General features: G+C 57.6%; 59 protein-coding genes and 4 pseudogenes. 40 read left to right on the forward strand and 23 right to left on the reverse strand.

What is annotated here, in order from left to right; genetic code table 11:
• Positions 1-984: 984 nt before the first annotated feature.
• The 3 genes from ABD982_RS11315 to ABD982_RS08790 all read right to left on the reverse strand — a co-directional run bounded on the left by ABD982_RS11315 (position 985) and on the right by ABD982_RS08790 (position 2,510).
• Positions 985-1,347 (reverse strand): IS3 family transposase, encoded by a 363-nt coding sequence (locus ABD982_RS11315; protein WP_425570037.1) that lies wholly within the window; start codon positions 1,345-1,347, stop codon positions 985-987.
• Between the two features lie 119 nt (positions 1,348-1,466).
• Positions 1,467-1,661, reverse strand: coding sequence for a hypothetical protein (locus ABD982_RS11320; RefSeq protein WP_425570038.1), 195 nt, complete (start codon positions 1,659-1,661; stop codon positions 1,467-1,469).
• A gap of 306 nt (positions 1,662-1,967) precedes the next feature.
• Positions 1,968-2,510, reverse strand: a complete 543-nt coding sequence (locus ABD982_RS08790; RefSeq protein ID WP_345446530.1) for a nucleotidyl transferase family protein — start codon at positions 2,508-2,510, stop codon at positions 1,968-1,970.
• A 142-nt stretch (positions 2,511-2,652) separates the two neighbouring features.
• Between ABD982_RS08790 and ABD982_RS08795 the strand changes: the two genes are divergently transcribed.
• Complete coding sequence (locus ABD982_RS08795; RefSeq protein ID WP_345446532.1) at positions 2,653-2,979, forward strand: type II toxin-antitoxin system VapB family antitoxin; 327 nt, start codon at positions 2,653-2,655, stop codon at positions 2,977-2,979.
• A gap of 4 nt (positions 2,980-2,983) precedes the next feature.
• Here ABD982_RS08795 and ABD982_RS08800 read toward each other — a convergent pair whose 3' ends face one another.
• Entirely contained in the window at positions 2,984-3,652 is a 669-nt protein-coding gene (locus ABD982_RS08800; protein WP_345446534.1) for a TetR/AcrR family transcriptional regulator, read from the reverse strand.
• Positions 3,653-3,897: 245 nt separating this feature from the next.
• On the opposite strand from ABD982_RS08800, the gene ABD982_RS08805 reads away from it, so the two are divergent.
• Entirely contained in the window at positions 3,898-4,581 is a 684-nt protein-coding gene (locus ABD982_RS08805; protein WP_345446537.1) for a queuosine precursor transporter, read from the forward strand.
• A 7-nt stretch (positions 4,582-4,588) separates the two neighbouring features.
• Here ABD982_RS08805 and ABD982_RS08810 read toward each other — a convergent pair whose 3' ends face one another.
• Positions 4,589-4,969, reverse strand: coding sequence for a hypothetical protein (locus tag ABD982_RS08810; protein ID WP_345446539.1), 381 nt, complete (start codon positions 4,967-4,969; stop codon positions 4,589-4,591).
• 1,139 nt (positions 4,970-6,108) lie between these two features.
• Between ABD982_RS08810 and ABD982_RS08815 the strand changes: the two genes are divergently transcribed.
• The 3 genes from ABD982_RS08815 (at position 6,109) to ABD982_RS08825 (ending at position 9,682) form a co-directional block, all read left to right on the forward strand.
• Positions 6,109-7,560 carry an amino acid permease gene (locus ABD982_RS08815; RefSeq protein WP_345446541.1) on the forward strand — a complete coding sequence of 484 codons (1,452 nt, stop codon included), beginning with the start codon at positions 6,109-6,111 and terminating at the stop codon, positions 7,558-7,560.
• A gap of 109 nt (positions 7,561-7,669) precedes the next feature.
• Positions 7,670-9,103: an amino acid permease gene (locus tag ABD982_RS08820; RefSeq protein WP_345446544.1), complete on the forward strand. Its 1,434-nt coding sequence runs from the start codon at positions 7,670-7,672 to the stop codon at positions 9,101-9,103.
• Between the two features lie 117 nt (positions 9,104-9,220).
• Complete coding sequence (locus ABD982_RS08825) at positions 9,221-9,682, forward strand: acyl-CoA thioesterase (RefSeq protein WP_345446547.1); 462 nt, start codon at positions 9,221-9,223, stop codon at positions 9,680-9,682.
• A 91-nt stretch (positions 9,683-9,773) separates the two neighbouring features.
• Here the strand turns inward: ABD982_RS08825 and ABD982_RS08830 are convergent, their stop codons facing one another.
• The 3 genes and pseudogenes from ABD982_RS08830 to ABD982_RS08840 all read right to left on the reverse strand — a co-directional run bounded on the left by ABD982_RS08830 (position 9,774) and on the right by ABD982_RS08840 (position 12,423).
• Positions 9,774-10,274: an SRPBCC family protein gene (locus ABD982_RS08830; protein ID WP_345446550.1), complete on the reverse strand. Its 501-nt coding sequence runs from the start codon at positions 10,272-10,274 to the stop codon at positions 9,774-9,776.
• A gap of 212 nt (positions 10,275-10,486) precedes the next feature.
• Positions 10,487-11,794 (reverse strand): annotated as a pseudogene (gene tgt, locus ABD982_RS08835) (tRNA guanosine(34) transglycosylase Tgt); the annotation flags it as partial.
• 188 nt (positions 11,795-11,982) lie between these two features.
• Positions 11,983-12,423 (reverse strand): MarR family winged helix-turn-helix transcriptional regulator, encoded by a 441-nt coding sequence (locus ABD982_RS08840; RefSeq protein WP_345446553.1) that lies wholly within the window; start codon positions 12,421-12,423, stop codon positions 11,983-11,985.
• Between the two features lie 103 nt (positions 12,424-12,526).
• On the opposite strand from ABD982_RS08840, the gene ABD982_RS08845 reads away from it, so the two are divergent.
• Entirely contained in the window at positions 12,527-12,955 is a 429-nt protein-coding gene (locus ABD982_RS08845; protein WP_251380256.1) for an organic hydroperoxide resistance protein, read from the forward strand.
• A gap of 127 nt (positions 12,956-13,082) precedes the next feature.
• Here the strand turns inward: ABD982_RS08845 and ABD982_RS08850 are convergent, their stop codons facing one another.
• Positions 13,083-14,606, reverse strand: a complete 1,524-nt coding sequence (locus tag ABD982_RS08850) for a SulP family inorganic anion transporter (protein WP_345446557.1) — start codon at positions 14,604-14,606, stop codon at positions 13,083-13,085.
• 137 nt (positions 14,607-14,743) lie between these two features.
• Here ABD982_RS08850 and ABD982_RS08855 point away from each other — a divergent pair, with 137 nt between their 5' ends.
• Positions 14,744-16,555 (forward strand): ATP-binding protein, encoded by a 1,812-nt coding sequence (locus tag ABD982_RS08855; RefSeq protein ID WP_345446560.1) that lies wholly within the window; start codon positions 14,744-14,746, stop codon positions 16,553-16,555.
• A gap of 13 nt (positions 16,556-16,568) precedes the next feature.
• On the opposite strand, the gene ABD982_RS08860 is transcribed toward ABD982_RS08855, so the two are convergent.
• Entirely contained in the window at positions 16,569-17,822 is a 1,254-nt protein-coding gene (locus ABD982_RS08860) for a glycoside hydrolase family 76 protein (protein ID WP_345446563.1), read from the reverse strand.
• A 44-nt stretch (positions 17,823-17,866) separates the two neighbouring features.
• Here ABD982_RS08860 and ABD982_RS08865 point away from each other — a divergent pair, with 44 nt between their 5' ends.
• Complete coding sequence (locus ABD982_RS08865) at positions 17,867-18,019, forward strand: hypothetical protein (protein WP_345446566.1); 153 nt, start codon at positions 17,867-17,869, stop codon at positions 18,017-18,019.
• Between the two features lie 51 nt (positions 18,020-18,070).
• On the opposite strand, the gene ABD982_RS08870 is transcribed toward ABD982_RS08865, so the two are convergent.
• The 4 genes from ABD982_RS08870 to ABD982_RS08885 all read right to left on the reverse strand — a co-directional run bounded on the left by ABD982_RS08870 (position 18,071) and on the right by ABD982_RS08885 (position 20,810).
• Positions 18,071-19,222 (reverse strand): pseudouridine synthase, encoded by a 1,152-nt coding sequence (locus tag ABD982_RS08870; RefSeq protein ID WP_345446569.1) that lies wholly within the window; start codon positions 19,220-19,222, stop codon positions 18,071-18,073.
• A 23-nt stretch (positions 19,223-19,245) separates the two neighbouring features.
• Complete coding sequence (locus ABD982_RS08875) at positions 19,246-19,446, reverse strand: hypothetical protein (RefSeq protein ID WP_345446572.1); 201 nt, start codon at positions 19,444-19,446, stop codon at positions 19,246-19,248.
• 113 nt (positions 19,447-19,559) lie between these two features.
• Positions 19,560-19,874 carry a hypothetical protein gene (locus ABD982_RS08880; RefSeq protein ID WP_345446575.1) on the reverse strand — a complete coding sequence of 105 codons (315 nt, stop codon included), beginning with the start codon at positions 19,872-19,874 and terminating at the stop codon, positions 19,560-19,562.
• A gap of 546 nt (positions 19,875-20,420) precedes the next feature.
• Complete coding sequence (locus ABD982_RS08885) at positions 20,421-20,810, reverse strand: heavy metal-responsive transcriptional regulator (RefSeq protein ID WP_251380247.1); 390 nt, start codon at positions 20,808-20,810, stop codon at positions 20,421-20,423.
• Between the two features lie 94 nt (positions 20,811-20,904).
• Between ABD982_RS08885 and merA the strand changes: the two genes are divergently transcribed.
• Positions 20,905-22,299 carry a mercury(II) reductase gene (merA, locus tag ABD982_RS08890; RefSeq protein ID WP_345446578.1) on the forward strand — a complete coding sequence of 465 codons (1,395 nt, stop codon included), beginning with the start codon at positions 20,905-20,907 and terminating at the stop codon, positions 22,297-22,299.
• 601 nt (positions 22,300-22,900) lie between these two features.
• Here the strand turns inward: merA and ABD982_RS08895 are convergent.
• From ABD982_RS08895 to ABD982_RS08910, 4 genes are all read right to left on the reverse strand, one after another.
• Entirely contained in the window at positions 22,901-23,380 is a 480-nt protein-coding gene (locus tag ABD982_RS08895) for a cupin domain-containing protein (RefSeq protein WP_345446581.1), read from the reverse strand.
• Positions 23,381-23,422: 42 nt separating this feature from the next.
• The gene (locus ABD982_RS08900) at positions 23,423-23,845 is read right to left on the reverse strand and encodes a hypothetical protein (protein ID WP_345446584.1); all 423 of its coding nucleotides are present in this window, start codon (positions 23,843-23,845) and stop codon (positions 23,423-23,425) included.
• Between the two features lie 200 nt (positions 23,846-24,045).
• On the reverse strand, positions 24,046-24,489 hold the full coding sequence (locus ABD982_RS08905; protein ID WP_345446587.1) for a universal stress protein: 444 nt from the start codon (positions 24,487-24,489) through the stop codon (positions 24,046-24,048).
• An 81-nt stretch (positions 24,490-24,570) separates the two neighbouring features.
• Positions 24,571-25,527: a YeiH family protein gene (locus ABD982_RS08910; protein WP_345446828.1), complete on the reverse strand. Its 957-nt coding sequence runs from the start codon at positions 25,525-25,527 to the stop codon at positions 24,571-24,573.
• A gap of 148 nt (positions 25,528-25,675) precedes the next feature.
• On the opposite strand from ABD982_RS08910, the gene ABD982_RS08915 reads away from it, so the two are divergent.
• The 4 genes from ABD982_RS08915 (at position 25,676) to ABD982_RS08925 (ending at position 28,596) form a co-directional block, all read left to right on the forward strand.
• Positions 25,676-26,572: a LysR family transcriptional regulator gene (locus ABD982_RS08915; RefSeq protein ID WP_345446590.1), complete on the forward strand. Its 897-nt coding sequence runs from the start codon at positions 25,676-25,678 to the stop codon at positions 26,570-26,572.
• A gap of 296 nt (positions 26,573-26,868) precedes the next feature.
• Positions 26,869-27,144 carry a sigma factor-like helix-turn-helix DNA-binding protein gene (locus ABD982_RS11325; protein ID WP_425570039.1) on the forward strand — a complete coding sequence of 92 codons (276 nt, stop codon included), beginning with the start codon at positions 26,869-26,871 and terminating at the stop codon, positions 27,142-27,144.
• Between the two features lie 222 nt (positions 27,145-27,366).
• Positions 27,367-27,945, forward strand: coding sequence for a recombinase family protein (locus ABD982_RS08920; RefSeq protein ID WP_345446593.1), 579 nt, complete (start codon positions 27,367-27,369; stop codon positions 27,943-27,945).
• A 132-nt stretch (positions 27,946-28,077) separates the two neighbouring features.
• Positions 28,078-28,596 carry an 8-oxoguanine DNA glycosylase OGG fold protein gene (locus ABD982_RS08925; RefSeq protein ID WP_345446596.1) on the forward strand — a complete coding sequence of 173 codons (519 nt, stop codon included), beginning with the start codon at positions 28,078-28,080 and terminating at the stop codon, positions 28,594-28,596.
• Positions 28,597-28,600: 4 nt separating this feature from the next.
• Here ABD982_RS08925 and ABD982_RS08930 read toward each other — a convergent pair whose 3' ends face one another.
• Positions 28,601-29,083 (reverse strand): GNAT family N-acetyltransferase, encoded by a 483-nt coding sequence (locus ABD982_RS08930; protein ID WP_345446599.1) that lies wholly within the window; start codon positions 29,081-29,083, stop codon positions 28,601-28,603.
• Between the two features lie 239 nt (positions 29,084-29,322).
• A pseudogene (locus tag ABD982_RS08935) lies at positions 29,323-31,469 on the reverse strand (Tn3 family transposase).
• 320 nt (positions 31,470-31,789) lie between these two features.
• Here ABD982_RS08935 and ABD982_RS08940 point away from each other — a divergent pair.
• From ABD982_RS08940 to ABD982_RS08975, 8 genes are all read left to right on the forward strand, one after another.
• Entirely contained in the window at positions 31,790-31,996 is a 207-nt protein-coding gene (locus ABD982_RS08940; RefSeq protein ID WP_047117896.1) for a heavy-metal-associated domain-containing protein, read from the forward strand.
• A complete protein-coding gene (locus ABD982_RS08945; RefSeq protein ID WP_345446606.1) occupies positions 31,993-32,928 on the forward strand; it encodes a heavy-metal-associated domain-containing protein in 936 nt (311 codons plus the stop codon). The genes ABD982_RS08940 and ABD982_RS08945 overlap by 4 nt, the downstream gene beginning before the upstream one ends.
• Before the next feature lie 48 nt (positions 32,929-32,976).
• Complete coding sequence (locus tag ABD982_RS08950; protein ID WP_345446609.1) at positions 32,977-35,244, forward strand: heavy metal translocating P-type ATPase; 2,268 nt, start codon at positions 32,977-32,979, stop codon at positions 35,242-35,244.
• Positions 35,245-35,295: 51 nt separating this feature from the next.
• Complete coding sequence (locus ABD982_RS08955) at positions 35,296-35,559, forward strand: YHS domain-containing protein (RefSeq protein WP_345446612.1); 264 nt, start codon at positions 35,296-35,298, stop codon at positions 35,557-35,559.
• A gap of 285 nt (positions 35,560-35,844) precedes the next feature.
• Positions 35,845-36,174: a metal-sensitive transcriptional regulator gene (locus ABD982_RS08960; RefSeq protein ID WP_047117892.1), complete on the forward strand. Its 330-nt coding sequence runs from the start codon at positions 35,845-35,847 to the stop codon at positions 36,172-36,174.
• A 306-nt stretch (positions 36,175-36,480) separates the two neighbouring features.
• Positions 36,481-37,329, forward strand: a complete 849-nt coding sequence (locus ABD982_RS08965) for a hypothetical protein (RefSeq protein WP_345446616.1) — start codon at positions 36,481-36,483, stop codon at positions 37,327-37,329.
• Positions 37,330-37,539: 210 nt separating this feature from the next.
• Complete coding sequence (locus tag ABD982_RS08970) at positions 37,540-37,944, forward strand: carboxymuconolactone decarboxylase family protein (protein WP_345446619.1); 405 nt, start codon at positions 37,540-37,542, stop codon at positions 37,942-37,944.
• Positions 37,945-38,041: 97 nt separating this feature from the next.
• The gene (locus ABD982_RS08975) at positions 38,042-39,475 is read left to right on the forward strand and encodes an MFS transporter (protein WP_345446622.1); all 1,434 of its coding nucleotides are present in this window, start codon (positions 38,042-38,044) and stop codon (positions 39,473-39,475) included.
• Between the two features lie 206 nt (positions 39,476-39,681).
• On the opposite strand, the gene ABD982_RS08980 is transcribed toward ABD982_RS08975, so the two are convergent.
• The gene (locus ABD982_RS08980) at positions 39,682-39,948 is read right to left on the reverse strand and encodes a hypothetical protein (RefSeq protein ID WP_345446625.1); all 267 of its coding nucleotides are present in this window, start codon (positions 39,946-39,948) and stop codon (positions 39,682-39,684) included.
• 68 nt (positions 39,949-40,016) lie between these two features.
• Between ABD982_RS08980 and ABD982_RS08985 the strand changes: the two are divergent.
• From ABD982_RS08985 to ABD982_RS09005, 4 genes and pseudogenes are all read left to right on the forward strand, one after another.
• A pseudogene (locus ABD982_RS08985) lies at positions 40,017-40,283 on the forward strand (IS5/IS1182 family transposase); the annotation flags it as partial.
• Positions 40,284-40,629: 346 nt separating this feature from the next.
• Positions 40,630-40,938 carry an ArsR/SmtB family transcription factor gene (locus ABD982_RS08995; RefSeq protein ID WP_345446628.1) on the forward strand — a complete coding sequence of 103 codons (309 nt, stop codon included), beginning with the start codon at positions 40,630-40,632 and terminating at the stop codon, positions 40,936-40,938.
• Positions 40,935-41,156, forward strand: coding sequence for a hypothetical protein (locus ABD982_RS09000; RefSeq protein WP_345446631.1), 222 nt, complete (start codon positions 40,935-40,937; stop codon positions 41,154-41,156). Before ABD982_RS08995 ends, ABD982_RS09000 begins: the two co-directional genes overlap by 4 nt.
• Before the next feature lie 125 nt (positions 41,157-41,281).
• The gene (locus ABD982_RS09005; RefSeq protein WP_409349939.1) at positions 41,282-41,434 is read left to right on the forward strand and encodes a helix-turn-helix domain-containing protein; all 153 of its coding nucleotides are present in this window, start codon (positions 41,282-41,284) and stop codon (positions 41,432-41,434) included.
• A gap of 460 nt (positions 41,435-41,894) precedes the next feature.
• Here ABD982_RS09005 and ABD982_RS09010 read toward each other — a convergent pair whose 3' ends face one another.
• Positions 41,895-42,644, reverse strand: a complete 750-nt coding sequence (locus ABD982_RS09010) for a formylglycine-generating enzyme family protein (RefSeq protein ID WP_345446831.1) — start codon at positions 42,642-42,644, stop codon at positions 41,895-41,897.
• Positions 42,645-42,899: 255 nt separating this feature from the next.
• Between ABD982_RS09010 and ABD982_RS09015 the strand changes: the two genes are divergently transcribed.
• From ABD982_RS09015 to ABD982_RS09070, 12 genes and pseudogenes are all read left to right on the forward strand, one after another.
• The gene (locus tag ABD982_RS09015; RefSeq protein ID WP_345446634.1) at positions 42,900-43,067 is read left to right on the forward strand and encodes a S24/S26 family peptidase; all 168 of its coding nucleotides are present in this window, start codon (positions 42,900-42,902) and stop codon (positions 43,065-43,067) included.
• A gap of 24 nt (positions 43,068-43,091) precedes the next feature.
• A complete protein-coding gene (locus ABD982_RS09020) occupies positions 43,092-43,334 on the forward strand; it encodes a LexA family protein (RefSeq protein ID WP_425570040.1) in 243 nt (80 codons plus the stop codon).
• Positions 43,327-43,593: pseudogene (locus ABD982_RS09025) on the forward strand (Y-family DNA polymerase); the annotation flags it as partial. The gene ABD982_RS09020 and the pseudogene ABD982_RS09025, both read left to right, overlap by 8 nt.
• Before the next feature lie 117 nt (positions 43,594-43,710).
• On the forward strand, positions 43,711-44,856 hold the full coding sequence (locus ABD982_RS09030) for a tyrosine-type recombinase/integrase (RefSeq protein WP_239464103.1): 1,146 nt from the start codon (positions 43,711-43,713) through the stop codon (positions 44,854-44,856).
• Positions 44,857-44,858: 2 nt separating this feature from the next.
• Positions 44,859-45,188, forward strand: a complete 330-nt coding sequence (locus ABD982_RS09035) for a helix-turn-helix domain-containing protein (RefSeq protein ID WP_047118356.1) — start codon at positions 44,859-44,861, stop codon at positions 45,186-45,188.
• Positions 45,189-46,061: 873 nt separating this feature from the next.
• The gene (locus ABD982_RS09040) at positions 46,062-47,183 is read left to right on the forward strand and encodes a hypothetical protein (RefSeq protein ID WP_345446645.1); all 1,122 of its coding nucleotides are present in this window, start codon (positions 46,062-46,064) and stop codon (positions 47,181-47,183) included.
• A gap of 245 nt (positions 47,184-47,428) precedes the next feature.
• The gene (locus tag ABD982_RS09045; protein ID WP_345446837.1) at positions 47,429-48,763 is read left to right on the forward strand and encodes an MFS transporter; all 1,335 of its coding nucleotides are present in this window, start codon (positions 47,429-47,431) and stop codon (positions 48,761-48,763) included.
• A gap of 143 nt (positions 48,764-48,906) precedes the next feature.
• Positions 48,907-49,947, forward strand: a complete 1,041-nt coding sequence (locus tag ABD982_RS09050) for a DinB/UmuC family translesion DNA polymerase (RefSeq protein ID WP_345446648.1) — start codon at positions 48,907-48,909, stop codon at positions 49,945-49,947.
• A gap of 199 nt (positions 49,948-50,146) precedes the next feature.
• A complete protein-coding gene (locus ABD982_RS09055) occupies positions 50,147-50,605 on the forward strand; it encodes a hypothetical protein (protein ID WP_345446651.1) in 459 nt (152 codons plus the stop codon).
• Positions 50,606-50,746: 141 nt separating this feature from the next.
• Positions 50,747-51,355: a nucleotide-binding protein gene (locus ABD982_RS09060; RefSeq protein WP_345446654.1), complete on the forward strand. Its 609-nt coding sequence runs from the start codon at positions 50,747-50,749 to the stop codon at positions 51,353-51,355.
• A 97-nt stretch (positions 51,356-51,452) separates the two neighbouring features.
• Entirely contained in the window at positions 51,453-51,677 is a 225-nt protein-coding gene (locus ABD982_RS09065) for a hypothetical protein (protein ID WP_345446656.1), read from the forward strand.
• An 883-nt stretch (positions 51,678-52,560) separates the two neighbouring features.
• On the forward strand, positions 52,561-53,463 hold the full coding sequence (locus ABD982_RS09070) for a replication protein RepA (protein ID WP_345446658.1): 903 nt from the start codon (positions 52,561-52,563) through the stop codon (positions 53,461-53,463).
• Here the strand turns inward: ABD982_RS09070 and ABD982_RS09075 are convergent.
• Positions 53,411-53,785: an ArsR/SmtB family transcription factor gene (locus ABD982_RS09075; RefSeq protein ID WP_345446661.1), complete on the reverse strand. Its 375-nt coding sequence runs from the start codon at positions 53,783-53,785 to the stop codon at positions 53,411-53,413. The two genes, ABD982_RS09070 and ABD982_RS09075, sit on opposite strands and share 53 nt — an antisense overlap.
• A 156-nt stretch (positions 53,786-53,941) precedes the next feature.
• Here ABD982_RS09075 and ABD982_RS09080 point away from each other — a divergent pair, with 156 nt between their 5' ends.
• Genes ABD982_RS09080 through ABD982_RS09090 form a run of 3 tightly spaced genes read left to right on the forward strand, consistent with a single transcriptional unit; the run spans position 53,942 to position 55,619 of the window.
• Positions 53,942-54,328: a single-stranded DNA-binding protein gene (locus tag ABD982_RS09080; protein ID WP_345446664.1), complete on the forward strand. Its 387-nt coding sequence runs from the start codon at positions 53,942-53,944 to the stop codon at positions 54,326-54,328.
• Positions 54,325-55,401, forward strand: coding sequence for a conjugal transfer protein (locus ABD982_RS09085; RefSeq protein WP_345446667.1), 1,077 nt, complete (start codon positions 54,325-54,327; stop codon positions 55,399-55,401). Before ABD982_RS09080 ends, ABD982_RS09085 begins: the two co-directional genes overlap by 4 nt.
• Entirely contained in the window at positions 55,398-55,619 is a 222-nt protein-coding gene (locus ABD982_RS09090) for a hypothetical protein (RefSeq protein WP_345446670.1), read from the forward strand. The genes ABD982_RS09085 and ABD982_RS09090 overlap by 4 nt, the downstream gene beginning before the upstream one ends.
• Positions 55,620-55,630: the final 11 nt, after the last annotated feature.

Consider the following 55,630-nt stretch of genomic DNA (forward strand, 5'->3'; position numbering starts at 1 on the left):
GCAGGTCAAGACGTGGCGGGTTTTGCATACAGGTTTCCGGCGGCCGCTGAGCGTGTATGGGCGGGTGTTTGCGGTGGTTCGGGGGTTGGTGTTTTATGCGGCTGGGAGGACTTTTGAATAAGCCTCATTGATTCTGGACACTTATAAAATACCACGTCAGAGTGTGTTTAGGAAGGGGTTCGCTTGCATTTACCTTTGAATCTGATGGTTCACACTTCTTTGGGTGAAACCAACTCCTCAACAACACCGAGGCTTATTCATAAGGGGGGGCAACCACACCCCATCCCACCAAGAAACAACAGCCCCACCAGCGGCAAAAATAAGAGGATTAAATCGCCAGAATTAACCTCAAGCCATACCGGAGAGACCGTTGCCCAACCAGCGTACAACCGGGCTCACCTGAAGTGCCCCGGGTTTTATTCCTAGACATTCGCCATGAATTTCTACTCTCTCGTGATCTTGGACTGCCAGTCCAAAACCCTGCTTCCACCTCTGTCGGCCTACGGTAACCAAGACTTTGGTCAAGCCCTGATTCCTTCCACCACAAAACCCACTCAAACGCCGCGACCTCAACATCAACCACCTCAGCCCACGACCACCTATAAATTAGCTCATTCTTATAAGAACCGTTGACCTTCTCGCCCAAAGCATTACCGTAGGAGTCACCGACTGCCCCAATAGAGGCAGTGATTCCATGCTCAGCACGGCGCTCATTCTAGACAATGCTCACATACTGCAAGCCGTGGTCTGAATGGTGAATCAGTCCCGTTGTTTCCTTTGCGCATACAATCGCCTGGTTGAGTGCTTGCAGTGGCAAGGCTTCCGCGCGCATCGTATCGGATAATGCCCATCCGACAATTTTTACGGGAATACACATCGGTGACAAAAGCGGTGTAGACGAACCCGTTACTGGTACGGAGGCAGGTAATGTCAGCTACCCAAAGCCGATTCGGCCCAGGGGCACGAAAGTCACGGCCCACCACGTCAGGGCGATGATCCGAGCCCCTTGGACCTGCCAGTTGTCACAGGCAACCGGCCTTTACCTTTTCCACTGACTCCAGCAAGGCGCATCAGGCGAGCGGTTTGCTCACGGCCGATGTCGATTCCTTCACGGCCTAGAGCATGCCAGATCTTGCGGATACCATAGACTGCGTAGTTTTCTTCATGGACCTGGGCAATATGCCTTGTCAATGCGACCTCGCCAAGGCTGCGGGCACTTAATCCTCGGGCTTTTGACTGACGGTATCCGCGTGAGGAAATAAAGCCACCTTGCCGATTGCTCTTCAACGTCTGACAGATGAACTCGACTGTGAAACGATTCCGGTGTTCATCGATGAACTGGATCATTTCCGATGTTTGGGGTCGAGTTTTGAGGCGAAAAAGCTGAGGCGGCCTTCAACGACTCGTTCGTGTCGCGAAGCTCCTGATTCTCACGAGGCAGCTTGGCTACCTCTGCAAGGAGATCTTCAGGTCAAGGGATCAGCAGCCCGGCCTTCGCGGCGGGCCGCCTGCGCCCATTGGCGGGCAGTGTGCCACGAGACAACCAGTTTGGGGGCCACGATCTTGCAGGCTTCCTGTATGGAGATACCCTCGGCCAGGATGTGGTCCTGAACAAGGCGGGCCGCCCGATCCTTTGTATCCTGGTCAAATTTCTTGGGCATGTTCCTGATTTTCCTATCTACTCAAACGGAAGAAAACCTGGGGCAGTTCAGTCAGGGCTGTTAGTAGCATGGCGAATTGCGTGGCGGTGAGGCCAGTTGTACGCTGGTGTGGCAGCGGTCTTTCCCGGTGTGGTTTGAGAATATTTGTGATGATTTATCCTCAAGGTTGCCCGCTAGGTGGGGCCGTTGTCTAATTGGTGGGGGTGTTGACCCCCCTATGAATAAGTCTCTCAAAGGAATAGGGGGCGTTATAGAGCTTGCCCAGGTCTTCAACCAGTGTGGTTTTTCCGCCGGACGCTACGCCCATCACCAACGCATTCTTGGTAAAAAACGGCGGAAGGGAGGGGCAAGAAGATCCCAGTGAGCTAGAGGGTTATCACGAACAATAGCGGTGCAAAGATGCACGGCGCTTTTACTGTCGGTTACTAGACGCTCACCTGGGCTGAGGGGCAAAGAACCGGCATGATTGCTGGCTCCTGCGTACCAGACACGCTCTGCGCCGGCGGCAACATGGGTATTCCATAGTTCCTTTACCTGGGTCAGACGGTCCTGCACCGATAGCCCCGTCTCATCGAGGGAAGCCACAATAACCAGCGGGTCATTTTTGAAGTGTTCCGAGATGTAGCGGTAGCGCTTGGTGTGCTTCATGCCCGCTAGCTCACCGGCGTCCTGAGAACTGCCGGTAACGATTACTAATGCGCCACCTAGATTTTGTTTTTTGGCACGCAAAATGCGATCGATGTGTACGCGGTGCATGGGCGCAAATGAACCCATCACCACTCCCACTGAAGCCCCGCTGAGCTGTTTCTTATAGAGCATGGCGGCCTTGTAAGGTGGCGCTGAGCGCACTAGAGTTTCTTGACCTGATTAAACACTTGAGGCACCACAAAATCAACGAATACTTCAAGACTTTAAAGCGCGCCCTTGCCACCGGATCGAGCCAGGGGGTTCGAAGTTACTAGAGGTCAGTGCTGAGCCCTAGAATAGAGCCATGATTTTCAAAGGCGTGGGCGATCACCGCCCCTACCCCGACCACGGGCTTACCCAGCGCAGCTGGGGCTCCATAGCTCCCTCACAGGTGCGCCTAGACCGTCTGGTGACCACTCAGAAGCACCTCAACCTTGAGACTCTGCTAGCTGAAGATTCCACCTTTTACGGTGACCTCTTCCCGCACGTCGTGCAGTATCGCGGTGAACTTTACCTCGAGGACGGGGTGCACCGGGCGCTACGTACCGCTCTGCAGCGCCGGGCTGTCATGTATGCCCGTGTGCTCAACCTCGATGCGCTAGCCCCCGGCCTCCTCGGGGCAGAGCAGTAGAACTCTAGGACGCTTCTGCCAGATAAAGGTGAGGAGTCTCAGATAGCGGAACTGGGCGTCCTTCTGCATCAAACCGGGCCCCTAGACCCATCTGGATAAAGCGGATGGTGCTCTCAATGTGGCGCTCACGAGCCTCGTGATTTTCGGCGTCGTCGGTGCGGTCGGCGCTCGATGATAGTGAACCGTGAACCAACTGCGCTAGCTCTCGAATATCGTTCTTGGGCAGGTAACCTTGCTCGATTGCTGCCGAAAGAATGTCGGCCAGGACCATCTGCAGCTCGCGCACGTGGTCACCCAGTTTGGCGAAAGCTTCAGGGGAGAGAACCGAACGCATGGCGGGACCGGGGGGCATGTGCCGGCGAGAAAGGTCTTCAATCTGAAGGCGCACATAGATTGCCAGGCGGTCAATGGGGTTCTCTACGCCCTCTAAGGCTGAGCGTAAGTCGGTGAGGAAGCGGCCCGTTTCATCGAGGGCGTAGGCAATCAGCAGCTCGCCCATATCAGCGAAGTAGTTGTAAACCGCGGTGCGGCCAATGCCGGCGGTCTTGGCAACGTGGGTCATGGTAAGACCCGGCAGCCCGCGTTCATAGAGTAAGCGACCGAAGGAGTCGAGGATGGCGCGCTTGGTGTTCTCGCGCTGGGCGGCATTAGAGGCTGCTGAGATTCTAGGCATAATGACACTCTACTAAGGTTTGTCAGCAAAACCTATTCTTAGGTGACAAAGCTGGCTGGTGTGTCAGTAAATATGTTTTTAGGATGCGTTCTGCTAGGCTTATTTCGCCCAGGTGGCAGATGGGCACGCAAGAATAAGCGCAGTAGTTTCCCCCTACAAAGGGTGGCTTCTGCCTTCTTTGGCGTGCTTGCTCCAGTGTTCCGGTGCGCCCTTGCGTTAACGCGTCCCCGAACTCTTTGAAAACTATGACATCTTCACCCTCACCCTCTGGCGTCCAGTTTGCCCGCCCAGCCCGCACCTACTTTGATCTGCTGCTAGCAGCCTCTTGTGTGTTGCTCATCCTGTCTAACATCGGGGCAACCAAGGCCGTGGCGTTTGGGCCTATTCTCACCGATGGCGGCTTCTTCCTCTTCCCCCTGGCCTACGTGCTGGGCGATATCATCAGTGAGGTCTACGGCTTCCGTCTTGCGCGCCGGGCGATTATCACCAGCTTTATCTCGGCAGCAGTGGCAGCTCTGAGCTTCTGGGTGCTCATCAGCCTGCCCGGCGCTGACTTCTACGAAAACCAGGACGCCCTGGCTACTGTGCTAGGCCCCGTGCCTCTCATTGTGGGCGGCTCCCTGCTGGGCTACCTAACCGGTCAGCTGCTGAACTCCTGGGTGATGGTAAAACTCAAAGAAAAAACCGGCGGCAAGCATCTCTGGGGCCGTCTCATGGGTTCAACCCTGGTGGGCGAGCTGGCAGATACCATCATTTTCTGCTCCATTGCCGCCCCTATTCTCGGAATTACAACTTTCTCCCAATTCCTCAACTATGTGCTGGTGGGCTACGTCTATAAGTGCGCCGTTGAGTTTATCCTGCTACCCATCACTTACCCGGTCATTGCCTGGTTCAAGCGCCGCGAACCCAGCTACGGGGTACAGGTTTAGGGGCATTTTAAGCCTCGGCATAAGACCAGTCTGGTGCTGTGAAATCAATGGTGCCCAAGGGGACGCGCCAGAGCAGAAGTTCTTCCCCGTATAACTGTTTTCTGCGGGCTATCTCTTCAAGGGCTCTGCCCTTGTCTGCATAGGCGGCGACCGGTGAAGGGTTGGAGTATGCTGTGGGGCTCAACGGGCCACCTTGGATGAGAACCCAGAGAAGTGAGCCTGGGGCAGGTGTCTCGGTGGCATCCGAAACAGCAATTTGTTCCCAGGAAATCTTATGTTCTGTGTGGCGATGAAATAGCTTTAGGGCAGTGGCTTCATCGGCAACAACTCCCACTATCGGATTGTAGTTAGAAGTGAACTCCCCAATAAAGACCAGTTGGACGCTCACGTCTGCCCCTTGAAAAGGGCGCCTGCGGAAAAGGGGCAGAACCGGTGGTGGTTTTCCATCCTCATAGGTCACCATTCTGACTAGGTGCTTCAGTTGTCTAAACATGCTTAGACTCCGCAATTATCAGTTTTCGTGGGCGGGTAGACGCGTGCATAGTATGTCTTTCCCTGATGCACGATTGTTCCTACGGTAGTACCAGCCCACACTGTGCTGTTTTTATTCTTGCAGGGGAATGCCACATTTTGTTGGTAGAGAGTGCGTTGTTGCCTATTTGAGCTGGAGGTGGTGCTCCCAGCCTTTAACCACCAAATAGCGGATTTATAACGCAAATCGGTATCGTGACGGATACTTTCTACGATGACACTACAAGTTGTTCTGGTCTTGTACCCAATGGTGCCGTAATTTCCCGAGGCCCTCAAGTGCAGATACTCTGGCGTCAGGGTGCATGGGCCGTAGGTTGTACCGGAGGCTGCCATTAGTGCCGGTGTAGCTGATGCATCAGATGGAAAGGTTGTTCCGGTTGATAGCGGCGCTTCAATATACTGCACAGTTGGACCGTCTGTTTGAAAATAGTCACTGGTAGCGGGGAGCGTGCCTTCATTGAGCCAGCGTTCAACGACTGCTGAATCAGCATCAACTTCAGTTGTTTCTGGTCATGTAGAAGCTAATTCAGGTGTCATTAAAGAGTCAGAATATGGGGGGCAGGAGAAGCATGGGCAACAGAGGGGATCAAGAGGATTATTTAGTTCTTACCGTACTGATTCGCTCTGTGCCTGGCAAGAGTTATTTATGATATCGATTCAATTATTTTTCAATGTGGGGTGCACTCATCGGGAAGGGGTATTTCATATGTGAGCAACTGTGTTGGTTGTTCTGATAAGAGTTACAGGTTGCTTAACTTTCAATAGTTGCTGTCTAGTCTGTCTAGTCGGCTAATAGCCTCTACTTCTATAGATGCTCAATATAATTACATCGCCAGGCAATCGGTTCTGATGACCCAAGAGCCTGCACAGACAGCCAAGGGAGTGAGCTGTATCTCACTGGATAATGGACTTTTAGCAAGGCACGTTTCTACAGGGCAAACCTGTGTAAACTTGCGGTTCATTACATACATACTCTTTTGAAGGTGAGGCTCGTTCATGGCACAATCCACGACCGGAACTCAGCAGGGCGGCGAGCTCGCCCGCTCACTGTCCAATGGGCAGATGACCATGATTGCCCTGGGGCTTGCTGTTGGCACCGGCCTCTTCTTGGGCTCAGGCGCAGCCATCGGCATCGCTGGCCCGGCAGTCATCGTCTCCTACGCTATCGGCTCTCTCATTGCGGCCATTATCGGCGCCTGTGCCGGTGAAATGGCTGTGCGTTACCCTGTGCGCGGTGGCTTTGGCACCATCGCCGGTAAGTTCCTGGGCCCCTTCTCTGGCTACCTCACCCGTTGGGCCTACTGGATGACCACCGTGACCCTAGCAGGCGCAGAGGTCGTAGCCGTGGGTAAGTACATGGCCTACTGGTACCCCCAGGCACCCCTCTGGATCTGGGTTCTCATCGCTGGCGGCGCCATCTTCGTGCTCAACCTCACCAGTGTAAAATCCTTCGGTACCGTAGAGTTCCTCCTCTCCTCCATCAAGGTCAGCGCCGTCATCCTCTTTATTATCTTCGGTCTAGCCCTGGTCTTCTTAGGCCTACCCGGCCAGGATGCCAGCGGCGTAGCTAACCTGACCGCTGACGGTGGCTTTGTGCCCAACGGCCCCGCCTCCATCTGGCTGGCACTCGCCGTGGTCATGTTCTCCTTCGGCGGTATTGAGCTTATCTCCATCTCGGCGGCAGAAGCCAAGGACCCGGTGCGCTCGGTCCGTTCCTCAGCTAAAGCCATGATGTGGCGTCTAGCCACCTTCTACGTGCTCTCCCTCTTTGTCGTTGTTGCGATCATCCCCTGGCGCAACGCCTCCCAGCTCACCGGTGAAATTGAAGGTTCCCCCTTCGTGATGGTCTTCACCGAACTGGGCATTCCCTACATCGGGGGTATCACCAACTTCGTGGTACTCACCGCAGCTCTCTCCGGCGCTAATGCTGCCCTCTACGCAGCAACCCGACTGCTGCACTCCCTGGGTCACGAACGCATGGCACCTAAGGTGCTCTCCCGCACCAGCGGTAGCGGCATCCCCGCCATTGCACTAACCGTCTCCTCGGTGGGTGCTGTGGTCGCTGTGGTCATGGCGATCTCGGGCGTAGGTAACATCTTCAGCTACATGATGGCACTGGTGACCGTGTGCGTACTTGTGGTGTGGAGCATGATTCTGCTGTCCTACATCGCCTTCAAGCGCAAGGAAGGCAACGCCTCCCCCTTCCGCGTTTTCGGCGGTAGCGCAACCGCTCTGGTGGCACTGGCGGGCGTGCTAGCAACCTTCATCGCCATGTTCTTCGTCAGCAGCACCATGCTCACCTCCGTCAGCGTGGGCCTGGGCTTCTTCGCTCTGATTACCGTGCTCTACTTCGCCGGAGTCAACAAGGGCGTGCAAACCAGCGAGGACGCCTTCGAAGAGGTGCGCACCGTTACTTCACAGATCCCCGCAGCAAGCAAGAAGAGCTAAACTTAGACACAGTTCTTATCACTAAGGACGCCGCCGCCCGCCCCTGCCCACCGGCAGAGAGCCGGGTGGCGGCGTTCTCTTGCACCACACCTACACGCAAAGGCATACCGTGGCAAAGTCTCACACACACCAGCCCGGCCTCAAGCGCTCGCTGACACACGGCCAAATGACCATGATTGTTCTGGGCTCAGCGCTGGGCACCGGCCTCTTTTTGGGCTCAAGCGGCGCTATCGCGCTAGCTGGCCCCGCCGTTATTCTTTCCTACGCGATTGGTTCGCTGGTTGCTGCCATCATTGCGGCGTCAACCGGTGAAATGGCGGTCCGCTACCCCGTACGCGGCGGATTCGGCTCTATTGCCGGCCGCTACCTGGGTGCTTACGCTGGCTACCTGACCCGCTGGGCCTACTGGACCGTTACCGCCATTATTACCGGTATTGAGCTGGTCGCGGTGGGTGCCTACCTGCAGTACTGGTGGCCTGGCCTTCCGCTCTGGGTGGGCATCGCTGTTTTTGGTGTGGCAATCATTTTGCTGAATATCCGCAGCGTCAAGTACTTTGGCACTATGGAGTTCTTCCTGTCCTCCATTAAAGTCATTGCCCTGCTGCTTTTCGTGCTCGTGGGCCTGGCTCTGGTCTTTGTCGGCTTCCCCGGGCATGAGGCCTCTGGCACGGCTCATCTCACCAATGATGGCGGCTTCATGCCTATGGGTATTGAGGGCGTCTGGCTCTCTCTAGCCGTTGTGATGTTCTCCTTCGGCGGCATTGAGATGCTGTCTATCTCTGCAGCGGAGGCTAAAGACCCGGTGCGTTCGGTGCGAGCCTCCACTAAGGCCAACATGTGGCGTCTAGCCACCATCTATGTGGTCTCCCTCTTCATTGTGGTCTCCATTATTCCCTGGCAGCGGGCGGCTCAGCTGGACGGCTCCGTTGAGGCCTCCCCCTTTGTTTTGGTCTTCTCTGAAATTGGTGTGCCGGCCATTGCCGGTATTACCAACTTCATCATTCTGGTGGCAGCTCTATCAGCGGCTAACGCCAACCTTTACGCGGGCACCCGTCTCATGCACTCCCTTGCTGCTGAGAAAATGGCTCCTGTCGCTCTGGGGAAGGTAAGCGGTGGCGGTATCCCCGTGCGTGCCATGTGGGCATCCTGTTCAGGTGTGGTGCTGGCGATGTTACTGGCAATCTTTAACCCCGGTGGGGCTTTCGGCATGATGATGACCTTGACCATGGTCTGTGCGCTCACGGTATGGGTGTTGATTCTGCTTGCCTACATTGCCTACAAGGGTGCTGAGGGTAATTCTTCCGCCTTCCGTATGTGGGGTGGGCGCCTAACCGCCGGCATCGGCGTGCTCTTGCTGCTGGCTATTTGGGCTGCTCTCTTTGCCCGTAGCGGTAATGCGCTGCCTGCGTCCATAGGTATCGGTTACTTCTTGATTCTCACCATGATCTACTTTGGGGTAGTTAAGCGGTCGCATACCGGGCATGAGGAGGCTTTTGCTGAAGCGGACGCCGCTGTGGCCTCTCACGCGGGGGACAGACGGTAGTACCAACTACTTGTAATTGAGAATGGTTTTTATATAGACCGTAGTTATCAATGGATCGCTAGGTCTTCAAGCTGCGTTCACTGTCTGTGTTGGCAAGCCCCGCACTATCCTTAAAGCATGACCACCCAAGCTCAGTCCACCGTCCTGACCGTCCACATTCCCCTGCGCTGGGGCGATATGGACGCCTATGGGCACGTCAATAACGTTACCCTGCTGCAGATTCTAGAAGAGGCACGTATCGCGGTCTTTGGTGCTCCGCCGTCCTCCGGCAAGGGGTCAGCACTTGCGCTTATCCCGCTCTTTAGCGAGCTTGAAGAGGGAACCCAGGCGCTGGTTGCTGAAAACCACATCAAATACCGCGCACAGCTAGAGTACCGTGGCGAACCCGTGCGCATCGAAGTGCGTCTTACCGCCGTCACTCCCGCCACTGTGACCGTGACGTACGAAGTCTTTGACCCGGTGACCGGTACCCACTGCGTGAGCGGCTCAACCGTTCTGGCTTTTTATCATTCAACCCACCAGAGGCTGACCCGCCTGACCAAAGAGCAACGTGACCTGCTGGCCGAATATACCGCCTAAGGCACCGGCTAAACCTTAGAGAACTGCCCCGGCGTCCGCAGATTACCTGAAACTACGGACGCTGGGGCGGCTTGGTGTCTCGCTCAGAAACCTAACGGGCTAGCAACTCTGCCAAGGATGCAAATGAACCCACCCAGCTTTCGCGGGAGTGCTCCTGGGCAGCCTGGGGCAGAGGGCCCTGGGTTAGGGTCACGATGGTGCCTTCGCCCACGCCGTCCTCGGTCACGGCGGTGCCGGGCTCCATCGAGATGCGCAGACCTACCAGGGTATCGCTGGGCTTACCCTGAGGTGTAGGCAGAGCTTCGCGGTATTCGATGAGGCTTGGTTCTTTCATTTCAATGAAACGCATGTACATGGGTGCCTGGTATTTGGGGTTAACCGTGTGGCGCATAACGAACTGCTGGCGGCCGCCGGTCACCGGTTCTAGGGTCAGAGTGCTGGGAATGACCTTCCACTCCTTGGGACCAAACCACTGCACGAAGAGTTTGGGATCGAGGAAGGCGCCGTAAATTTCTTCGGGGGTTGCCGAGAATTCATGGCGGTAGGTCAGCACCTCTGCTGGGTCTAGGTCTTCGAGTTCAAACTGATTCATGCTGATGCCTCATCTTCTGACTGGTTGGTTACTTCTGAAATCTTGGGTGAGTCTGCGTCGGCGGCTTGAGTTTTAGGTTCAGCCGCGCGTCTCGCCTCTGCCTCAGCTTTTGCCTTGGCGTTAGCTTCCCAGCGCGCCTGGGCCGCTGACGCACGCTCGGCTTCTTTGGCGGCCTTGCGTGCCTGGGCTTCTTCCTGCGCTTTGAGCTGTGCTTCCTTCTTGGCGTAGTAGCGGCGCAAGAATTCGTCGCGGTACTCAAAGTAGGTGCCGTCTTCGATAGCCTCGCGGGCGTCGTCCACCATCTTCACAATGAAGCGTTCGTTGTGGATGGATGCCAGGGTGGCGCTGAGGCGCTCGTCCGCCTTGAAGAGGTGGTGGATGTAGGCCTTGGTGTAGTGAGTGCAGGTGTAGCAGTCGCAACCTTCGAAGATGGGGGTGAAGTCCGTCTTGTAGCGGGCGTTCGTCAGGTTGAAGCGCCCGTCGGGGGTGTAGACCGCGGCGTTACGCGCCACGCGGGTGGGGGAGACACAGTCGAAGGTGTCCACGCCATTTTCGATACCGACAAAGATATCATCGGGCTCAGAGATGCCCAGCAGGTGGCGAGGCTTGTTCTCGGGCAGTTCCTCGGCGCACCAGCGGACGATTGTGCCCAGGTTTTCCTTTTCTAGGGCACCGCCCAGACCGAAACCATCGAAGGGCATATCACCTAAATCCTGGCAGGCCTTGCGGCGTAGGTCCTCGTACTGGGCGCCCTGAATGACGCCGAACAGCGCCTGGTAGGGCTTGTGGGAGCGCTCTTCGGTCAGGCGCTGGTGCTCAGCGATGCAGCGCAGCGCCCAGAGGCGGGTGCGCTCCAGGGCTTCTTCCTGGTAGGCGCGGGAGTTATAGAGGGTGGTCAGCTCGTCAAAGGCGAACATGACGTCCGCACCGATCTTATGCTGTACCTGCATGGAAACTTCGGGGGTAAAGCGGTGTATATCACCGTTAATATGGGACTTGAAGAAGACCCCGTCATCGTCCACGTGCGCCATGCGCTCCTTGCCGGTGGCAACGTCATCGTCGCCCAGGGGGCGGCCGTCAGCGCCGGTAGCGTTGGCGACGGTGCCCATGTCAATGACCTTCTTGAAGCCCGAACCCAGGCTCATCACCTGAAAACCCCCGGAGTCGGTGAAGGTAGGGCCATCCCAGTTCATGAACTTACCCAGGCCGCCGGCAGCGTCCAGCACATCGGGGCCGGGCTGCAAGTAGAGGTGGTAGGCGTTAGAGAGCAGGGCCTGGGAACCCAGGGCTTTCATAGCTTCGGGTAGAACAGCCTTGACTGTTGCCTTGGTGCCAACCGGTGTGAAAGCGGGAGTTTTGATGTCTCCGTGCGGGGTATGGATGACGCCGGTGCGCCCGCGGAACTCGCCACCGTTGGCAGCGACGCGCTCGGCGCTGGGCTTGGCTGTTTCGCTCAGACGCTTGCCGAGAGTGAAGGAAAAGCTGGGATCAGAAAATTCGGTATGAGACACGGGTACCATTCTACCCGGTGTGGTTTGGGCGTACTCTGAGCCTGTGAAGAGAGCCCTTGCATACTTGCGCCACGACCCTGCCCCCCGCTGCGGCATACGGTTCTAGCGGTGCTTTTGCTGGGGGCGCTCTGTTGCCTCTGGTGGTGCCGACGCAGGACGCCGCCGGTGTGCCCTCCGAGTACCCGCTTTCGCCGCGCTTAGCGCTTGGAGAGGTGCTGAGAGAGGGCATCCAGTTCGCCCTTTACCGTGTGAAGGTCTAGCCCTTCACTGTTGCAGAGAGTGTAAATCTGAGCTGGAACCTTCTCCGCCTGACTCCGTAAGGCAGCTCCGGCATCTGTCAGGAGAAGGATGGTACGGCGCTCGTCCGCGACGTCCCGCTCTTTGCTGACCAGGCCCATGGCCACCAGGCGCTTAACCAGCGGCGTAAGGGTTCCCGAGTCCAACTTTAGGCGGGCGGCTAATTCCTTCATGGTGACAGAGCCCTGAGTCTCCCAGAGCACCAGCATCGCCAGGTACTGGGGGTAGGTCAGCCCTAATTCTTTGAGAAGGTCTTGGTAAGTGCGGGTCATGAGACGTTGCGCCCGGTAGAGGGAAAAGCAGAGTTGGTTATCAAGCGCCAAAGTATCGGTGGAAGTCATACCCTTAACATAGATTGCGCGTAATTATTTAGCAAGACAGATTGATTGTGTACAACTAGATTGTGTACAATCAAATAACTATTTTCTTTTGAAGGAGAACCCCATGGAAAATCTAGAAATTCTCTACACCACCGAAGCCCTCGCCACGGGCGAAGGGCGCAACGGGCACGTGCGCACCGCCGATGGTAGCTTCGAAGCCAACCTGGCTGTCCCCCAAGAAATGGGCGGCTCCGGTAAGGGCAACAACCCCGAGCAGCTCTTTGCAGCCGGTTACGCAGCCTGCTTCCACTCAGCGCTCCAGATGGTAGCCCGTGCCCAGAAGAAGAACATCGAAGGCTCAGCTGTTGGTGCTAAGGTCTCTATCGGTAAGCAGGGCGAAGGCTTCGGCCTGGCCGTAGTGCTTGAGGTCGTCATTCCTGAGATGGAGCACGCAGAAGCTCAGGCGCTCGCGGACGCCGCGCACCAGGTCTGCCCCTACTCCAATGCAACCCGAGGCAACATTCCCGTGGACGTTATCGTCACCGACGACTAAAACTTCTTCCTCCCTGCCCCAGCAGGGAAAGTAATCACCGTATCGCAAGAAAACCCCAGGCTCACTTTTGCACGTGAGATCCTGGGGTTTTCCAGTTGGTGTTTCTTACTTTGCTAGCCCGGTACTGTTAGCCCAGCCGGCCGGTCAGCCGGCCATGTAAATCTTCACTGGTGGTGTTCAGCCCAACGACTGTAACGGTCTTGCCCAGTTTCTGGTACTTAGCGGTGATGGCGTCCAGCGCTGAAACGGTAGAGGCATCCCAGATGTTTGCACTGCTGAGGTCAATAACTACCTGGTTAGGGTCCTCAGCGTATTCAAAGAGGGTGTAGAGATCGTTGGACGAGGCAAAGAAGAGCTGGCCGTCCACCCGGTAAACCGCGCGGGCGGCGTTCTGCCCGCTGTCGCTGCTAGCCTCGAGACTGCGCTCAACGGTCACAAAGCGTGCAACCCGGCGGGCAAAGAAGGCCATCGCTACCAAAATACCGGCCCCCACACCGTAGGCAAGGTTATCGGTCAGTACCGTCACCAGCACGGTGGATACCATGACCAGGGTCTCTGCCTTCGGCAGGACGCGCAGGGTTGCGGGGCGGATGGAATGCCAGTCAAAGGTAGTTGCTGCGACCACGATCATCAGCGCCACGAGAGCAGCCATGGGAATCAGAGCAACAATATCGCCTAGGGTCACAGACAGTACCAGGATGAAGACGCCGCCAAAGAATACCGATAGGCGAGTGCGGGCCCGGGCACCATTGATGTTGATCATGGTCTGGCCGATCATGGCGCAGCCACCCATGCCACCAAAGAGGCCGGTCACCAGGTTGGCTACCCCCTGACCCCAGGATTCACGGGTTTTATCTGAGTGGGTGTCGGTGATGTCGTCTACCAGCTTGGCGGTCATGAGCGACTCGACCAGCCCCACCATGGCAAGCCCCAGCGCAAAGGGTGCGATAATCTGCAGGGTTTCTCCGGTGAAGGGAACATCAGGAATAAAGAAAGCAGGCAAGGAATCAGGGAGAGCCCCGTGGTCACCTACGGTGGGCACTTTGACCCCAGCGAAAACTGTGAAAGCGGTGATTAGCACAATGGCAACCAGAGGCGCGGGGACGGCGGTGGTCAGCTTCGGCAGGTAAATCACGATGAGTAGACCCACGGCTACCAGGGGATAGACTGCCCAGGGCACTCCTATGAGCTGAGGCAGCTGGGAAGAGAAAATCAGGATGGCCAGGGCGTTCACAAAACCCACCATGACCTGCCGGGGAATAAAGCGCATCAGCTGAGCAACACCAAGAACCGCGAGGAGAACTTGCATCAACCCACCCAGGAGCACCGCTGCAACGAGGTAGTCCACTCCGTAGCTGGCGGTCAGCGGCGCCAGCACGAGGGCAGTGGAGCCTGCTGCACCAGAAACCATTGCGGGGCGTCCGCCGGTGATAGCAATAACGATCGCCATAGTTACCGAGGTGAAAAGCCCCATACGCGGGTCAACTCCCGCCACCACCGCAAAAGCCAGCGCTTCAGGGATCAGCGCCAGCGCCACCACTACGCCGGCCAACAGCTCCACTAGCAGCAAGCGGGGGTTACGCAGGGTGCGCCAAACAGACTGGCGTTCTTCAGGGGTAAGTGTGGAGGCAGTGCGTGGTGAAGGTGTCATCTGATTTCTTGGGATATTCAGGGAAGATATGGGACTGCTTAGTTCACCTGGGTACAGGTAGAGAATCCGTCAGTCATTTTAATGAAACCTGCATCATCTTAATAACTGTTGTCATGATGAAGATATTAGGATGATTGATGAAAGAATCTACAGAACAGCTTCTTTCGATGGTCCGCTCTCGCGGACACGAAAGTGCTCAGCTTGAACTGAAAGAAGCAGTGGGTGGCGTACCGAAGTCATTGTCTGAGACTTTGTCTGCCTTTTCTAACGATACAGGTGGAACCATCCTGTTAGGCGTCAGTAATCCTTCGAAGGGCGCTTTTCCTGTTCCTGATTTTAACCCTGAACGAACGATGCAACAGGCAGAAGATTTTATACGGCATAGCATTACCCCTCCGGTATCCGCTGAAGTAAGCATCGACTTGTTGGCAACCGGTGAGAAGGTGGTGCGTATTGATGTGGAGGAAGGGCACCCTTCTAATAAGCCCTTTTATGTCTCATCGAAAGGTCGCTATGCCGGTTCCTACACACGGCCGGGTGAAGGAGACCGAAAACTTAGCCATTATGAAATTGATCGGTTGTTAGAAAATAAGAGTCAGCCTGTGCACGACCGCAGCGCTGTTGAAAGTGCAACTTTAGAAGATTTAGATACGAGTCTAACTAGCAGATTTATCGAGATCCTTAGAGAACGTGAACCGCGTGCCTTTGAAGGGCTGAGTGATGAAGAAGCGTTAAAGCGCGCTAACGTACTTGTAAAGTCTCCCTCAGGTTTTGTTCCAAGCCTTGCTGGTCTGCTAGCACTTGGCGATTACCCGCAAAGCTTCTTTCCCCAGTTAGATGTAACTGTTGTTGTATTACCTACTTCTGTTAAAGGGGAAGCAGCTGAAGATGGTGCTAGGTTCCTCGATAACCAACAGTGTTCCGGTCCACTTCCATACATTATCAATGATGCGATTCGTATTTTACGTAGAAGTATGCGGAGTAGATCAGTGATTGTATCGGACGGGGTGGGACGGGAAAACCGATATGAGTACCCGTTAGAGGTTATTAGAGAGCTATTGGCTAACGCATTACTACATAGGGATTACTCTGAACAAGCACGTGGTACTCAGGTCCAAGTAGAGCTTTATCCTGACCGTTTTGTTGTTCGAAGCCCTGGTGGGATTTATGGAAATGTGGACCCGGCTGAGTTTGGTGAAAACGGTGTTTCTTCCTCACGTAACGCTGTACTAGCCCGCATCCTTTCGAATGTCTCTATGCCTGAGACAGGGTACATGGTGGCTGAAAATCGAGGTTCTGGAATTCCCAGCGTCTTTGTGTCCTTGCGTAAAGCTGGAATGCAGATGCCCTCGTTTAGAGTTAATCTGAATGAGGTTGAAGTGACTGTGCCACATTCAGCTTTGATGACAGAAGAGATTAAACTCTGGTTGGGTCAATTTGATGGATATTCTTTATCGCAAAGCCAGGGTCAAGTCTTAGCTTTACTACGTTCAGGGCGGAGAGCCAGCAACCAAAATCTACAAGCTTGGGGTTTGCATTCGGCTGATGCAACGAAAGAGCTGTCGGACCTTGTAAACAAGGGACTGATTATCAAACATAATGATCGTCGCTGGAGTACCTATTCTCTTGCAGATCAATTCATAGGTGAGCAGCCTCTTAAATCAGCGCCGAAGGTAAACCGCGAAACTGAGTTTAGGGGTAGTGCTCGACGTCAAAGAGTTGTTGAACGCCGTACAGAAATTTTTAGCCTAATTTTGAATAGCCAGGGAGGCCTTACAAGGGCAGAAATTCAGGAAGGCCTTTCTGGAATAGGCATTCACGCCTCTGCTCCAACAGTTACTAATGACATCAATGCGCTGATTGAAAACGGCACCATTGCAGCAACTGCTGCTGCTCAGAGCAAGAAAAGGCGTTACGAACCTGGTCAAAAGATCGCTCTAGCAGACTGATCTAGAGCGTGGACTAGAGGACGCGAGCGGCGGCTTCCAGCGTCATCCAGACCTGGAGCTGGGTAGAGAGGTCCACCGGCTGGCCGGGCTTGATGACCTCTGAAATGTGCTGGGTGATACTGGGCGAGAAGAGGGCTACGGCCTGCCCGCGAATTTCGTTGGGGTCGATGCCCAGTTCGTTCATGGGAAGATCGGGGTCATACTCCCGGCGCCCTGCCCAGAAGAGCTCGGCGGTGGCAAGAATCAGTGCCCGCGCCTTATCTCTGGTGGCAGCCGGGATGCTGGGGTGGGCGGCAACCTGCGCCAGGTAGCGCACCAGAATCCCGGTGAAGAGCCCGCCGTCCCCGTTACCGTGAGTGGTGAGGACGCGCAGGGTGTCGCCGGTGGCGGTGGTGAAGTCTTTGCTGAAATGAGCGTCGATGCCCTCCACCAGTTGCTCAATGTGCTCTATCGGGTCAACCGTCAGGCCATCGGTGGCGCCGGCGTCTAGCAGGGTGAGATAGCCACCCAGCACCGGGCCCTGGTTGTAGGTGTAGTGGGCACGTTCAAGGCGGGTTTTGGGGGCGCGGACGCTACCGCCGGTGATGCGCAGGCCATCCAAGTACACCCCGCTCTGTTCATCAAAGAGGGTGGCATGCAGCCAGTTGAGCAGGCTAATGGCGGTTTCGTGCCGGTGGGCGCGGGCAAAAGCAAGGGCGATGGGGGCGGTTGCCGGGGTGTTCTTGAAGTCCCGTGCCTTTGACCAGAAGGCGCCGCCGCCCAGGTCATCTGTGCAGGCATCATCCAGTTCTCGGTAGAGACGGCTAGCGGCGTCCTGTACAAAGGCATCCCCGCTACCTTCAACAGCCAGCGCCAGGCGGTTGAGGCGCTCTAGAGCCAGAACTAGCCATGCCATGTCGTCGTAAAAGTGGTTGGGGTAGGTGCCGTAATTACGCACCTGAATACCGCGCAGCACCGCTCGCCCGCGGCGCAGATGTGCAGCGGCGGCATCGGTATCACCGCTGGTGAGGGCGCGGAAGCCGGCATCTACCAGGGCATCCATAAGATGTGCCTGCCACCAGTAATGCCATTCGGCGGCGCGCTTGCGGCGGGCGCGGGTTTCGGGGTGCTGAACCCGCCCAAAAAGGGTGCCGGGGATGCTTAGTGCCCGGCCACCAAAAAGTCGCAGAACAGAGTGCTCGGCGAGCGCCGCGCGTGCTGAAAGCTCTTTTACTGAAAAATCTGTGGTGGCGTCCATAGCGTCCTTTGGGTTGGGTGCTGGGGTCAAGTTTACCGTGACCCTGTTAGTGGGCCTTGCGAGAGTAACTGTAGATGCCATCAGCCGCTGGAACCGGTGGAGGAGCGGTTGAAGTGATGAACTGCCTACTGGAACCTCAGCTCAATACCGCTCGCTCTACCGTTGGGGTGTATTTGTCCTCCGCAGCTCTGCCGATGCAGGGCAACTCGATTGCCGGCATCTTCTGATCCTGGCTGATGCTGGAGCTTCTGAAGCCTAGAACGGTCTGCCGGATGTTGTTAGTGGGGCGCTAACGTCAGGCGGCGCTTACTGCTAATAGTGAGCGCCTCACCGGTGATGGGGTGGGTAAAGCTCAACGATCGGGCAAGGAGCTGTAAACGAAGCTCCGGATCGGTTTCTGTCGGGGGCAGAACTTCGGGGTAGATGACATCCCCAATGATGGGGGCGCCAGCCGCCGCTAGGTGCACCCGCAATTGATGGGTTTTACCGGTATGAGGCTCAAGGCGATAGTGGGCGAGCTGAGATGGCACCCGCTGCTCGGTGGTGCTCAAAATTTCAGGGGCATGTTCTTTCTTCACGCCAGCGGAGTTCTGGCTTACATTGCAGGACGGCTGCCAGGCTTCGGCGTCCTGCCGCGGGTAGGTTGCCAGGCAGGTAATTTTTGATTCAGCGTTCAAGCCGGTGAAGGGGAGGTTGGCGCTATGCCGTTTGCGTTTCTCCGCCCTGGTCTCTGGAGCCAGCGGCGGGACGTCCCCCGGCAAGAAATCCACGCCGGTTTGTGCCACCTGCAACTGACCGTGGGCATTATCAATGCGGGAGCGCACCGTCATGCTGTCTCCCACTCCTAGCTCGGGGATAGGAGCGGCGACAGCCTCGTAGGTCTTACTCAGAGCACGACGCTCAAACATGGTCTGGAAAGGCGCACGAGCCTCCGGCGTCTTAGCAAAGAGCACCACACCCGCCGTGGCCCGGTCCAACCGGTGAATAGGGATTAGTAGGGGGTTATTTTCTCTCACTCGTAGCTTGACCAGCGCTGTATGCGCCACAAAAGACCCGTTAGGGGTGGTGGGTAAAAAGTGGGGCTTATCAATCGCCATCACCCACTCGTCCTCGTAAAGCACCGGCATATCAAAAGGGACCGGGCGCTCTTGCCCCAGCTGCCGGTAGTACCAAATCTTCTGTCCCACCAAGGGAGCATCTGGGGCAACCGGGCCGCCCTCAGCGTCCTTGACCTCATCACGTTCGAAGCGCTCTTCAAAGAGCGGGCGGGCATGCGGGTAGAAACGCGCAGCAAGGTAATCCAGCACTGTTGCTGCCCCGAAGGTGTCGTCCGCCGGGTTGGCGGCGTCCGGCAACACAAAGCTCACGGCGTCAACGCCGTTCCGCTGGGGGAGGGGCTGGGGTTTGAGGTGGCGGTTAACTCTGCGCATAGTTACCCATTCTCTCAGTTTATTTACCCTTCGTGCTTCATGAGTTCCTGCACCATGAGGCAGCTTTTCTCGAAAGAGGGCATGGGGAGGAACTCGTAGATGGAATGGAAGTTGTGGGCGCCGGTGAAGAAGTTGGGGGTGAAGATGCCCTGGGCTGAGAGCCATGAGCCGTCGGTGCCGACTCGCATGGCCAGCGGGAGGGGCTCTACACCTAGGTTTTTCATGGTAGCCAACAGACGGTCGGTTGCCTGTTGGTTATCCGGGGTTTTTGCGTCTTCGATATTGCTGTAGACATCGGTGATGTCCAGTGTGATGGTGGCACGCGGGTTGGTATCAGCTAGCTTCTCCGCGATGCTACGCAGTAGGTCTTTCTTCGCCTCGTAGCCGGTACGGTCGTGGTCGCGGCATTGAAGGTTGCCTCCACTATTTCACCCAGCTCGCAGGAGTCTAGGGTGTAGGCGTAGTCCACGGGGAAGCGGGCCATATCCATGGTGCGTACACCTAGCAGACCGATTTCTTCATCGGGTACGAACGAAATGTAGAGGTCGCCGTGGGCTGCCCCTGTCCCGGTACGGTCAGATTCCAAGAGGCGCACGGAGGCTTCCATCACCGAGGCGACGCCAGCCTTATCAATAGTGTGGCTCTTAGGCAAAAGGTGACTAATGAGGTGCGGGTTGCCATAGAGATTCCTTGAGGTGAGTATGTGCATTAAAACGGTCGTTTTTGATACAGGTTCAGCTTAACACCCGCCTCCACTCCTGGACAGGGCATAGCCTGTATCAAAAGTCTGTATCAAAACCTAGTTGTGTCAAAACTGCCTAAAAACCGTTTTTGATACAACCCAGAATTGTAACTATCGACTTCGTTTGGCGGCATTTCGCAGTTTCGTTTGGCGGTTTTCGGTGGTGGTCCTGGTTCACCTCAGAAGTGGCAGGGTGGAGGTGAGTTTTCTGAGTCGAGTCATCCGGACATGCGTGCGCATCGCCCGGCTTGATATGTTCAGGCCGCTTCTTTTGCCCGACAGCGTCGTTGCTTCATGACGGGCCGCTTGATAGTCCGCTGGTACAGGGCAGCTATTCATACAAAAGTGTGATTGTTCCTTCCGCTTAGCGGCTGTCCACCTTGTCCTCCTGCTACGCCGCTACCCCGATGTTGACCGCTGCGCATATCGGTGGACACCGACCCTGGATTCTGGTGGTCACAGGTTGCTGCAGATGGCATCGGCGTGACACGTTGATGGGTCTGCGAGGCGGCTTGCGTCGTGGAGTTGGGTGACTGTCTGGCGCAGCTGCATGAGGACAGCGATCTGGTGATCGAGCTGGGTGAGGCGGTCGGTCAAGAGGGCGCTGACGTGGGCGCAAGGTGTCTGTCCGTTATCGCGAATTCGGAGAATTTCACCGATGTGGGCGAGTGATAGTCCTGCGTGTTGGCCTCGGCGGATGAAATCGAGTCGAGAGAGTATGTTTTCAGGGTAGTCGCGGTAGCCGTTTGGGGTGCGGTTCGGGGGTGGGAGTAGACCTATGGATTCGTAATAGCGCAAAGTTTTTGTGGTGGTGCCGGCAGCCTCCGCCAATTCGCCTATTCGCATGGCACTCAAAACTCCTTCGGGATCGCCAGACTTGACCTTCTAGTGTACTGGAAGGTTCATACTGGGTGGATAATCCAGAGAAAGAGGCTACCTGATGGAAAGAAATCTCGAATTTGATCTCGTGGTGGTGGGCTCCGGAGGAGCAGGCATGGCAGCCGCCATCGAAGCCCGGCGGGCTGGCAGTACCGTATTGGTGGTTGAGCGCGGCACCATTGGCGGTACTTGCGTGAACATCGGATGTGTTCCGTCCAAAACGCTGCTGGCGGCTGCTAGCACCCGGCAAGCCGCCCTGACGAATCCTTTCCCTGGGGCCCCCACTGCTGCCATGGGCGTGGATCTGGGATCGTTAGTCGAACAGAAGGACCAGCTGATTACCCAGCTGCGAGAAACCAAATACGCTGATGTCGCAGAGGCGCATGGATTCGAGGTCTGCTCCGGGGAAGCGTCCTTTTGGGATCCCGACACCCTTGTGATTGATGGGAAACCGGTCACGACTAGTTCGATCGTGCTGGCCACTGGTGCGGTGCCAGCACGACCGAAAGATGTGACCGGGTTGGGCGAGGTGAAGTATTTGACCTCGACCACGGCTATGGAACTGACCGAGCTGCCCGAGTCCATGATCATTATCGGCGGCGGCTATATTGGCATCGAACAAGCCCAACTCTTCGCCGGCCTCGGAGTACAGGTGACCATTGTCGGGCGGATAGCCCCCACCGCCGAGCCGGAAATGACCGCCATCCTCCACCACACCCTGATCCAAGAGGGGATCAGGGTGGTTCAAGAGCACGCGACTAGCGTTGCCCAAGAGCATGAACACATCCAGGTGCGCACTCTGTCGGGCCGGAGCCTGCAGGCTGAGCGCCTGCTGGTGGCTACTGGCCGCCGCCCTTCCACGGACTACCTCAACCTGGCAGCCGCAGGCATCGCCACCGATCGTGATGGCTTCATCCGCGTCGATGAACACCAGCGCACCACCAATCAGAAGGTCTTTGCTGCCGGTGACGTCACCGCGGCACCACAATACGTCTACGTCGCCGCGGCTACCGGCAAGGCCGCCGCGACCAATGCCGTGCGGATCGATCCGCGAGCTACGGTCGCAGAAGTCGATTACACCGGACTACCAGCGGTCATCTTCTCGCGCCCACAACTTGCCACTGCCGGGTTCACCGAAGCCGCAGCACGGGCAGCTGGGCACCGATGTGAATCCCGGGTGCTGAGCTTCAAAGATCTCCCACGTGCCCTAGTCAACCACGACACCCGCGGGGCGATTAAGATGATCGCCGAAACGGGAACCGACAGAATCCTGGGCATCAGCATCATCGGAGACCACGCCGCAGAACTGCTGCTCCCGGCAACCTACGCGATCACCGCCGGGATGACCACCCGACACATCGCCGACACCTGGGCGCCCTACCTGACCTTTTCCGAAGCCCTACGCCTAGTCGCGGGCACTTTCCACAATGAAATGCCCACCTCCTGCTGTGCCTGATCAGTCCCGGTCAAGACTCGCGCCGTAAACGTTGAACGCGCCGCATGTGTCATAGTCGTTCGTTTTTGCTACACCCTTTTCGAGCGTCCTCGTGCGGTCATGGCGCAATGAACATCACACTTCACGATCGTGGGCTGTGTTGCAAAAGTCAGCCCCAGAATGTTGAAGGTGCGACTCACAGAGTAGCCTTGGGCAGCAGGTGTAGCGTCTTGCAACGGATGGGTTTTGAGACAGTCGCTCACCCACGAGTTGGCTGACACACACGAGTGTTGAGGACTTCGGACAGAAGTGCCGACGACTCCGGACTGTGGAGTTTGACGCTTTGTGGCGGCGTTCTGTGATCGCACGGTGTCGCAGACAGGGCACAGTGTTGGCCTGCCCGAGGAACCATGCGGCCTTGCCGACACTCTGACACGAGGCCCAGTCGAGGTCCTCGACATCCGTGATCGTCAGACCTACCAGCGTGAGGGGCGGGAGCGTTAAGACATCGGCCGGTCGAGACCGGCCGATGTCTTCACGCGGCGGCGGGGCGCGCTGCCCGGGGTGGACCAAGACGATCCTCGTCCGCAACATCCTTACGGAGCGGTGACACAAGTAGACGTCAGTTGGCGTGCTCGTCCGGCGCGCTGTCCTCGGGCTGGACGGTCCATGCGGGAGGCTCGTCCTTACCGGTCGCTTCGTCTTGTTCTGCCTTGTCGCTGGTTCCCTGGGTGATGCCAGGTGCGTGGTGCACCGGGGCATAAATCGCGTAGAGGCGCAGCGGTTCGTCGCCAGTGTTGATCACGTCATGCCAGGTGCCGGCGGGGACCTGGACAGACCACCCATCCGAGACGTTTTGCTCGAAGTCGAGCCGGTCCTTGGCCGGGCGCATGACGGCCCTGCCCTGTCCGGCATCGAGGCGCAGGAACTGATCGGTGTCCTGGTGGACCTCCAGGCCGATGGACTTCCCGACCGGGATAGACATCAGCGTGACCTGCAAATACTTCCCGGTCCACACCACGCTGCGGTAGTTCTCGTTCCGCCGGGTGGCCTCTTCGATGTCGAACGCGTTCGGGCGGGGCCCGATGTCGTTGATGGTCATTGTGTTCTCCTTTCGTGCTCGGACTTCGAGTCCAAGTCAGCATCATCTTTCGGGGGGAGTCAAGGGTGGGTGGGTTTCGGCGAACCTCGTGGAGGCGAGGAGAGCGAGTACGACGCCGGCCCCAGCGACGACGAGGACGCCGCTTAGTCCGGCTGCAGTGGCGCCCATGGTGGCGACCAGGGCACCGGCGAGCCCGGTGCCGACGGGGACGGGGACGGTGGTGAGGATCACGGCGAGTGTAGCGCTGATCCCTCGCACGCTGGTAAGGGCGAGCGGAATGAACAGGTCTGCGGTGAAGAACGCCATGGACATGGCGGCTGCGAACACCACATTCGCCGGGAGCCCTCGACGCGCGGTGAGCGTCCCGGCAGGCAGAACCCGCCGGACCCCGAGATAGGCGAAGGGCAGGCCGACCACGAGAGCCACAAGCGCCCACTGCACCGGCAGGTTGGGTGCGATCAGCACCGCACCGAGCCCGACGCTCAGGACCAGGCCCCAGCCGAGCCCTCGCAGCAGCGTGCGGCGGTTCTCGCTGGGCGCGACCCCTGCTACAGGAAACCAATGTGCTGGCGGCCAGCAGGGCGGCCACAACTAGGGCAAGGGTGGGCTTGCGCATTGCTTCTTTCGGGTGATGTGTGCGGAAGGCGGATTTTCCGGTGTCGAGCTCACGGCCGTGGCCCTTGGGTTACGGTTAGGACGGGGCAGTGAGCGTGCCCGAGGCATTCGAGACTGACCGAGCCCAGCATCATATGGATAAATTCGTGTCTACCCCTTGTGCCTAGCACCAGCATTTGGGCCTGTGCTGAGGCCTTGATGAGCTCGGCTGCCGGGCGCCCGTGGGTTATGCGTTTTTGTGCTGGCACGGGGCAGCCGTTTTCGAAGGCCTTCGAGATGGCTGCGGTTTGTCGTTCTTTGGCGTCACGCTCAAATGCTGTTTCATCGAATTCAATGGTGCCGTTGTAGAAGTTCGGTACGGTCCAGCAAGTGATCACGAGGAGCCGTGTTTGCAGTGATGCTGCAAGCTCGGCGGCCTTCCGCAGTGCCGCAATTGAGGAATCGGAGCCGTCGACGCCGACGATGATCGGTGCGGGCTCGGTTAGTGAATTCATGTCTACTTCCTTTCTAACAAGTAATGGGGTGACGGAACGAGCTACGGCCATGGGGCAAGAGCCACGGGAAGCTGCTCCTTGTCAGAGGTGGACGAGTTCGATGCCTGCAAGGGCGATGCCTGCGACGAGAATGGTTGAGGCTGCGGCCAGGATGAAGGGTCGGGCTCCGACCCGGATGAGGTTGCGGATCTTCACCCCACATCCCAGTCCAAACATTGCGGCGGACAACAAAGCCGTTTGCGCGAGGCTTCCTGCGTGGATGAGGCCCTCGGGCAGGTCCAGTGTGGAACGGAGCACGATCATGACCAGGAAGCCAATGATGAACAGTGGGACGATCGCAGGACGCTTTTCATCGGGTTTGACGTTTCCTGACCGGCGTTGGCGAATGCTCAAAATCGCGACGATCGGGGCGAGCAGCAGGATGCGGGCGAGTTTGACGATGACGGCGACAGCCAGCGCCCCGCCGCCGATTATTTCTCCGGCGGCGACAACCTGAGCGATCTCGTGGATGGAGCCACCGGCCCACATGCCGTTGAGTTCAGGCTCCATGCCCAGCAGCTGGCCGAGCAAGGGAATCGCCGGAATCATCAGTGTGCCGAAGATGACCACCATGGCCACGGCGGTGACCACGTCCTCTTCGTCTGAGTCGGTGACCCCTTCGACTCCAGCCACAGCGGCGGCGCCGCAAATGGAGAAACCACATGCTATGAGCAGGACCTGGGCGGGACGCATCTTCATCAGCCGCCCGATCAGGATGGTTCCGAAAATGCCTCCGGCCACGATGCACACGATGACCACGAGCATGGGCGCACCGAGGGAGACAATGTCTGAGAGCACCAGTTGCAGGCCCAGGAAGACGATTCCCAATCGGAGCAGCTTCTTGGAAGCCAGCGTCAGTCCCGGTGCCGTGGACTCGGGTAGGCGAACCACGTTGGTCAGGGCGATGCCGAGCACGATCGCGACGATCAGTGGGCTGACACCGGGAAGGAAGACGTTAACGGTCATCGCGATTGCCACAGCGACCGCACACAAAAGCAACCCGGGGGAATATTTTTTCAGTGCGTAGGAGCCGCGGCGGGTTGTTATGGGATCTATCTGTTGTATTTGCGTTGACATACTTCCATACTTCACTGATCCCCGTCAGCCCGATAGACGGCAATTTCGCATCAAGGTATATGCTTTTGATATGAGCGAAGCTTGGCCGAACCTTCAAGTACTGGAACTCTTCGTTGCCGTGGTGGACGAAGGCAGCGTGGGGGCTGGCGCACGGAAAGTGGGGATGGCGCAGCCCAACGCAAGCCGAGCCATCGCGGAGCTGGAGACGGGGATGAAAACGGCTTTGCTTGAGCGCAGCCCCCGCGGTTCGGAACCGACGGCACTGGGGTTGTTGCTGGCTGTTCAAGCCCGTGAACTACTTGATGCCGGGCAACGCTTCAACGATTGGTCACGGTCCAGCCGCAGCAACGAAACGTTGGAACTTCGTGTGGGGGCCAGCATGACCATCGCAGAAACCCTGCTGCCGGTCTGGCTGACAGAGTTGAAACGTCGATTGCCGCCGGTCCGCATCGAGGTGCAGGTGCTGAATTCGGCGCAGGTTCTCCAAGAAGTGCAAAGGGGCATTCTTCAACTGGGTTTCGTTGAGACCCCGAACGTTCCCGTGCAGTTGAATGCCCTGGTCGTCCAAGAGGATGAGTTGCTGGTAGTTGTCGCTCCCAACCATGAATGGGCGAACCGTACGAGCAGGATCGGTTTGCAAGAGCTGGCGGAAACCCCCTTGGTTGTCAGGGAGCCTGGCTCAGGTACCCGCGAGGCGCTGCAAGAGGTGTTGGCTGGGTTCGTCACTGTCGAGCCGATGCAGGTGCTTGCCAGCAACGCCGCGGTGCGCGTTGCTGTTGCTTCCGGGGCGGGTCCTGCTGCCCTGAGCGAACTCGCCCTTCGTAGCCAGCTCGAGAGCGGGGACCTGTTGCGCGTTCCCTTTGAGGGTCAAGGGATCAGCCGCCCCCTGACGGCCGTCTGGTCAGGACCTCGACGATTGACAGGAGTCGCGGCCGAACTGGTCGCTGTGGCCGCTGCCAAACCGTAGCCGGTGGCAGCAAGTCCCGTCTTCGAAGAAGTCATCAGCATCCGTACAAGATGCTCCTCCTGTAGTCCCGAGCCCCAAGCAGTGCCCGTGCCTTGGGCGGTCTGACGACGGAGATCTCGCACCTGCAGGCGCCCGAGTCCCATGAGGTGGTCCGCCCTGGATCTGCTCGCGGAGACCATGACGACGGCCTGGCGCCGCGCTGCTTCGCTCCCCGTTGAGCCGGAACAAGCGCGCATGTGGATGTTCGGAATTACAAAGCTTGTCCTCGCGAATGCCGACGCAGCGGACGCCGACGAATGCGACTCGCCAGCAAGTTACGAGACCTCAGCAGCCGCACGGTAGCGACCGCACCAGCCGCAGACGCGGGTATCGAGATCTGCGACGCGCTGAACCGTCTCGTTTCAGCGCACGCGGAACTGTTTCGGCTGATTCACTGGGACGGATTGACGCTCGTCGAGGCGGCTCAGGTCTGTGGCATCCCGAGCTCAACCGTCCGCAGTCGCTATCACGCAGCCAAACGCGCCCTCCGAGCCAGTCTTGACTCGCTCCTCGCACAGCAGGCCAAAAACTGAGCGCAAGACGACGCCACTCAACCTGTTGATGAGGCCGCCGAACTGTCTCGTAACCTATGTGTCTCCTAACGGATAGGTTGCAAGACGTCTCAATGAGCCCCAATCCCTCGGCAAAAAATCCGCAGAAACTCAACGCACCCAAATTCTCGCAACTACGTGTCGCAACCAATGATGTAAAATCGGGTCTACACCCTTAGTTGCGAGACACTTTTTGAAGGACCGATGACCAAACTGATCGGATACGCCCGCGTCTCCACCAAAGCCCAAGACGCCGACCGGCAAATCCAAGACCTCCTCGCTGCCGGCGTCCGGCGCGATGACCTCTACACCGACCATGGTCTCTCCGGCGCACTGGCCAAGCGCCCGGCGTTGGATAAAGCACTGACCGCACTGCATCCGGGTGACACGCTCGTGATCACCACTTTGGACCGGCTCGGGCGCTCCACCCAGAAAATGCTCGAACTGGCCGAGGAACTACGAGATCGCAATATCGGTTTGCGCGTGCTCAACCTGGGTGGTGGTGATGTGGATACCAAAACACCCATGGGCGCCATGGTCTTCACCGTCATGGCAGCCCTGGCTCAAATGGAACTCGAGATCAAACGCGAACGCATCAATGACTCCGTCACCAAACGCCGCGCCACCGGCGGCGATCTCGGTGGCCGGCGACCCACCTTCACCGAATCCCAAATCCGCACCGCATCCAAACTCATCAAAGCCGGCGAACCTGCAACCCAAGTTGCCAAGGATATGGGGATGTCCCATGCGACGCTCTATCGACGGATCAAAAAACTTCCCTAATTAAACATTACTCAGTAAGGGTTACAGCTCTCCCTGCCCTTGCTGACCGTTCTACAGCGTGGGCAACTCGTCGGAGCAATAGACTACGCTGGGCAACCTACCACGCAACCTTTCCACGACTGGAGCTGGATTTTGGCCAGAACAAGAAAGACTACCGCCGGAGTTGCAGACCTTATACGCAACGGCCAAAGAATACTCACTACTGTAGAGGTCGAGAACCACGCTATCCGGTTCTACCCTCGTCACTGGTTGAACCGGTGGGACAAAAACATGCCGGTCATTCCTTCCGTTTTTCAAAGCGGAGAAAAGGACAGTAAAGGGCGACTTACCCTTAGCCGCGGCGACCTATTCACTCTGGGTACCATGGTGGAAACTGCACAAAATGCGGTCAACTTCTACGTCGCGGTCTGTTCATGGGACGCCGGTGCCAAAGCCCGGGATATCTACCGTCGAATTCCAACATTGAGCGAAACGGACGTTGGAGAAAAACTCCTCGGCGGAATCATGCCCGCCAAAGACTCGAACCTCGAATCGGAAGTTGCCTACCGATCTTTCTGGAGACGTGAGCAGTACAGACTCAAGGGTCTAGGCCCAGCCTTCTTCACCAAGCTTTTGTACTTTGTAGCCGGTTTTGACACATTATCAGATTAGCCCTTTAGGGCTCGAGGTCGATTCGTACCTCCGTGCATCTGTATCCTGCTCGCTCGAACGCCGCGGCCATGGGTGTGTTCACTGCGTCGGTGGTTGCGGTGATCCGCGGTGCTCCGGCTGAGGCGTGGAAGGCGGTGATGAACCCCAAGAGGTCATCGACGTATCCGTGTCCGCGGTGCTCGGGCAGGACCGCGAGGTAGCCGACGTTGCGATTCGTGGGTGTTGCCGAAGGAATCGCGATGCCAATGATGGTGTTCTGTTGGTCGTACGCGACGCACCACCAGTCGCGGTCGCCGGGACAGGAAGGTAGTAGTCCACCTCCTCCCGAGCCAAGCTCAGTGCGTTGGTGCTGGTCAGCTGGCGTCGCGTCATGACGTCGAGCGAACCGTGGGCGACGAGGGCGATGAGGTTGATAAACGTGTCGTCGTCTGCCTGCTCGAACCGCAGTTGCGGGCTGGGTTCTTGTATCGGGCTGCCTTGGTCCCATTGGAACTGGCGTCGTTCGTTGTGCTGACTCAGGCCAGCAGTGGCGGCTGTCGCGATCTTCGCATGGACGTCATTCGCTACGGCGGTGTTATCGCGCCACGTGATGGGTACACGCATGGTATGCGGCAGCGGGGTAGGGGTACCGTGAACTTCCACGGCGGCGTGGCCCTGTTCCAGCAACGCGCTGAGGATTGCTCCGGACATGTCGGGGTGGCTTGTGAAAAAGTGAAATATCCGACGCTAGGGTTTTGCCGTGCGCCGTAGAGGCCTGTATTTGCCGGGCTTGATCTTGTTGGTGCGCGGCCAGGTGTAATCGCCGGTGAGGTTGATGTGTTCCCATCCCAAGGGTGAGAGAAACCGCAGCAGGTCCGGGTCCGTGGCGTTTCCCTCCTGATTCAAGGTGGTGATGGTGCGGTCGAGGTAGACGGTGTTCCAGAGAACGATGGCCGCGGTGAGAAGATTCAACCCCGAGGCCCGGTAGCGCTGCTGCTCGAAGGATCGGTCGCGGATCTCTCCCAGGCGGTTGAAGAAAACGGCCCGCGCCAGGGTGTTCCTGGCCTCGCCCTTGTTCAACCCGGCCGTGACCTTGCGGCGTAGGTCGGGATCTTGGAACCAGTCCAGCAGGAAGAGCGTTCGTTCCAGTTTGCCCAGTTCCCGCAGTGCGGTGGCGAGCCCATTTTGTCGGGGGTAGGCGCCGAGTTTGCGCATCATCAAGGAGGCGGTCACGGTGCCGGTTTTGATGGATGTGGCCAGGCGGAGGGTTTCATCCCAGTGCGCGGTGATGGTCTTGGTGTTGATGGTGCCGCCGATCAGCGGGGTCAACGTCGACAACACAGGATCATTGGTGGACGTGTAGAGGCGGGTGTCGCCGATGTTGCGGATCCGGGGTGCGGACCGATATCCAAGCAAGTGCATGAGGGCGAAAAGATGGTCGGTGAACCCTGCGGTGTCGGTGTAATGCTCCTGGATCGCCAGATCGGACTCGTGATACAACAACCCGTCCAAGACATAGGTCGCGTCGCGGTCACCGACATTGATAAGTTTGCTGTGGAAGGGCGAATATTTGTCCGAGACATGCGTGTAGATCATCCGCCCGGGCTCGGCCCCGTATTTCGGGTTCACGTGCCCGGTGGATTCGGCATGGCTGCCGGCGCGGAAGCGCTGCCCATCCGAGGACGAGGTGGTGCCATCGCCCCAGTGCGTACCGAAGGGGTGTGCGTGCTGGGCATTGACCAGCTCGGCCAGGGCGGCGCTGTAGGTTTCATCCCGAATGTGGGAAGCCTGCTGGCGGTCCAGTTGGGCGTAGGTGACGCCGGTGCATGACTCGGACATCTTGGTCAATCCCAAGTTGATTCCGTCGGCCAGGATTGCGGTGAGCAGGAGCTGCTTGTCCTTGGAAGGCTGGCCGGATTTGAGGTTGGTGAAGTGGCGTGTGAAGCCCGTCCAGCCGTCGACTTCCATCAACAGGTCGGTGATTCGGATTCGCGGGAACATGGCGCTGGCCTGATCGATCAAGGGTTGGGCGTGTTGTGGCACGATTGTCTCGAGCGGGGTGATCTTCACGCCGGTGGCGGTGATCAGCACCCGGGCAGTTCATCGCGAGAGGCCAGAGCGTTGACTTGGTGCAGACGTTCACTGAGCAGGGCAAGACGGTCCTTGAGATATTCTTCGCCGCCATTGGCTGTGACCAGGGGCAGGCCCCCGGCGTACTTCATGGCCGTGTAGTCGGAGCCGGCCAGCAGGTAGTCATCGAAGTCGCGGAATTGCCGGGAGCCGGTGACCCACATGTCTCCGGACCGCAGCGCATTCTTGAGTTCCGCGAGAGCGCAAAACTCGTAGAATCCACGGTCGGTGCCGTTCTCGGCGAAAACCAGAGTCTTCCACCGAGACCGGGTGAACGACGTGGGTGCATCGTCGGGGACCTTTCGGGCACCGGAGGTGTTCATGGTGCGGATGACCTTGATGGCGGCCAACAGGTCCTGTGCGGCGGGGGCTGCTTGGAGGTCAAGGACGGCCAGAAATGCCGGGGTGTAGCGGCGGATCGTTGTGAAGTGGGCACTGACGAGGGAGAGGTGGTCCTCATTGGCCGGCCGGGTGAGTTCCTTGCCCTGATCCAGGACCACCAGGTCCACGCCGCGCTCCTGCAGCGTCTTGGACAGGTCTATGAGGTTTTCCAGCGACCTCCCGAGCCGGTCCAGCTTGGTGACAACGAGCTGGTCGCCAGACCGGTTGGCCGAGAGTAGCGCCTTGTCGAGTTCGGGTCTGCTGGCGAGTTTCCCCGAGGTGGTGTCGAGGAACACCTGCTCGCAGCCGGCCGCGCGCAGGGCATCGTGTTGGGCCTCGGGGTGCTGATCGCGTGTTGAGACACGCCCGTATCCGATTCGCATACCAAAAATGTATCACCAACCCGGTTGAGCGTTACATTGCCGCGTACACGGCAAGCGTTACAAAATCTGCCGCGGGAATCCGCGGGCCAAGAATCCTGAAGAAGAGTGTCTCACGAACAATCGTTACCGGACGCTGGATTCTTGAGCGTCGGATTATTCACCGGCAATGCAAGTGTCCCCTGATGGCGGCAATGGCTGTCTCTATCGTGTCGGCCTCGCCTCGCTGATGGTTTGCTTGACGGGAATACCCCAGGGGGGTACAGTGTTCTGTATACCAGTACCCCCTAGGGGTATATCTCGCTTAGAATGAGGAGCATTCAATGACCACGAACGAGTACCAGGTAACCGGAATGACCTGCGGGCACTGCGAACTGTCGATCCGCGAAGAGGTCGGCGAGATTGCCGGGGTCCAGGACATCGCGGTGAGTGCCGCAACGGGCAAGCTCACCGTGACCGGCACGGTCGACGACGCCCAGGTCCTGGCCGCGGTGGAGGAAGCCGGTTATTCGGCGGTGCGGGCGGCATGAACGCAGGCACACGACTTGGCCTCTACGGGCTCGGGGTAGTGGTGGCTTTCGGTGGCGCCTTCGGCATCGCCGGGGCCACCGTGCCCGACAGCGCGGTAGCTGCCTGGACCGAGGGCAGCGAGCTGAATGAACACGTTCCCGAGAACATGGAATCAACGTCGGCGGCGATGAATACCGTGAACGGCCTCGCGCTGGGTGCGGACGGATTCGTGCTCTCTCCGATTGGCGCACCTGCGGTTCCCGGACAGCCAGGGAAAATGAGCTTCCAGATCCAGGATGCCGCCGGAACCGCGGTGACCCGGTACACCACCGCCCACGAAAAGGACCTGCACCTGATCGTGGCCCGCTCCGACGGCAGCGAATTCCGCCACGTGCACCCCACCCTGGACCAGACCACCGGCACATGGTCGACGCCCTGGGAATGGACCCATGCCGGGAACTACCGTGTGTTCGCCGACTTCACTCCCGCGGGGGCCGAGGCGCTGACGCTCACGCGCACGGTTGAGGTGGCCGGGGACGTGGCTCCCGTGGCACAGGAACCGTCCCGCGTTGACCAGGTGGATGGATTCAGCGTCTCGGTTGACGGTGAATTGGTGGCGGGAACCCCCAGCGGACTCACCATCTCGGTGGCCCGCGACGGGGAACCAGTCACGACCGTTGAACCGTACCTGGGTGCCTTCGGCCACCTCGTGGCGCTACGCGAGGGCGACCTTGCCTATGTGCACGCGCACGCCGAGGGCCAGGAACCCCGGGCCGGGGACACTGCCGGCCCGAACATCGGATTCACCGCGCAGGCCCCCACCGCGGGCCGCTACCTGTTGTACCTGGACTTCCAAGTCGACGGCCAGGTGCACACTGCACAGTTCGTGCTCGACGCGGCCCACGGCGACATCACGGATTCCCCGAGCGAATCGCATACGGAAGGGCACTGACCCCCGAGGTCCCGCCCTTCCCCGAACAGCTAGAGAAGGAACATAGACATGAGCACACCAGCGCCCGTAGACCGGGCCAGCGGCGTCGAACTGGAGATCGGGGGGATGACCTGCGCCTCCTGCGCGATGCGAATCGAAAAGAAACTCAATAAGCTCGATGGTGTCGTCGCGACCGTGAACTACGCCACCGAGAAGGCAAGGATCACCGTCCCGGACGGCTACGACGCTGCACTGCTGATTGCCGAGGTGGAGAAGACCGGGTACACCGCCGCGGTACCCGTGCCCAAGGGCACGAAGCAGAACCGCGCGTTGGATGGGGCCGCCGATGAGTCGGACCCGGAGCTGAGATCCCTGCGGAACCGGCTGATCGCCTCCATCGTGCTCACGGTGCCGGTGATCGCCATGGCGATGGTGCCGGCGTGGCAGTTCACCTACTGGCAGTGGGCCTCTCTGGTTCTGGCCGCCCCGGTGATCGTGTGGGGCGCCTGGCCGTTCCACAAGGCGGCCTGGACCAACCTCAAGCACGGTGCCGCGACGATGGATACCCTGATTTCCATGGGCACCTCCGCCGCGCTCCTGTGGTCTCTCTACGCACTGTTCCTCGGCACCGCCGGGGTCCCGGGGATGACGCACCCGTTCGAATTTTCGCTGGCCCCCTCCGACGGGGCGGCGAACATCTACCTCGAGGTCGGTGCCGGGGTGACGATGTTCATCCTCGCCGGCCGGTACTTCGAGAAGCGCTCCAAGAAGCAGGCAGGCGCAGCCCTGCGTGCCCTGCTCGAGCTCGGCGCGAAGGAAGTCTCGGTGTTGCGAAATGGCTTCGAGACCAAGATCCCGGTCGAGGACCTGTCGGTCGGGGATGAATTCATTGTCCGCCCGGGCGAGAAGATCGCCACCGACGGTGTCGTGGTCTCGGGCACCTCCGCGGTGGACGCCTCCATGCTCACCGGCGAATCGGTTCCGGTCGAGGTCACCGAGGGCGACAGCGTCACCGGTGCCACCACCAATGCCGGCGGCCGGCTGGTGGTCCGGGCCACCAGAATCGGTTCCGATACCCAGTTGGCGCAGATGGCCAAGCTGGTCGAGGACGCGCAGACCGGCAAGGCCGAGGTGCAGCGCCTGGCCGACAAGATCTCCGGGGTGTTCGTCCCGATCGCGATCCTGATCGCGTTCATCGCCCTGGGCGGCTGGCTGGGTGCCGGGTTCCCCGTCGCTGCGGCCTTCACCGCCGCGGTTGCGGTCCTGGTGATCGCCTGCCCGTGCGCGCTGGGCCTGGCCACGCCGACGGCACTGCTGGTGGGCACTGGACGCGGCGCGCAGATGGGCGTGCTCATCAAGGGCCCGGAGGTTCTTGAATCCACCCGCAAGGTCGACACCGTCGTGCTGGACAAGACCGGCACCGTCACCACCGGCAAGATGACCCTCGTCGATGTCATCCTCGAGCCGGGCACCGACCGCGCAGAATTGCTGCGCCTGGCCGGGGCCCTGGAAGACTCCTCGGAGCACCCTATTGCTCAGGCCATCGCCAAGGGCGCCACCCAGGAAATCGGCGAGTTGCCAACCCCCGAGGACTTCGCGAACGTCGTGGGCAAGGGCGTGCAGGGCATTGTCGAAGGCCACTCGGTCTTGGTGGGCCGCGAATCGCTACTGGCCGAATGGTCCCAATTCCTCAGCAGCGACCTGGCCTCCACCAAGGCCCAAGCCGAGGGCGAAGGCAAGACGGTTGTCGCGGTGGGCTGGGACGGAGCGGCCCGCGGCATCCTGGTCGTGGCCGACACGGTCAAGGAGACCAGTGCCGAGGCCATTGCCCAGTTCAAGGCAATCGGGTTGACCCCGATCCTGCTCACCGGCGACAACGAGGCCGTGGCCCGGCATATCGCCGCAGAGGTCGGGATCGATGAGGTCATCGCCGAAGTCCTGCCCAAGGACAAGGTCGATGTCGTGGCCCGGCTGCAACGCGAAGGCAAGATCGTGGCCATGGTCGGCGACGGCGTCAACGACGCCCCCGCCTTGGCCCAGGCCGATCTCGGCATGGCCATGGGTACGGGCTCCGACGTGGCGATCGAAGCCTCCGACATCACCCTGGTGCGCGGGGACCTACGCAGCGCGGTGGACGCGATCCGCCTCTCACGCAAGACCCTGGGCACCATCAAGACCAACCTGTTCTGGGCCTTCGCCTACAACGCCGCGGCGATTCCGGTCGCTGCGCTGGGAATGCTCAACCCCATGCTCGCCGGAGCAGCGATGGCATTCTCCAGCGTCTTCGTCGTGGGCAACAGCCTGCGCCTGCGCGGATTCAAGAGCCTCACCAAGTAGCGCTACGGCCAACCCGAACCACCCACACAAAAAAGAAGGGAATCACCCACGATGACCAGCGAACCACAGGCGGTCTCCAGCTGTTGCAGCGCCAAGACCCCCGCGGCTGAGGCTCAGGAACAGACCCCGAGCGATGGCAAGAATCCTGATATGACCACCTGTATGGTCATGCCCGGTACTCCGGTCAGCAAGAGGGCCGCCGAGGCCAGCGGCCTGTATCGCGACTTCGAGGGCAACCGCTACTGGTTCTGCTGCCCAGGGTGTGGTCCGGCGTTTGACGCCGACCCGACCAAGTACGCCGTCAATATGGCATAACCACATATCCGGCCCGCGGCGCACCAGCGCCGCGGGCCTTTTGGTCCGAACGGTTAATTAGTGGGCCCAGCGACTCCATGAAGCACACGCCCAAAAAGCACGAATGCACTGTGACAGGCCGCCGCGGTCTTGTCGTCGCTAGCCACGATCCGTATTGCCTTCAACGCCCAGCTCCTGCATAGGCTGGACCTGCGGCCCGCAGCCGGCACCAATGCCGCGCTGAAGCGCCGACCCGACAATCCTCCCTGCAAGAATCACCGGACAACAGAAACAAAGGAAAATCTCATGGAAACGACCATCCCCGTCGAGGCCAGCGCCGAATCATGCCACACCACGCACGGCTATATCGGTGACAAGAGCAAATATCTGGCTCGGCTCAAACGCATCGAAGGCCAGGCCCGAGGCATTCACCGCATGGTCGATGAGGAAAAGTACTGCATCGACATCCTCACCCAGATCTCGGCCATCACCAAGGCGCTGGAAGGCGTCGCCCTCGGACTCCTCGATGACCACCTCAGGCACTGCGTCCTCGATGCGGCCAAGCTCGGCGGGAATGAAGCGGAGGCCAAGATCCAGGAAGCCTCCGACGCCATTGCCCGGTTCGTCCGCTCCTGACAGCGGGCCACCCACTGCGCTTTCGTCCACGGGCGGTCCCGTGGATGAGCGCGGCACCAAGAATCCTTCCGGGCACCGCCCGTCGAGCCGAGGGCCACGCTGGTGGTGCGCCGATGCCTGAAAGGAGGTGGCCACGCAGGCCTTCTTTTTGGGCACTCCGGGACGTGAGTCGCGAATCACCACCCAAAATATACCCCCTGGGGGTATAATGGTTTTATTGGCATCCAGCAAGGGGCCGGAGGGGAAGCCCACACGGGCCCATCCGGCAAACGAATGAAGAACCCACAGCACCACGACGGAGGAATCATGAACCACGAAACCAGCCACCACAGCACACACGACGCCCATGCCGGTCATGGCAGTGCGGTAGCCGGCGGCCTCGCAGTCTCCGAACACGGCTACACCCTCGAATTGAACTCGGTCATCTTCACCGGCGGCGCCCAGCCCGTGAGCTTCCGGATCATCGGCCCCGACGGACACGCGGTCAACGCGTTCACCCCCTCCCACGCGAAGGAACTGCACTTCATCGCCGTGCGACGGGACACCACAGGTTTCCAGCATGTGCACCCGGTGATGGATGCAGCGGGAACCTGGAGCGTCGAACTTGAACTAACTCCCGGGGACTGGCGTTTCTTCGCGGATTTCCAGCCAACCGGGCACACCTCACCCATGACGTTGGGGATCGATGCCTCGGTGGCCGGCCACTACGAGCCACAGTCACTTCCCGACACCGGCCGCAGCGCAGAACTTGGGCCCTACACGGTGAATCTCGACGGTGAACTGCTCCCGGGCCAGGCAAGTGATCTGACGCTGACCATCAGCAGGAACGGTGAACCGGTCACCGACCTGGAACCCTACCTGGCCGCCTACGGACACCTGGTGGCGCTGCGCGTCGGCGACCTGGGATACCTCCACATCCACCCGGAGGGCGAGCCGGCAGACGGAAACACCGCCGCAGGACCGGAGATCGTTTTCATGGCCGCAGCACCATCCCCTGGCTTCTACCGCCTCTTCCTGGATTTCCAGCATGAAGGTGTGGTCCGCACCGCAGAATTCACAGTGCACGCCGGCGCAACTGCCCAGCAGGCCAGCCAGCCTGACCACGACGCTGCGGGGCACACAGGACACAGTCACCATGGCCACCAGCACCACTAGGCAGCCCCGCAGCACTCAGCAACGTACGGCACCGAACCGGAAGGAAAACACCATGACCCCTCGAAAACCTCCCGCAAAGCCGCCAGCACCCGCAAAAGCAGCACACCACGGCTGACCCGGCTCACCCCCGAAAGCGCGAACGGCGCCTCACGAGAGATGCTCTCCGAGCTGGTCTCTCGCCATGGCCAGGTCGGTGACATGGTCTCAACCATGGCACACTCCCCTGCAGTGCTGGGAGGCTACTTGCAGCTCAGCCGGGCCATGAAGCGGGCCAAGCTCGACCGCGGGATCAGCGAACGGCTCTCGATCGCGATCCAGGTCCATCAGGGCTGTGAATTGTGTCTGGAGTCCCACATCAACGCGGCCCGCGCACTGGGCATCGACGAAGCGGAAATCGAACGCTCCCGCGCCGGCACCTCTGATGATCCGGCGGTCGCTGCGATTATCGCCCTGGCCCTGCAGATCTACCGTGAACCGACAAGCATCACCGACGAGCAAGTATCCGCATTGCGGGAACACTGCTACAGCGATCGCGAGATCGCCGACATCGTTGGCATCGTCACCCTCAACATCCTCACCGGCGCCTTCAACCTATTGGCCGGACTCACCCCATAAACCAACCACGCTTCGTAGGGACGCACGAACCTCAGATTCCAGGGATAGCCCCAGGGCCGAGGCGGTGCCCCGCACTGCGGAGCAAGAAAAGGAAGCCATGAGACTGCTTGCAAACCGCGATTATCGCCATTTGCTCAGCGCCCAGGTCATCGCCCTCTTCGGCACCGGACTGACAACCATCGCCCTTGGACTCTTCGCCTACGAACTCGCGGGTCCGCGCGCCAGCGTGGTGCTGGGCACCGCATTGACCATCAAGATGGTCATGTACGTGTTCATCGCCCCGCTCGCCGCAGCCTACGTCGACAAGCTACCGCGCCGGATGTTCCTGGTCCTGCTGGACGTGGTGCGCGCCGGTGTGGTTCTTGCCCTGCCGTTCATCACCGAAGTCTGGCACGTCTACGTCCTGATCGGGCTGCTTCAGGCCGCCTCTGCGGCGTTCACACCCACCTTCCAGGCAGTGATCCCCGACATCGTGACCGACAAGGAAGACTACACCCGGGCATTATCCGCCTCCCAGGTCGCCTACACCATGGAAAGCCTGCTCAGCCCGGTGTTGGCAGCCATCGCCCTGTCCTTCATGACGTTCAACTGGCTGTTCGTGGGCACCTCGATAGGCTTTGTCATCTCCGCGGCCTTCGTGATGTCCACCCGCATCCCCAACGCCCAACCCAGCGCCCACGCCAATGCCTGGGATCGGGCCTCGGCGGGGATCAAGCGGTTCGCCAGGACGCCACGGTTGCGCGGGGTCATGGCGCTGAACATGGTGGTCGCGGCCGCCGGATCGATAGTGATCGTCAACACCGTCAACTACGTCAGGGACAACCTGGGCGGATCGCAGGCCGATGTCGCCTGGATGCTCGCCGCCTCCGGCTGCGGAACCCTGCTCGTGGCCCTGGTGCTCCCACGGATCCTGAAGCGGACCAACGACCGCACCGTCATGATGGCCGGGGCTTCGGTCTTGGTGCTCGGCACGTTGGCCGCTGTCACGATGACCGCAACGGGACTGCTCACGATGACCGCAACGGCCATCGTCTGGGTCGTGATCGGCAGCGGCATGGCGCTGGTTGTCACCCCGACGGGACGAGTGTTGCGCGGCTCGGTCGAACCGAACGGGATCCCCGAGGTCTTTGCCGCCCAGTTCTCGCTCTCGCACCTCGCCTGGCTGATCACCTACCCCATCGCCGGATGGCTCGGCACCATGGCAGGATTCACCCTCACCTGGTCCATCCTCGCCGCCCTGGCCGCGGCAGGCACCATAGCGGCACTGTCCCTGTGGCCGCGCCACGCCGAAGTCGAAGACGTACCAGTGGTTGCAGAACCAGAGCGCTCCGCTTCCCAGCAGGAGGCAGACATGAGGATCGGAGCTGGTGCAAACGCCACCATCGTAAACGCCCCAGCGGCAAACACCTCGGTTGCCGGCGGCCCCGCAGCACTTGAGAACTCAGCACAACGATCCGCGGCAGGCCGTGAGGCCGGCGTCGCGGAGGGCACCTTGTCCGCGTGCCAGTGCGCCATGATGCGAACAAACTAAACGAATCAACGGCTGACTAGCCGACAGGAGGGGGCGTCTCCAACCACGGTTGACCTGGACACGGCCACCTCAGGGGCGCCCACGGCCCCGACCTCCAATCCGTAGGTGTGAGGGGCCGCGCTTCTGGCATACGACTTCGCTCCAACGAAATGAACTGCCAACGGTCGACCGCAACAGTATGCCGAACGGTCTTAGCGTCGGATATTTCACTTTTTCACAAGCCACCCCATGTCGTGGCCGGCGACGGCATCCCACACGTCCAGTGCGATCGGCTTGTGCTCATCTCGTCCCCACCACAGGGCCCGGCCCACAATGCTACCGTCATCGTCGAGAGCAACCTGCGACCAGCGAGGTTGCAGGCGACCGGAGGCGATCTCAGTCTGTATCTGTTCGGGTGTCATACCAATCCCGGGTGTGGTGGGCATGTGAGCGGCCTGCTGAAGAAGCTCTGCGGTGGGTGTTTCGATCCTCATTCCACACATTGTTGCATAATTCTAAAGGAGTATTCAGATGTTGGTTGCCCCGCACAAGCAATTCCCTCCGCCAGATTCTGCGCTGTCGCGGGATCAAGGCAGTGATCCCCGAACCTCGCGACCAGCAGCAACACCGCCGCGACCGTGGTTCACGCGGCGGCCGACCCGTCGGCCTCGACACGGAGGCCTACCGCGGCCGCAACGTCATCGAGCGTGGCTACAGCGACGTGAAGCAATGGCGCGGCCTGGCCACTCGCTACGACAAACTCGGCCTGGCCTACCGAGCCGGAGCCGTCCTCCTCGCGATCAGCCAGTGGCTCAACCACCTCGTTTGACGAGGTTTCGGGATATCGCTCCCAGACCTACGCACTCGTCCGTTCCGGGGAGCTGCGCTCGATCCAAGTCGGCGGCCGTGGGCAGTTGCGTGCCGAGCACCCCGAGCTTGAGGCGTCCATCCAGCGCTGCGGCGAGGAGACTGCGCAGCTCGTCGCGCGCAAGGAGGAGGCGACCCCATGAGGTCGACCCCTCCCGTACTCGCCGGCGGTGCAGGCCGGCCCGCAGTCCGACCGGCCACCTCGGGTGAGCAGCCAGCGTCTCCGCCAGACCCGGTAGAACTTGCGCACCGCTGACTGTAAGCATATACTTACACATGACATCGTTCGATTACGATTCGGAGGGATAATGGACGCAGCACGGCTCGCTCAGATACTCAGTGCTCTCGGAAGTGAGCCTCGGTTGCGAATTATCGCCTCCCTAGAGACGGAGTCGACCCATGTCAGTGAGCTGGCCCGCCGACTCGGGATGTCTCGGCCACTGCTCTACCAGCACCTCAACCGCTTGGAAGCTGCTCGACTCATCGAGAGTAGCCTGGAACAGCTCGGAGAGAGCCGAGTGAGGAAGCACTACTGGGTCGCTCCGTTTCAGCTTGAAATAACTCCAGACCACATTGTGCACCTAATTAATCAAGAAAAGGAAAGGGAATCTTCGTGACACTTACCGCTACCCTATTTGTTATCATCCTCGCCGTCGCACTACCACTCGCGATCTTCGTTGCTCTTACTGTCTGGGTGGTACGCACCGTCACCAGCGCACGACGCGAAACGGCAACGGCGATCGATGGTTCGAACCAACTCATCGTGGAGCACCTACGCAACATCACCGAGCGGTTGGATCGGATTGAGGCCCAACTCAGCGAGGTCCCCGAGTAATCAGGCCCTCCAGAGAGCCGGTGACCGCCACGCCCCTCTTCATGACGCTGGAGGGCGTGCAGACCATCATGTCCATTGGCCGCTCCCAGCCCTACGCACTCGTCCGCTCCGGTGACCTGTGAGCGATCCAGGCCGGCGGCCGCGGACTTTGGTGCGTCGAGTGCCCCGGGCTCGAGGCAGCCAAGCTCATTCAGGCCGGTGAGCCAGCAACACAAGTCGCCAAAGACATAGGCATGTCTCGTGCGACGCTCTATCGACGGATCAAAAAACTTCCCTAATTAACATTACTCAGTAAGGGTTACAGCTCTCCCTGCCCTTGCTGACCGTTCTACAGCGTGGGCAACTCGTCGGAGCAATAGACTACGCTGAGCAGAAAGGTCGCTCAGGCGTTGACGGCGACGTGCCTATCGAAGCTCTCTGCCGTAGTGTCGAGGATGCCGGATTCGACGTCGTGGGCGTGGCAGAGCACGAGTGCTTAGATCTCGTCCCCGCTCACGCACGATTCGTTCGATGAGGGCGGCCGGCGCTGAATCGTCGGACATATCGCAGGGATAATCGCCCGTATCGAGGTCACTAGTGACGACTTCCCAGCCGTCTGCCAAGAGTCGCGGAACGATCCCAGCTGCAATACTGTTGAGTCGCGCGGCTCCGGTCACAGGGGCGAGAGGCATTTTTCTACACTAGCGCCGCTCATTCGCAGGTATCTGCAGCCGCTCAAATTGGACGTTTGTGATGTGTTTATTTCAATGGTGTCCAGCCCACGGGCAACGGACCGTCGAGCTTCGCGCGTTGACGGTCGGCATGCTCCGACCAACCCTGTCCGCCGTCGGCGATCTTACTCAGAGACACCGCTCCGCGAGCAACACGAAATCCGACATCGTCCACGATGGCATCGGGTGCATTCCCTCGACGGACACCCACCCGGCAACTCCATCGAGGGTCTGCCCAACCGCCACCTTTCAGGACTCTGTAGTCGCCGTACCGCGCAGGGTCGAGACGGTCCCAGCACCACTCCCAGACATTGCCGAGCGTGTCGAAGAGTCCGTATGCATTAGCGTCTTTGCCTGCAGAAGGCTGCGGGCCGGTCGTACCGTCCTCTTCTGTCCAAGCGATCTGGTCGAGGGGACCGTGTCGGGGCCCTGTAGAACCGCCCAAACTACCGTGAACCCATTCGGCTTCGGTAGGCAGTCGATACCCTTCGGCCCGTGGATTCCACTGAACAGTGTCACCGCCGATGAGGTAGGCGGGCTGCAACCCCTCGTGTTCGGATGCACTATTGCACCAGGTGACGGCCTCTCGCCACTTCACGCCAGCCGCGGGTAAAGAGCAATCGCCGGGAGTGGTTTCCGTGAACCGTCCCGCCGTAAGGTCGGTCGTGCTAACAGTGACTGTGCTCAACCAGAATGAAATGAGGGCGACGTGCCTCTCGGTGCCGCGTCGAGCGTCTGTGAGACGAACCAGCCCAGGAGGGATACGAGAGAACTGCATGCAATGAGTGTATGCCAAGCCTTCATGCGATTCGACGCTTTCCTAGGACGGCGGTCAGCTATGTCATTAAGCGTTCGGAAAACCGCGACATTTACCGCCGCCAGTTACACCCGCCTTTAGGCAGGGATTAGCTTGTATCAAAAGTCTGTATCAAAACCTGGCTGTAATCAAAACTGCCTAAAATCGTTTTTGATACAACCATGGTCACCATATAGTACACATATTCTATGTCCGATAGAACACATGTACTATCATGTGACTATGCACGCTCACCTCATCGCCAAACTCGATAGCACCGCTTCACTGATGCTCCAAGCCCCAGAAACCCGCTTGCCCGCAGGCTTCCCCTCCCCAGCCCAAGACTACTCAGCCGTCGATATAGATTTGAACGACATCCTCTTCCACGACCGCGCGGCAACCTAAATCTTCCGCGTCACTGGCTCATCCATGATTGACGCCGGAATAGCCGATGGAGATGAAATCATCGTGGACCGCTCGATCACTCCGAAAGAAGGTTCGGTAGTAGTCGCTGCAATCGATGGCGAATTCACCATCAAGCGCTTCCGTATCGACCGCAACGGCCAAGGCTGGCTGTTACCCGAAAATAATGCTTACCCACCTATTCCTATCCCCAAAGAATCAGATTTCACGATTTTCGGGGTAGTCACCCGATGCCTACACCGTGTCTAACCTGATATTCCACATTGACATTAACAGCTGCTACGTTGCCTGTGAGCGGATTCTTGACCCTTCCCTAGAGGGTAAGCCGGTAGTGGTGCTTTCTAATAATGACGGTTGCGTTATTGCTTTATCCTCTGAGGCTAAAGCCCTGGGCTATAGGATGGGCGACCCCTGGTTCAAGGTTGAGCTACGCGCGGCCGCACAAGGGGTTATTGCCCGTTCATCTAACTATGAGCTCTATGGGGACATTTCAAACCGGGTCATGAAACCGTCGACTGTTGTGCGAAATGCAACTCGCAATCATTCTTTGACTCGGCAATAAGCGATCATTCTCATTTGCGAGGGCAGTTTTACCCAGTGTAGTTCAAGTCTTCTCGGTCGGCTATTGACCGTTGATGCATGCGCCCTTACATTGTTGTATGTGGTGCAACATTCAGATGATTTAATGCGGACTCTTCGCGCCGTGTCGGACTCGTCCAATGTGGCGTTTGTGACGCCGGAAGCGACGGTGTTTGAGGCCATGCTTGGTGGTTGGGAAAGCCAACAGCGCAGTCGGGGGCTGCGTTCCACGACTATTGCGACTCGGCGGCGTCTGATCCTGCGGTTGCAGGAGTTTTCTGGGAGGATGCCGTGGGAGTGGAATGCTCAAGATGTCGAAGAGTTTATTTCGGGGCCAGATCAACGGCTCAAGTCGCTTTCAACTATGCGGCACAATCACAATGCTATTAAGACGTTCTGTGCGTATTTGATTGATCCGAATTATGACTGGGTGGAGATTTGTGAAAACCAGTTTGGTAGCCACCCGGTACAGGTTTGTCTGCCCTGGAATACGGTGGCACATAAGGCTCAATATGAGGGGTCTGGAAAACGTCGTCCTCTGTCCTTCGACGAGGTTGAAACCCTATTTGACACGGCCGATGCCAAAGTCGAAGAACTCGCTGCGTCAGGGAAGAAGGGCGCGCTGGCCGCGCTTCGAGACTCTCAGATATTCAAAACAGCTTATGCTTTTGGGCTACGACGAAATGAGTTAGCCCAGTTGGATCTTGCGGATCTGCACTACAATCCCGAAGCTAAACAGTGGGGACGTTATGCGGCTTTGCATGTGCGATGGGGCAAGGCCGCCGGCGGCGGTGCACCTCGACGTCGTACTGTTTTGCTCGTGCCAGAATTCGATTGGTGGGTACCGGGTATGCGGCAGTGGGTTGAACAAGGCCGTGATCGGTTTGATCCAGGAGAACTCGATGCTATTTGGGTTACCGAGCGACGGACTCGCATCTCTGGGGGTTATCTTGATCGCCGATTTGCCGAGCTTCGTGCCGAAGCTGGGTTGCCGGAAGAGCTGACGTTGCACAGTCTGAGGCATTCGTATGTCACGCATTTGATTGAACATGGGTATGCTGACCGCTTCGTGCAGGAACAAGTGGGGCACCAGCACTCGTCTACCACCTCGATTTATACCTCCGTGAGTGGAGATTTCAAGAATAGAATTTTGGCCCAGGCGCTGCGAAAAATTACCGAGGAGGAGGGGTAGGAATGATTGAGCTGCATACTACGTGGAACCTTCGAGCCATTATGGCTTCGAAAGGGCTATTCCAAACGACTGATCTTCGCCCTTTATTGGCCGAGCGAGGCGTTGAGCTGTCGCGGGAGCAAGTGTATCGGTTGGTCACAACGCCACCTCGCCGCATTAGTCTGGAGGTGTTGTCTGCGCTGTGTGATGCGCTGGAGTGTTCTAAGGATGAGTTGATCGTGACGGAGCGGCGTGAAGTCGAAGCGCCGAAGACTGCTGTGGCTGAAGGTAGTAAAGCGCCTATTGGTGATCTGCGTCCGGTGCGGGCCAGGATCAGACGGCCTAAGTACTAACGAAAGCTCCTTATGGATACAGTGACACAAGACATTGTCTTGATTCTGGAGCCTTATGTCCCAGAAATTGCGCCGAGTGTTCTGGCCGCCATGATCGATTCTATTGCGCCGGTCCATCGGACGCGTCGGAGGCTGTTCATCGCGATCAGTAAACGGCCCGGGATTCTGACTGGTGAGGACCCGAACGTGCCCGTGACGGTTCAAGCCTTGACCGCTGCTCTCAGGGAGGCTGGGGCCGTGGCGATTGTGGTGCCGGGATGTGAGAGTTGTGGCCGAAAGATGCAGTTGCCGCATCGAGCTCCTCAAGGAGGTCGCCACTGTTCTCGATGCGAGAAAAATTATCGAGCGAGACCATGTGTTGGCTGCGGGCAACGGCGACCCATCCATAAAAACCTTGATGGACAGTACTTTTGCAGACCGTGTTGGAGGCTCGATCCACGCTCCTTTGGCGTATGCCATCGCTGTCAGGAGACAACCTCTGTTAAGAATGCTTTAGACGGAACGTTGGTCTGCAATCGCTGCTATGAGCGTCCCAAGGCTGATTGTTTCGGCTGTCAACGTCTTCAACCCATAGCCCTACACCTGCAAGGGAAGACGATCTGTCCCAATTGCTACTACGGGATGCGTTATCCTCGGCCTTGCCCAGGCTGTGGTGAACAGAAATTCCTCACCCACATTGTAAACGACCAACTGTGCTGTGCTTCGTGCGCAGGTCAACCCGAAGTTTTAGCATGTCCGGGATGCGGTTCAGTGAAGAACGTGCGCAAGTTCCACCTGTGCATCGAATGCCACCGCCCTGAAACAATCCGAACGATGCTGGCAGATGCCGACGGGGCTGTGCGGCCTGAGCTTCGACCGTTAGAAAAGTATTTATTGGAAGGGCCTGCGCGAGCTGACTCCCTCATGGGGTGGCAATACACCAACCGTGTCAGTGCTGCGGTGCTGCGAGAATTAGCCACCGGGCAGTTGCCCCTAGAATTCGAGGCAATCTTTACCCGATGCGGAGGAAAACAAGGGGCAACGTTCTTACTGAGCCTGCTCGTGACCTCCGGCGTGCTCCCAGACATCGATGTCAATGAGGAACGATACTACCTCTGGTTGACCTCGTGGCTCTCGGAACAGACCAACTCGACTCATCGGTTGTTGCTGCGCCGATACGCGCAATGGGGGCTCTCGACCAAACCCTGGGCAGGGTACGCGATACGACCTACCGATCCCAATAACCGGTTTCACCGGCTCCGATCTCGACTACAGACCTGTGCTGAATACCTTCAATTCGTCGAGGAGCAGGGATATACGACCTTGACCTTGCCCCAACGCGTGCTCGACGCCTACGTTGCTGGCTCAGCGAACCGGCATGATCACATAAGCCACTTCACGCGATGGCTTAAAGACAATGGACTTGCTACAGCTGTCTCATCATATCGTCCAAAAAGAGAACCCGTAAGTTCGATGCCTCCGGATGAACGCTGGGATCTAGCGCGCTGGTTGCTCCGAGATCAAACCCTAGAACCGCAAGACCGTGTCGCAGGACTATTTGTGTTGTTATACGGACAACCACTGACTCGTATTGTCGCCATTCCACGTACTGCGGTGCATTTCAGCAAGCAAGGCGTTTCCGTCACCCTCGCCGATGATCCTATTGAGCTGCCTGAACAACTCGGGCATGCTGTCACGCTGTTGTACCAGAACCCACCCAGAACTCACCGGGATATAAATGACACATGGATATTCCCCGGAAGGTGGCCAGGTAGACACCTCACCGCAGGGGCCTTAGGAAGCCGGTTGAATCGATTGGGTATTCCGGTCAATCGTTCTCGTTCGGCCGCACTCCTGGAACTTGCCGCTGAAATACCTGTGCCACTCTTATCGGATCTGCTCGGTATCTCCACCGTCTCAGCTGCAGCCTGGGCAACAGCAGCAAACCGCGACTGGTCAACATATCCTGCACTACGCACGAAGGCTTGCCCGGCAAGATATCCGCCACGGAACTGATACAATCCAGGGTATGGCAGGTTCCTCTGCGGCTGCAGCCGCCGTGACGAAGATGCTCCGCTAGCGGCGGAGCACGTAGTCCTTTAATCTTTAGATGCTTCGCCGCTCTACGGCCAGTCCGGAGCGGCGCTTAGTGCTGCCCGGAGTTCTTCTGAACGATGGAGCACGACTTGGTTCCCACTAATCTTTCTTCTCAATCTAAAACCACGGCGGTGCGGGCTTGGGTGACGCTCGCCTGTCTTTCCATGTTGCAATTCTTGATCGCGGTAGATGTGACCGTAGTGAACGTTGCCCTTCCGTCCATCGGTGCCGAGTTCGGTGCCAATGCTAGACAACTGACATGGGTTGTCGTCGGGTACACGATCACCGGTGGCGGTCTATTAATGCTTGGCGGCCGGCTCGGGGACCTACTCGGGCAGCGCCGGTTGTTAATGATCGGCACAACTGTGTTCGGCCTCGCTTCACTGCTGGCGGGACTTGCCCCTACGTATCCTATTCTTGTAACCGCGAGGCTGCTTCAAGGGGCAGGCGAAGCAATGGCTTTGCCAGCCGCAATGGCTGTGATTGTTCTCTTGTTCCCCGAAGGTCGTGGACGATCACGCGCGCTGAGCGTGTGGGCGGCAGTTGCTAGCTGCGGGCTTGTGCTTGGCTTCATTCTCTCCGGAGTCATCACTGAGTTTTTAGGGTGGCGCTGGATCTTCCTTGTATCGGTACCCTTTATCGTGTTCGTCCTCATCGCTTCGGGCATTCTCATCCCGGCAGACCAGCCAAGAAGGCGTATGAAACTCGACCTTCCTGGTTCGGTCCTGTTGACAGCTGCGCCACTTCTGTTGGTATTCGGGATCGTCGAAGCAGGAGAGACTGACGGAATCCCCCGTTGGGCGGCCGTGGTCGTGCTAGTTGCAGCTGTGATAGCCGCCTATATGTTTGTTGTCGTTGAACGACGGGCCACGAATCCGCTGATACCCCTGGAGTTCTTCCGCAACCGAACGCGAGTGGGGGCCAATCTTGCGACTGCTCTGCTCAGCGGTGCTTTGTCCACATCGTTTTTGCTGTTCACTTTCTACCTACAGAACCGGCTGGGGCTCAGTCCGTTGACCACAGGACTGACGCTGGTGCCACTAGCGATCTCGCTTGTTGCTGCCGCAACCTTGGTACCTCGATTCCTCGGACGATGGGGCGCGCGATTTTGCGCCGTGACCGGCATCGGGTTTACGGCTCTCGGGATGGTGGCTATCGCCATCGTCACCTACGTAGAGGCTGCGGCTATTGCGATGATTCCAGCTATGGTTCTTATCGCCGTAGGGATGGGTTTTGGGCTAGTCGGACTTCAGTACGCGGCTGTTACTGGAGTGACCGAATCGGATGCCGGTACAGCTTCTGGAGTCCAGCGGGCGGCAGATCAGCTCGGCGGGTCAGCAGGCATCACCCTCTACATCGGTCTCGGCTTTTCTGGAGCTTCTTTCGGAATAGACCCATTTCTGCTCAGTAGTGCGTTTGCCATCATCGGGTTAATCGGGGCAGGACTGATAGCCATGCGGATATCCATGCCGCGTCATGGTGCTGAGGAATACGCCTAGCAACGAAACCATCCGAGTCAGCCCCGTGAAAAATGCTGGGCGCATCGTGAAACCGTCTTCTCCGTCTTGGCACAGCGCAGTGATAGGCCCACGACGCGCCCAGCAGGGTATATCCTGCTGGGCGCAATCAGCACAAGCCAATAGTGAACAAATCGATATTCGCCATTACCAGTAGTGTGCTGCAAGAACAGGCAGCCGATTTTGAACAATACTCCATTGACGAGGCATTCTTAACCGCCCCGGTATCAATTACCGAAGCCAAGGTCCTAGCCCGCAACCTCAAGAATCAGCTGGCCCGCAGGGTAGGAGTTCCGGTTTGTGTTGGAGTTGCCACCTCTAAGACCCTGGCCAAGCTAGCTAATAAGACGGCTAAAAAAGTACCTGCACTAGGTGGGGTCTGTGTTTGGGATGCTTTGCCGAAGGAGCGCCGGGAAGCTCTTTTTGCTACCCTGCCTGCCGCCGAAACTTGGGGAGTCGGAGCGCGTACTACCTTTAAGTTAGAGAAAATGGGCATCAGAACCATAGGGGACTTGGCAGCAGCGCCCCCACATATCATTCGCAAGAAATTCAGTGTGGTTCTCATGCGAACCGTGCTAGAACTCAACGGGGTGAGTGCTATTCCCTTGGAGCAGGAGCGTGTTTTCAAAGAGCAGCTGATTTACTCGCGGGCGTTCTCAATGCCCGTTGAGACCCGGCAGCAGATGCAGCAGGTTCTTAGTATCTATGCCCAAAGAGCAGCGGGGCGACTGAGTAGGGGTGAGCAGTTAGCAGGACTGCTGACTGCTTTTTGTGGCACCAGTCCTTTTTCTTCGGGGCAGTCCCATTATCCTGCGGTTCACATCAAGCTGCCGGGTAAGACCGCAGATCCGATGATTCTGACCCGTGCTGCTGTGCAGCTTCTGGAGAAGGTTGATTTTGGGTCTGTGTCTTATGTGCGGGCTGGGGTGATGCTCTCTGATTTGGTGCCTGCCGGGGTGCATATTCCTCTGGAGGGTCTGGGGTATGTGCATGAGCGACGAGATATTGCGGGGTTATTGAGCCAGGTTCAGGAGAAGTGTGGGGCTGGTTCTTTGGGGTTGGGGTTAGCTGGGTTTGCGGCTCCGGCTAATTGGGAGATGCGCCGGGATATGCTGTCACCGCGAGGGACTACGCACTGGGGGGAGTTAGTAAGGGTTAGCATATAAATACCCATCATTTGGACATTACTTATATTTTTTTTCCAGATATCTGTAACGTACTGAACATGTTGAATTTATTGAAAGCACACTTACTAACTGGCACCAACACACATTATGCCACCCTCACAAACAGCGGAGTACACTAGTCTTTAATAACAGCGAAGGGCGGCAGTCCGACACCAAGCCGCACACAAGGTGATCAAACATGGTGAATCAACTAAAAGATTTAGCTACATCCCTTCCTGGCGGAGTGTACTCACTCCTGGCAGCAATAGTCTCACTCCTCGGCGCAGTCTTGCTTCAAAACAAAAAAGTCAAGGCACTCCAGGAGGTGGCAGAAAAAAATATAAGCATACTTAATGAACTGCCTGAGGGGTTCAAGGCTCGCGATATTTACGAACAAATCACAGTCATCGATGCCGAAAAAATCATAAATGAAAGCACGAAAAAGAAGGACTGGAATTCGATTTCAATCGGAATAGTTCTCTTGGTGGCAACCTATTTCATAGGACTGCTAGCCATCAGCCTCATCCATGCTGGGGGCTGGGGAATTGTAGGGGCAGTATTAGCGTTCATACTAGCCGGATTCACTGCAATTCTAGGCTCAGTAGGTCTCTTCCAGGGAGTCACAGGCACCGGTCAACAGAAGCGCTCAAAGTCTTGATCACTTGCCGTTGCCGTTCGCTCACTAATTACTGACAGCTCACCTAAATATGACACGCATACTCCTATTAGCAACCATATAGCCATATATATACATATACGGTGGTATGGTTAGATGTATCGCCATACCGAAAGGTGAACCATGATTGTCACTATTGCCACCACCAAAGGCGGCGCAGCGAAGACCACAACAGCAATGCTTTTAGCGGAAGCTGCCGGACGGGCAGGACATAGCACCCTTGTTATTGACGCCGACCCCCAGGGATCTGCGACCCAGTGGAAGGAAGTAGCTGAAGAAAACGGTGAGCCTATCCGCCGTTATACCGTTACGCCTGTTAATCGCGTGATGCTTTCACGAGTTATTTCTAAAGCAACTGAAGAATGGGTGTTCATTGATACCCCACCGGGTGATCCTGCGGTTATCAATGAGGCTATTGAGCTTGCAGATTTTGTTATTGTTCCTTCTCCCGTTGCCCCCGAAGACTTCAACCGCGCGGTACGAACCTTAGGAACGACCGGAGACACCCCCGCAGCCCTATTTTTGTGCCATTGGGATAAACGGGCAACCAAGACCTATGAAGCAATCAAAGAGGCTATTGAAGACCAGGACTTACCGGTTTTTGATTCAGAAGTGCCCAACAAGCAACAGGTGCAAAACTTTTGGTTTGCAGATACACACACCGGAGACTTAGGTGGGTATCAAGACCTATTCACAGAACTTTCGCAGACGCTTAAAGCACTCAATCCATAAACCCATATATCCGCAAATCTGGTTATATGGATAACCATATATACGGCTATCCATACGACAATATATACAGCTTTATGTTAAGGAGATTTACCTAATCATGAACAACTTAGCGAAGAAAATTTCTACAGCAACAGCGCAGAAAAAGAATGAGGGAGAAGCTGCACACACAGAAACAGTGTTCCGAAAAGCCCCCTCAACGACTCGAAAATTTACCTTCAACATCGAAGAGGGGACCTATCAGCAGCTACGTAAACAAGCTTTTGAACAAGAACGCGACATGACCGCGATCATAAACGAAATCCTAGAGAAGAATCTTCTATGACGTAGCTTGGCTCTAAGTAAGGCAGCTAAGGGGCGTATCTGCTATAGGTACGCCCCTTAGCTGTACTCTCAGGCTGCACAGTGGCCCCCAGGAGCGTTTCTATAGGCATAGAAAGGAACTTTTTACCAACTTCAAAACCAAGTCCTTAGAAAGTCATTTCAGGACTATAGGCGAGGTTTGCTACGTATTTCTTAATGTGCCTATCAATCTGTAGCTATTCCTTTGCCCCTGATTTAGCTGCTCACGGATTCTTGGGCAAGCGAACCCCGTTGCCTCTGTCGCGCTCTGCGCGTCAAAGAGGCTACGAGTGTTCGCGCGGCAGCTGGTCAAGCGGGCGCTTGCGCCGGGGGTTTGGGGGCGGCGCTAGCCCCCATGAAGGAACTTATCCACAGAAAAGTTATCCCCAGCTTTGAACTTTCGCGCGTTAAGTAGGAGGTTAAATGTAAAAAGCTTCTTGAAAATAGCTTCTTGTAGTGCCTCAAAAAATGAGGCAAAAATCAGGCTATGACATGGGTAAATAATGTTCTTATTACATGCCTACTTTGGGGTAAATGTCCCACTACTTTGGGGTAAATGTCCCACTACTTTGGGGTAAATGTCCCACTACTTTGCTTACCTTGGGGTAAATGTCCCACCCCATTTAACAATTATGTGCTTAGGGTCACTCTGATTATCCACATGTGGGTAAGATTCAGCTTCCGCCCAAATGTCCCACTCCTACATAAGGGGTAACTAAGTTACTGGTAAGTAGATTAAGTGATGTGCTTGACACGTGATAAGGGGGGACAATAGTCTGAGGGAAGACCAGGCACAAAAAATGCCCCCACCCTGTTTGCGCAAGGTGGAGGCTAGCCGAACACCTAAGATCACTAGGCGTAAGACCATGAATGATATTACCAGCTCATTGCACCAACTACAGCCCACTAACGGGGAAGTAGAGAGAATCCACAAGAGCTTTTACCCGGCCCAATTTATTTACTGCTGCTTACCCTACCGTGCAGTTGAAGAGAAAATTTGGATCCGCGAAAACGGCACCTGGACACTTGGTATCACCCCCGGCATTATTACCAATCCAGACGGCAGCCGCGAATCTTTTATCCCTTCAGGCAAACTAGCCAGGGCAGCCCTCTTGTATGTCACAACGGAGGCTAAAAAAACTGGCTCACCACGTATTGAGCTAGCTAAGAGCTATCGCGGGTTTCTGGCAGATTTAGGCATTGAGTGGAACCAGCGAAACGCTAAAGAGGCAGTGCGCCAGTTGCGTGCAGTGCTCTCAATGTCGGTGCAACTATCCTTTATCACTCCCGCAGGGAACGGTGACAATGTTGTTACCGAAGTTGAGTTCAAAGTAGGAAGCGGGCGCGAAATTCATTTTGACGCTAAGGCAGATATTAAAGAACGCGAGTCTTATCTGTTGCTATCGGATGATTTTTATCAGTCGGTGATTACCGGTCACGCTGTCCCTATTATTACTGAGACCTGGCGGGCATTGATTCAAGAAACTAAGTCTCCTCTAGCCCTAGATATTTACTTGTGGCTCTCAAGCCGTCTCAACTCACTTACTGCCCCGGTGTATATCACCTGGGAACAACTGTTTACTCAGTTTGGCTCACAAACTCAGCGGCTCGCAGAGTTTAAGAAGTCCTTTAGGGCTGCTCTTGAAACCGTCCGGGAATACTACCCCGGCGCAAATATTAGTGAGATGGGAACCGGTCAGGGCAAGGTTAAAGGCTTTAAAGGTCTTGTTTTACGTCGTTCCCTTTCAGCCCTTCCGCCTCAAAAGTAGATAAGGGCGAAGATGCACCACGGAAATAGTCCTCTAAGGCAGAAAAGAGAGCGCGAGTTGCCTCTTTGTTCAAGGTGTATTTTACGGGTCTACCGACCTCGCCCCGGATAATCTCGGAGGTCACTAGCCCGTGATCTACTAAAAGAGGAATCTGCCGGGAGAGGGAATCTTCTGTAACGGCTAAAGCTTTAGCTATCTCGCGGCGGCTGGTTTTACCTAGGTAGAGCTGGCGGATAATCCCCACGCGCAGGGTATTGCCGAAAACAAGAATGGCACTTCGTACCGTTACAGACTGGTCATGAATCGTGTGCATGTGGGGCATAAAATTTAGTATGTCAAAACGGCTAATAACTGGCTTATAGAGCAATAAACGACTGTTATACCAAGAATATAAGGAAGCGATGTGAATCTCTTAATAACTATGAATACCCACGTCAAACGTACATAACTAATTATATTCACACTAAGGAGAAACACCATGACGCTAGCGCCCTTCGCTGGTTTTATAGGGAATGACCTACAAGTTCAAGAAACCACGAACTCAACCCTTGTTAGGTTTCGGCTCGGTATCACTGACCGTTACCGCAATGCCCACGGCGATTTTGTAGAACGGGAAACTTTTTGGGTCACATGCCAAGCATGGGGAAACCTCGCCCGCCGTATTGGGCAGGAAGTAACCAAAGGTGATGCTGTTCTTATCTTGGGTAGATGGGAGCAATCAAACTACGAAAAGGACGGGGAGAAAAAGACAGCCCGTTTTGTCACCGTAGAGCATCTAGGGCTCGATCTAGCAGTTCCTCAGAAAAAGCAGCAGACTGATGCGGCAGCACCGGCAGGTAACGCGGAGGTAGAAAACCCCCTATGAGCAAATGGAGAACTTTTAAAGCCGTAGTTCTCAATATGCCGGATGACGAGATACCGGGCATTAAGGAACGGCTACAAGGCAAGAAACAGCAGACTACCGCAGCTAAAGCCCCGGTGACTGAACAGAGCGCAGATAGTTGGGATAGCTTGCTAGAACCAAGCAGCCCAACACCTGCCACCTCACCTAGCGAGGAAGAGGAAACCCTGTGGCAGGCAGTTGCCCCCGCTGCTACTGCCTCACCGTGGAAAAAGCTGGTGAGATGGTCAGCTATCGGTCTTATTCTGCTCTTTTGCTGGATTGGTTTCCGTGCGGCGGTCTTTGGCTTCGATACTGAAACTAACGTTGAGATACCGCTAGAGGCAATCTACCCCAGCCAAGCAGCCGAAGCCGTAGCCGAAGGATTTACCCCCGCGTTCCTTACCCTTAAGGAGGGACAGGAAGCGGCACGGGCTGAGGCTATGGCACCCTACTATTCAGGTGGGGTAGCTGAGGCAAAACTTGGATGGGACGGCAAGGGACATCAAGAGGCTAGCAATGTGCGAGTTATCAAGGTTGATCCGATAGATGCAGAGCGTTCGCGCGTCACTGTTCAGGCAAACGTCACTAGCTATGACGGCGATAAGGAACAGGGAACGAAGCCCGTAGCCCTAGAGCTGGCAGTGAAGGTTACAGATGAAGGGGCAGCCGTTTACGGAACCCCGGCATATGTTGGGCTGCAAAGCCCGCCGGAAGTAGCCGTGAGTGAAGAGGTAAACCAAGATAGCGCTTTGGCAGCAGATACCCGCGCCGATATTGAAGCCTTTTTCACCAGCTACGCAGAGCAAACCAACCTATCTAGCATTACAGCCCCCGGTTCGACTGTTACCGGTCTTGGTGGGATTGTCTCAGAACCTAAGGTGACGAGCTGGAAGGTTGAAGGCGGGGACAGCGATACACGCAAAGGTTGGGCAGTTGTTGAATACAGCTCAAACGGCGCGAAGCTCACACAGTTTTACCAGGTCAAACTGGTGAAAGTCAGTGGCGGAGAGTCCGCCAAATGGCAAATTCTAGAAATTAAAGGAAGTGAATCATGACTGATTTTGCAGGTCTAAAAGATTGGTTTATCGTCATCGCGGGAAACCTCTTCATCGTTATTATGGTGGCTCGCGCCTTGGGTGCCTATGCCAAGAGAGACTGGGGCGACCTTATCACCAACTTGGCTGTAGCCGTAGTGATTGGTTTCTTGGTCTACGCCAATGATTCAGCGGTAGCCCTTATTAGGCACCTGGCTACTTTGGCTTTTGGCGGTTAGGTCATAGGTGA

It is taken from the genome of Rothia endophytica (genome assembly GCF_039543885.1).
In the GTDB taxonomy this organism is placed as follows: Bacteria; Actinomycetota; Actinomycetes; order Actinomycetales; family Micrococcaceae; genus Rothia; species Rothia endophytica.

Excerpts from the sequence above, each read along its gene's own strand:
- ABD982_RS08965 (WP_345446616.1), top strand. The coding sequence starts at position 36,481 with ATGAACCACGAAACCAGCCACCACAGCACACACGACGCCCATGCCGGT.
- ABD982_RS08950 (WP_345446609.1), top strand. The coding sequence starts at position 32,977 with ATGAGCACACCAGCGCCCGTAGACCGGGCCAGCGGCGTCGAACTGGAG.
- ABD982_RS11320 (WP_425570038.1), bottom strand. The coding sequence starts at position 1,661 with ATGCCCAAGAAATTTGACCAGGATACAAAGGATCGGGCGGCCCGCCTT.
- ABD982_RS09020 (WP_425570040.1), top strand. The coding sequence starts at position 43,092 with ATGATTGACGCCGGAATAGCCGATGGAGATGAAATCATCGTGGACCGC.
- ABD982_RS08920 (WP_345446593.1), top strand. The coding sequence starts at position 27,367 with ATGACCAAACTGATCGGATACGCCCGCGTCTCCACCAAAGCCCAAGAC.
- ABD982_RS08875 (WP_345446572.1), bottom strand. The coding sequence starts at position 19,446 with ATGAAAAACCTAGGTGTAGAGCCCCTCCCGCTGGCCATGCGAGTCGGC.
- ABD982_RS09080 (WP_345446664.1), top strand. The coding sequence starts at position 53,942 with ATGACGCTAGCGCCCTTCGCTGGTTTTATAGGGAATGACCTACAAGTT.
- ABD982_RS09085 (WP_345446667.1), top strand. The coding sequence starts at position 54,325 with ATGAGCAAATGGAGAACTTTTAAAGCCGTAGTTCTCAATATGCCGGAT.
- ABD982_RS09075 (WP_345446661.1), bottom strand. The coding sequence starts at position 53,785 with ATGCCCCACATGCACACGATTCATGACCAGTCTGTAACGGTACGAAGT.
- ABD982_RS08855 (WP_345446560.1), top strand. The coding sequence starts at position 14,744 with ATGAAAGAATCTACAGAACAGCTTCTTTCGATGGTCCGCTCTCGCGGA.
- ABD982_RS08930 (WP_345446599.1), bottom strand. The coding sequence starts at position 29,083 with ATGGGACCAAGGCAGCCCGATACAAGAACCCAGCCCGCAACTGCGGTT.
- ABD982_RS09045 (WP_345446837.1), top strand. The coding sequence starts at position 47,429 with ATGTTGCAATTCTTGATCGCGGTAGATGTGACCGTAGTGAACGTTGCC.
- ABD982_RS08870 (WP_345446569.1), bottom strand. The coding sequence starts at position 19,222 with ATGCGCAGAGTTAACCGCCACCTCAAACCCCAGCCCCTCCCCCAGCGG.
- ABD982_RS08795 (WP_345446532.1), top strand. The coding sequence starts at position 2,653 with ATGATTTTCAAAGGCGTGGGCGATCACCGCCCCTACCCCGACCACGGG.
- ABD982_RS08915 (WP_345446590.1), top strand. The coding sequence starts at position 25,676 with ATGAGCGAAGCTTGGCCGAACCTTCAAGTACTGGAACTCTTCGTTGCC.
- ABD982_RS08970 (WP_345446619.1), top strand. The coding sequence starts at position 37,540 with ATGGCACACTCCCCTGCAGTGCTGGGAGGCTACTTGCAGCTCAGCCGG.
- ABD982_RS09065 (WP_345446656.1), top strand. The coding sequence starts at position 51,453 with ATGAACAACTTAGCGAAGAAAATTTCTACAGCAACAGCGCAGAAAAAG.
- ABD982_RS08865 (WP_345446566.1), top strand. The coding sequence starts at position 17,867 with ATGCCATCAGCCGCTGGAACCGGTGGAGGAGCGGTTGAAGTGATGAAC.
- ABD982_RS08955 (WP_345446612.1), top strand. The coding sequence starts at position 35,296 with ATGACCAGCGAACCACAGGCGGTCTCCAGCTGTTGCAGCGCCAAGACC.
- ABD982_RS08945 (WP_345446606.1), top strand. The coding sequence starts at position 31,993 with ATGAACGCAGGCACACGACTTGGCCTCTACGGGCTCGGGGTAGTGGTG.
- ABD982_RS08975 (WP_345446622.1), top strand. The coding sequence starts at position 38,042 with ATGAGACTGCTTGCAAACCGCGATTATCGCCATTTGCTCAGCGCCCAG.
- ABD982_RS08905 (WP_345446587.1), bottom strand. The coding sequence starts at position 24,489 with ATGAATTCACTAACCGAGCCCGCACCGATCATCGTCGGCGTCGACGGC.
- ABD982_RS08825 (WP_345446547.1), top strand. The coding sequence starts at position 9,221 with ATGACCACCCAAGCTCAGTCCACCGTCCTGACCGTCCACATTCCCCTG.
- ABD982_RS08805 (WP_345446537.1), top strand. The coding sequence starts at position 3,898 with ATGACATCTTCACCCTCACCCTCTGGCGTCCAGTTTGCCCGCCCAGCC.
- ABD982_RS09090 (WP_345446670.1), top strand. The coding sequence starts at position 55,398 with ATGACTGATTTTGCAGGTCTAAAAGATTGGTTTATCGTCATCGCGGGA.
- ABD982_RS08995 (WP_345446628.1), top strand. The coding sequence starts at position 40,630 with ATGGACGCAGCACGGCTCGCTCAGATACTCAGTGCTCTCGGAAGTGAG.
- ABD982_RS08980 (WP_345446625.1), bottom strand. The coding sequence starts at position 39,948 with ATGAGGATCGAAACACCCACCGCAGAGCTTCTTCAGCAGGCCGCTCAC.
- ABD982_RS08815 (WP_345446541.1), top strand. The coding sequence starts at position 6,109 with ATGGCACAATCCACGACCGGAACTCAGCAGGGCGGCGAGCTCGCCCGC.
- ABD982_RS08940 (WP_047117896.1), top strand. The coding sequence starts at position 31,790 with ATGACCACGAACGAGTACCAGGTAACCGGAATGACCTGCGGGCACTGC.
- ABD982_RS09035 (WP_047118356.1), top strand. The coding sequence starts at position 44,859 with ATGATTGAGCTGCATACTACGTGGAACCTTCGAGCCATTATGGCTTCG.
- ABD982_RS08850 (WP_345446557.1), bottom strand. The coding sequence starts at position 14,606 with ATGACACCTTCACCACGCACTGCCTCCACACTTACCCCTGAAGAACGC.
- ABD982_RS08895 (WP_345446581.1), bottom strand. The coding sequence starts at position 23,380 with ATGACCATCAACGACATCGGGCCCCGCCCGAACGCGTTCGACATCGAA.
- ABD982_RS08960 (WP_047117892.1), top strand. The coding sequence starts at position 35,845 with ATGGAAACGACCATCCCCGTCGAGGCCAGCGCCGAATCATGCCACACC.
- ABD982_RS11315 (WP_425570037.1), bottom strand. The coding sequence starts at position 1,347 with ATGATCCAGTTCATCGATGAACACCGGAATCGTTTCACAGTCGAGTTC.
- ABD982_RS08845 (WP_251380256.1), top strand. The coding sequence starts at position 12,527 with ATGGAAAATCTAGAAATTCTCTACACCACCGAAGCCCTCGCCACGGGC.
- ABD982_RS11325 (WP_425570039.1), top strand. The coding sequence starts at position 26,869 with ATGCGACTCGCCAGCAAGTTACGAGACCTCAGCAGCCGCACGGTAGCG.
- ABD982_RS08800 (WP_345446534.1), bottom strand. The coding sequence starts at position 3,652 with ATGCCTAGAATCTCAGCAGCCTCTAATGCCGCCCAGCGCGAGAACACC.
- ABD982_RS09010 (WP_345446831.1), bottom strand. The coding sequence starts at position 42,644 with ATGCAGTTCTCTCGTATCCCTCCTGGGCTGGTTCGTCTCACAGACGCT.
- ABD982_RS09070 (WP_345446658.1), top strand. The coding sequence starts at position 52,561 with ATGAATGATATTACCAGCTCATTGCACCAACTACAGCCCACTAACGGG.
- ABD982_RS09060 (WP_345446654.1), top strand. The coding sequence starts at position 50,747 with ATGATTGTCACTATTGCCACCACCAAAGGCGGCGCAGCGAAGACCACA.
- ABD982_RS08840 (WP_345446553.1), bottom strand. The coding sequence starts at position 12,423 with ATGACTTCCACCGATACTTTGGCGCTTGATAACCAACTCTGCTTTTCC.
- ABD982_RS08885 (WP_251380247.1), bottom strand. The coding sequence starts at position 20,810 with ATGCGAATAGGCGAATTGGCGGAGGCTGCCGGCACCACCACAAAAACT.
- ABD982_RS08830 (WP_345446550.1), bottom strand. The coding sequence starts at position 10,274 with ATGAATCAGTTTGAACTCGAAGACCTAGACCCAGCAGAGGTGCTGACC.
- ABD982_RS09055 (WP_345446651.1), top strand. The coding sequence starts at position 50,147 with ATGGTGAATCAACTAAAAGATTTAGCTACATCCCTTCCTGGCGGAGTG.
- merA (WP_345446578.1), top strand. The coding sequence starts at position 20,905 with ATGGAAAGAAATCTCGAATTTGATCTCGTGGTGGTGGGCTCCGGAGGA.